45 protein-coding genes are annotated in these 52,900 nt (G+C 37.7%); 26 read left to right on the top strand and 19 right to left on the bottom strand.

Annotation, left to right across the window (positions count from 1 at the left end; genetic code table 11):
- Together MM236_RS15655 and MM236_RS15650 are read right to left on the bottom strand one after the other, a co-directional pair.
- Nucleotides 1-6,987 (bottom strand): Ig-like domain-containing protein (locus MM236_RS15655; protein ID WP_241275934.1); only part of this gene is annotated, 6,987 nt, incomplete at its 3' end.
- Between the two features lie 81 nt (nt 6,988-7,068).
- A complete protein-coding gene (locus MM236_RS15650) occupies nt 7,069-7,611 on the bottom strand; it encodes a phage tail protein (protein WP_241275933.1) in 543 nt (180 codons plus the stop codon).
- A 408-nt stretch (nt 7,612-8,019) separates the two neighbouring features.
- On the opposite strand from MM236_RS15650, the gene MM236_RS15645 reads away from it, so the two are divergent.
- Nucleotides 8,020-9,075, top strand: a complete 1,056-nt coding sequence (locus tag MM236_RS15645; RefSeq protein ID WP_241275932.1) for an LLM class flavin-dependent oxidoreductase — start codon at nt 8,020-8,022, stop codon at nt 9,073-9,075.
- Here MM236_RS15645 and MM236_RS15640 read toward each other — a convergent pair.
- Together MM236_RS15640 and MM236_RS15635 are read right to left on the bottom strand one after the other, a co-directional pair.
- On the bottom strand, nt 9,017-9,451 hold the full coding sequence (locus MM236_RS15640) for a CHY zinc finger protein (RefSeq protein WP_241275931.1): 435 nt from the start codon (nt 9,449-9,451) through the stop codon (nt 9,017-9,019). The two genes, MM236_RS15645 and MM236_RS15640, sit on opposite strands and share 59 nt — an antisense overlap.
- A gap of 132 nt (nt 9,452-9,583) precedes the next feature.
- A complete protein-coding gene (locus MM236_RS15635; protein WP_241275930.1) occupies nt 9,584-10,183 on the bottom strand; it encodes a TetR family transcriptional regulator in 600 nt (199 codons plus the stop codon).
- 227 nt (nt 10,184-10,410) lie between these two features.
- Here MM236_RS15635 and MM236_RS15630 point away from each other — a divergent pair, with 227 nt between their 5' ends.
- From MM236_RS15630 to MM236_RS15610, 6 genes are all read left to right on the top strand, one after another.
- The gene (locus MM236_RS15630; RefSeq protein ID WP_241275929.1) at nt 10,411-13,182 is read left to right on the top strand and encodes a SusC/RagA family TonB-linked outer membrane protein; all 2,772 of its coding nucleotides are present in this window, start codon (nt 10,411-10,413) and stop codon (nt 13,180-13,182) included.
- An 11-nt stretch (nt 13,183-13,193) separates the two neighbouring features.
- The gene (locus MM236_RS15625) at nt 13,194-14,642 is read left to right on the top strand and encodes a SusD/RagB family nutrient-binding outer membrane lipoprotein (RefSeq protein WP_241275928.1); all 1,449 of its coding nucleotides are present in this window, start codon (nt 13,194-13,196) and stop codon (nt 14,640-14,642) included.
- A gap of 198 nt (nt 14,643-14,840) precedes the next feature.
- Complete coding sequence (locus tag MM236_RS15620; protein WP_241275927.1) at nt 14,841-16,091, top strand: alkaline phosphatase family protein; 1,251 nt, start codon at nt 14,841-14,843, stop codon at nt 16,089-16,091.
- Between the two features lies 1 nt (nt 16,092).
- Nucleotides 16,093-16,344, top strand: coding sequence for a CBU_0592 family membrane protein (locus MM236_RS19855; RefSeq protein WP_439648022.1), 252 nt, complete (start codon nt 16,093-16,095; stop codon nt 16,342-16,344).
- 105 nt (nt 16,345-16,449) lie between these two features.
- Nucleotides 16,450-17,214 (top strand): type I methionyl aminopeptidase, encoded by a 765-nt coding sequence (gene map / locus MM236_RS15615; RefSeq protein ID WP_241275926.1) that lies wholly within the window; start codon nt 16,450-16,452, stop codon nt 17,212-17,214.
- A gap of 258 nt (nt 17,215-17,472) precedes the next feature.
- Nucleotides 17,473-18,078 (top strand): hypothetical protein, encoded by a 606-nt coding sequence (locus tag MM236_RS15610; RefSeq protein ID WP_241275925.1) that lies wholly within the window; start codon nt 17,473-17,475, stop codon nt 18,076-18,078.
- A 53-nt stretch (nt 18,079-18,131) separates the two neighbouring features.
- On the opposite strand, the gene MM236_RS15605 is transcribed toward MM236_RS15610, so the two are convergent.
- Nucleotides 18,132-20,558 carry a DUF4982 domain-containing protein gene (locus MM236_RS15605; protein ID WP_241275924.1) on the bottom strand — a complete coding sequence of 809 codons (2,427 nt, stop codon included), beginning with the start codon at nt 20,556-20,558 and terminating at the stop codon, nt 18,132-18,134.
- A 386-nt stretch (nt 20,559-20,944) separates the two neighbouring features.
- Complete coding sequence (locus MM236_RS15600) at nt 20,945-21,862, bottom strand: DUF3078 domain-containing protein (protein WP_241275923.1); 918 nt, start codon at nt 21,860-21,862, stop codon at nt 20,945-20,947.
- Between the two features lie 254 nt (nt 21,863-22,116).
- On the opposite strand from MM236_RS15600, the gene MM236_RS15595 reads away from it, so the two are divergent.
- From MM236_RS15595 to MM236_RS15575, 5 genes are all read left to right on the top strand, one after another.
- Nucleotides 22,117-22,680 (top strand): DUF4136 domain-containing protein, encoded by a 564-nt coding sequence (locus MM236_RS15595; RefSeq protein WP_241275922.1) that lies wholly within the window; start codon nt 22,117-22,119, stop codon nt 22,678-22,680.
- A 164-nt stretch (nt 22,681-22,844) separates the two neighbouring features.
- Nucleotides 22,845-23,201 (top strand): response regulator, encoded by a 357-nt coding sequence (locus tag MM236_RS15590; protein WP_241275921.1) that lies wholly within the window; start codon nt 22,845-22,847, stop codon nt 23,199-23,201.
- 114 nt (nt 23,202-23,315) lie between these two features.
- Nucleotides 23,316-23,813 (top strand): hypothetical protein, encoded by a 498-nt coding sequence (locus tag MM236_RS15585; RefSeq protein ID WP_241275920.1) that lies wholly within the window; start codon nt 23,316-23,318, stop codon nt 23,811-23,813.
- A gap of 71 nt (nt 23,814-23,884) precedes the next feature.
- A complete protein-coding gene (locus MM236_RS15580) occupies nt 23,885-24,082 on the top strand; it encodes a hypothetical protein (protein WP_241275919.1) in 198 nt (65 codons plus the stop codon).
- 121 nt (nt 24,083-24,203) lie between these two features.
- A complete protein-coding gene (locus MM236_RS15575) occupies nt 24,204-24,353 on the top strand; it encodes a hypothetical protein (protein ID WP_241275918.1) in 150 nt (49 codons plus the stop codon).
- Between the two features lie 59 nt (nt 24,354-24,412).
- On the opposite strand, the gene MM236_RS15570 is transcribed toward MM236_RS15575, so the two are convergent.
- Complete coding sequence (locus tag MM236_RS15570; RefSeq protein ID WP_241275917.1) at nt 24,413-25,999, bottom strand: peptide MFS transporter; 1,587 nt, start codon at nt 25,997-25,999, stop codon at nt 24,413-24,415.
- Between the two features lie 294 nt (nt 26,000-26,293).
- Between MM236_RS15570 and pckA the strand changes: the two genes are divergently transcribed.
- On the top strand, nt 26,294-27,895 hold the full coding sequence (pckA, locus tag MM236_RS15565) for a phosphoenolpyruvate carboxykinase (ATP) (RefSeq protein ID WP_241275916.1): 1,602 nt from the start codon (nt 26,294-26,296) through the stop codon (nt 27,893-27,895).
- Between the two features lie 124 nt (nt 27,896-28,019).
- Nucleotides 28,020-28,460, top strand: a complete 441-nt coding sequence (locus MM236_RS15560) for a peptidylprolyl isomerase (RefSeq protein WP_241275915.1) — start codon at nt 28,020-28,022, stop codon at nt 28,458-28,460.
- A 158-nt stretch (nt 28,461-28,618) separates the two neighbouring features.
- On the opposite strand, the gene MM236_RS15555 is transcribed toward MM236_RS15560, so the two are convergent.
- The 4 genes from MM236_RS15555 to MM236_RS15540 form a co-directional block, all read right to left on the bottom strand.
- Nucleotides 28,619-29,905, bottom strand: a complete 1,287-nt coding sequence (locus tag MM236_RS15555) for a NupC/NupG family nucleoside CNT transporter (protein WP_241275914.1) — start codon at nt 29,903-29,905, stop codon at nt 28,619-28,621.
- 113 nt (nt 29,906-30,018) lie between these two features.
- Complete coding sequence (locus MM236_RS15550; protein WP_241275913.1) at nt 30,019-30,630, bottom strand: bifunctional nuclease family protein; 612 nt, start codon at nt 30,628-30,630, stop codon at nt 30,019-30,021.
- A 5-nt stretch (nt 30,631-30,635) separates the two neighbouring features.
- On the bottom strand, nt 30,636-31,604 hold the full coding sequence (locus MM236_RS15545; protein WP_241275912.1) for an electron transfer flavoprotein subunit alpha/FixB family protein: 969 nt from the start codon (nt 31,602-31,604) through the stop codon (nt 30,636-30,638).
- Between the two features lie 34 nt (nt 31,605-31,638).
- The gene (locus MM236_RS15540; RefSeq protein WP_241275911.1) at nt 31,639-32,376 is read right to left on the bottom strand and encodes an electron transfer flavoprotein subunit beta/FixA family protein; all 738 of its coding nucleotides are present in this window, start codon (nt 32,374-32,376) and stop codon (nt 31,639-31,641) included.
- A 76-nt stretch (nt 32,377-32,452) separates the two neighbouring features.
- Between MM236_RS15540 and MM236_RS15535 the strand changes: the two genes are divergently transcribed.
- Complete coding sequence (locus MM236_RS15535) at nt 32,453-32,785, top strand: tetratricopeptide repeat protein (RefSeq protein WP_241275910.1); 333 nt, start codon at nt 32,453-32,455, stop codon at nt 32,783-32,785.
- Between the two features lie 2 nt (nt 32,786-32,787).
- Here MM236_RS15535 and MM236_RS15530 read toward each other — a convergent pair whose 3' ends face one another.
- Together MM236_RS15530 and dnaB are read right to left on the bottom strand one after the other, a co-directional pair.
- Complete coding sequence (locus MM236_RS15530) at nt 32,788-33,789, bottom strand: zinc-binding dehydrogenase (protein WP_241275935.1); 1,002 nt, start codon at nt 33,787-33,789, stop codon at nt 32,788-32,790.
- A gap of 588 nt (nt 33,790-34,377) precedes the next feature.
- Complete coding sequence (gene dnaB / locus MM236_RS15525) at nt 34,378-35,967, bottom strand: replicative DNA helicase (RefSeq protein WP_241275909.1); 1,590 nt, start codon at nt 35,965-35,967, stop codon at nt 34,378-34,380.
- Nucleotides 35,968-36,157: 190 nt separating this feature from the next.
- On the opposite strand from dnaB, the gene MM236_RS15520 reads away from it, so the two are divergent.
- The 4 genes from MM236_RS15520 (at nt 36,158) to MM236_RS15505 (ending at nt 40,901) form a co-directional block, all read left to right on the top strand.
- Nucleotides 36,158-37,459, top strand: coding sequence for a cytochrome ubiquinol oxidase subunit I (locus tag MM236_RS15520; RefSeq protein WP_241275908.1), 1,302 nt, complete (start codon nt 36,158-36,160; stop codon nt 37,457-37,459).
- A 2-nt stretch (nt 37,460-37,461) separates the two neighbouring features.
- Nucleotides 37,462-38,484: a cytochrome d ubiquinol oxidase subunit II gene (locus MM236_RS15515; protein WP_241275907.1), complete on the top strand. Its 1,023-nt coding sequence runs from the start codon at nt 37,462-37,464 to the stop codon at nt 38,482-38,484.
- A 238-nt stretch (nt 38,485-38,722) separates the two neighbouring features.
- The gene (locus MM236_RS15510; RefSeq protein WP_241275906.1) at nt 38,723-40,093 is read left to right on the top strand and encodes a UDP-N-acetylmuramate--L-alanine ligase; all 1,371 of its coding nucleotides are present in this window, start codon (nt 38,723-38,725) and stop codon (nt 40,091-40,093) included.
- Between the two features lies 1 nt (nt 40,094).
- Nucleotides 40,095-40,901 (top strand): 3'-5' exonuclease, encoded by an 807-nt coding sequence (locus MM236_RS15505; RefSeq protein ID WP_241275905.1) that lies wholly within the window; start codon nt 40,095-40,097, stop codon nt 40,899-40,901.
- 697 nt (nt 40,902-41,598) lie between these two features.
- Here the strand turns inward: MM236_RS15505 and MM236_RS15500 are convergent.
- Complete coding sequence (locus MM236_RS15500) at nt 41,599-42,405, bottom strand: M48 family metallopeptidase (protein ID WP_241275904.1); 807 nt, start codon at nt 42,403-42,405, stop codon at nt 41,599-41,601.
- 106 nt (nt 42,406-42,511) lie between these two features.
- On the opposite strand from MM236_RS15500, the gene MM236_RS15495 reads away from it, so the two are divergent.
- Nucleotides 42,512-42,988 carry a DUF4442 domain-containing protein gene (locus tag MM236_RS15495; protein ID WP_241275903.1) on the top strand — a complete coding sequence of 159 codons (477 nt, stop codon included), beginning with the start codon at nt 42,512-42,514 and terminating at the stop codon, nt 42,986-42,988.
- Nucleotides 42,989-42,997: 9 nt separating this feature from the next.
- On the opposite strand, the gene MM236_RS15490 is transcribed toward MM236_RS15495, so the two are convergent.
- Nucleotides 42,998-43,741, bottom strand: a complete 744-nt coding sequence (locus MM236_RS15490; RefSeq protein WP_241275902.1) for a hypothetical protein — start codon at nt 43,739-43,741, stop codon at nt 42,998-43,000.
- Nucleotides 43,742-43,842: 101 nt separating this feature from the next.
- On the opposite strand from MM236_RS15490, the gene MM236_RS15485 reads away from it, so the two are divergent.
- A complete protein-coding gene (locus MM236_RS15485; protein ID WP_241275901.1) occupies nt 43,843-44,736 on the top strand; it encodes a glutamate--tRNA ligase family protein in 894 nt (297 codons plus the stop codon).
- Between the two features lie 353 nt (nt 44,737-45,089).
- On the top strand, nt 45,090-46,097 hold the full coding sequence (locus MM236_RS15480; RefSeq protein WP_241275900.1) for a glycoside hydrolase family 43 protein: 1,008 nt from the start codon (nt 45,090-45,092) through the stop codon (nt 46,095-46,097).
- A gap of 76 nt (nt 46,098-46,173) precedes the next feature.
- Here the strand turns inward: MM236_RS15480 and MM236_RS15475 are convergent, their stop codons facing one another.
- Both MM236_RS15475 and MM236_RS15470 read right to left on the bottom strand, forming a co-directional pair.
- Nucleotides 46,174-47,583, bottom strand: coding sequence for an alkaline phosphatase (locus MM236_RS15475; protein ID WP_241275899.1), 1,410 nt, complete (start codon nt 47,581-47,583; stop codon nt 46,174-46,176).
- 605 nt (nt 47,584-48,188) lie between these two features.
- A complete protein-coding gene (locus MM236_RS15470; protein WP_241275898.1) occupies nt 48,189-48,788 on the bottom strand; it encodes a TetR/AcrR family transcriptional regulator in 600 nt (199 codons plus the stop codon).
- A 292-nt stretch (nt 48,789-49,080) separates the two neighbouring features.
- Between MM236_RS15470 and MM236_RS15465 the strand changes: the two genes are divergently transcribed.
- The 3 genes from MM236_RS15465 to MM236_RS15455 all read left to right on the top strand — a co-directional run bounded on the left by MM236_RS15465 (nt 49,081) and on the right by MM236_RS15455 (nt 50,515).
- Entirely contained in the window at nt 49,081-49,470 is a 390-nt protein-coding gene (locus MM236_RS15465) for a hypothetical protein (protein ID WP_241275897.1), read from the top strand.
- A gap of 227 nt (nt 49,471-49,697) precedes the next feature.
- Nucleotides 49,698-50,156 (top strand): GyrI-like domain-containing protein, encoded by a 459-nt coding sequence (locus tag MM236_RS15460; protein ID WP_241275896.1) that lies wholly within the window; start codon nt 49,698-49,700, stop codon nt 50,154-50,156.
- A 62-nt stretch (nt 50,157-50,218) separates the two neighbouring features.
- Nucleotides 50,219-50,515: a DUF1801 domain-containing protein gene (locus MM236_RS15455; RefSeq protein ID WP_241275895.1), complete on the top strand. Its 297-nt coding sequence runs from the start codon at nt 50,219-50,221 to the stop codon at nt 50,513-50,515.
- A 2-nt stretch (nt 50,516-50,517) separates the two neighbouring features.
- On the opposite strand, the gene MM236_RS15450 is transcribed toward MM236_RS15455, so the two are convergent.
- Nucleotides 50,518-51,390, bottom strand: a complete 873-nt coding sequence (locus MM236_RS15450) for a helix-turn-helix transcriptional regulator (RefSeq protein ID WP_241275894.1) — start codon at nt 51,388-51,390, stop codon at nt 50,518-50,520.
- 109 nt (nt 51,391-51,499) lie between these two features.
- Between MM236_RS15450 and MM236_RS15445 the strand changes: the two genes are divergently transcribed.
- Nucleotides 51,500-51,916 carry a DUF983 domain-containing protein gene (locus MM236_RS15445; protein WP_241275893.1) on the top strand — a complete coding sequence of 139 codons (417 nt, stop codon included), beginning with the start codon at nt 51,500-51,502 and terminating at the stop codon, nt 51,914-51,916.
- 124 nt (nt 51,917-52,040) lie between these two features.
- On the opposite strand, the gene MM236_RS15440 is transcribed toward MM236_RS15445, so the two are convergent.
- On the bottom strand, nt 52,041-52,601 hold the full coding sequence (locus tag MM236_RS15440; protein WP_241275892.1) for a helix-turn-helix domain-containing protein: 561 nt from the start codon (nt 52,599-52,601) through the stop codon (nt 52,041-52,043).
- Between the last annotated feature and the right edge of the window lie 299 nt (nt 52,602-52,900).

Raw genomic sequence — 52,900 nt, 5'->3', positions numbered from 1 at the left:
GGATTTTTCCGATCCGTCAAAGACAAAACTTGCATCATCGAAAGTGATTCCTGTGATCTCAGCCGCTGTGATTTCCAAATCAGCTGTCAATACCAAAGTCTGGAAATTCGAGCCTGTGATCGTAGCTATCGCTTCTTGTGTTCCTACGTTTGTTCTTGAATTATCAGCATAAGATACCGATGTTCCTGCTGGAAGTGTTCCAGTGATTTCTATGGATTTTTCCGATCCGTCAAAGACAAAACTTGCATCATCGAAAGTGATTCCTGTGATCTCAGCCGCTGTGATTTCCAAATCAGCTGTCAATACCAAAGTCTGGAAATTCGAGCCTGTGATCGTAGCTGTTGCTTGCTGTGTTCCTACATTTGTTCTTGAATTATCAGCATAAGCTACCGATGTTCCTGCCGGAAGTGTTCCAGTGATTTCTAAGGATTTTCCTGTTCCGTCAAAGACAAAACTTGCATCATCAAACCCAATTCCTGAAATATCAGCAGGATTAACAATCAGCGTCCCATTAAATATAGAGATTGAATAGTTTGGATCTGAACCACCACTTAGTGTAATCTGATAGTTTCCTACCGGAGATGCTTCAGTTGCGGTTGTGGCGATGATTGGTTCGTCTGCTACTTGGGTGTCTCCATTGACTAAGCCTGCATAGGAAAAGGTCAAGGTTGGATTAGCTTGGCTAAAGGTTTTCTGCTTATCGTCTGCTGTGATTGTTAATGGTGCAGGAGTAATCCTCAAAGGATTACTGATCAACAGCAGGTTGTAATTGGCTCCTGCACTAAGCGTTCCAAGGTTAAACTGATAAGTTCCCACATCCTCTCCTCCGCTTCTGCCTATTGTTCCTTCAAGGATTGCTGCCGAATCATCTCTTCTAAAGCCCGAAGCAGTATAACTGTAGTCAGCCTCTTCGGCTCCATATAATTTTTCCAAGTCATCTACTTCGATCGACAGGGTCGCTGGAGTAATCGTAAAGACTCCTGGATTAAATATCAATTCATAATTCGAACCTGCATGCAGATTCCCTAATGTATATGAATAGGTGCCTACATCTTCTCCTACCTGCCGGGTAAGTGACCCTTGGATAATGGTTTCATCATCACCAGAATCAAATCCGCTGGCTGTGTAACTAAAGCTTGTCGGATCATTATCCCCATATACTTTTTGCTGATTGACATCTGGGGTGATCGTCAATTGCCTTGGCACATCATTGTCTGCTATCGTCAAGGTGGCCTGACTAGGCTCTCCTATGGTGACCAGAGAATTGTCAGTTCTTACCAATCTTATAGTGACTGTTTCATCCCCTTCTACATCCAGATCATCAATTACTTCTATGGGGATCAATACCGAGGTCGTGTTGCCTGGAAAAAGAATACCTATTGGTATTGGAGTATAGTCCTCTCCTGGTGTGGCAGTGCCTCCAATTTCAAGTTCCAACATAGTGATCGCTCCAAAGATATTGTCGGTGACAATTTCAAATAGACCATTAACCCCATTTTCATCTGCATTCTGAACAACACGTATTGTCAATTCTGATGGCAAGCGTTTTTCAGTTGTATCGTTTACTGGTGCCCCCTCATTGCCTGAACCATTTATTAGGGTGACAGTCAGGGTTAATTCTCCATCGGGAAGTCCTGAAACATCTATACCTCCAATTTGTTGATTGGAAGAACTTATCGTTCCATTGCCCAATACGACATTACCACCTGCACTGCTAGTGATTGTAAATGAATAAGTAGCTCCTATTTCTCCGTCAAGGAGGTTAAAACTGAAATCATTCTGGTTTACACTATTGACAAGTTCTGGAATAATGGAAACAGAATATCCAAAAGGGTTGACAGTATCTACTGAATAACTATTGGAATTAGTTGTTCCCAATCCTGAATTGCCAGCTAAATCCTGATAGCCTGTGTTGTCAAGCTGGATTATATTATTCGGAACTTTCACATTCAATTCTGGAGTAAGAATTGCTGTCCAGGTAATTCCACCATCCAACGAACTCAAAGCACTCAAGCTTCCATTGGCTACACTAAAATCCTCCAGATTCAATTCGGAAATTGCTTCACTAAAAACAACTGTAACTAAGGTCGTCTCTCCAACAATCAGTTGGGTATCTGAGACCGTGACGGTGGCTGTAGGACGCTGAGTATCTACTGCAAAGTTGTTGGAATCTGTTGTTCCTGTTCCTGAATTTCCAGCCAGATCAGTATATCCTAGATTATCTAGCGTGATAATATTAGTTCCAGCCTCTATTCCTGAATTAGGAGTCAGGGTAGCTGTCCAAGTAAGTCCGCCATCAGAAGATGACAAACTGGAAAGGTTACCGTTTTGAACCGAGAAATCAGCTGTTTCAAGGCTCGAAATTCTTTCGCTAAACACTACTGTAAGCGTTGAGGTTTGGCCTATAGTGAGGGAAGTGTTATTTAAATTCAAACTAACAACTGTCGGCTGTACCCCATCAACCAAAACTTGGCTGGTACTTCCGATACCGTTCAGGGCTAAATTGGCATCATTACCTGCAGCATCCCTCAGTGTCCCACTATTAAGAGACAGCGTTTGTGCAACGATTCCATTCAGATCAAGGTCTCCACTTTGGACAATGTAGCTGAAGAACAAGGCGCTAGTACCGGAGCCGGATGAATAATTGGCCTGCCTGCTTGTTGATCCTACTATAAGGCTAAATTGAGGACTGCCGTTTACTATCACAGCTTCGGAAAAGTTCACCAAAAAATCCAGATTTTGGCCTAAGGAATAAATACCATTTGGAGGAACAGAAACTGAGGAAACCACAGGCACAATCCCATCAACAACTATATTTTTCTGACCTGAAAGGGAATTGGCAGTTCCAGGAGCAGGAAGAGCCAACTCTGCAGAAATATTGTTACCATTTTCAATTATAGCACCATTCAAATTGAAAGCATATATTCCTAAATAATCCAAATCAGCTGAAAAATCGCCTAACTGAATGGTATAAATAAAATTCAATATTGTACTTCCTGATCCATCGACATAACTTGATGCACGATCCACACCGCCAGTTTCAAGAATCAATGTCGGTAAACCTTCTGCAGTATTGACATCCACTGGCTGGTCAAAAATTACTTGAATTAATATTTGGTCTCCAACCTTATAAGACCCATTGGCAGTACTACTGGACACACTGGTTACAACGGGGTTGATCGGATTGATGGTAATTGAAATCACATCTGTATCAGATTGAGCACCTCCTGATCCTGAGAACCCTTGGTCATTGCTGGTGATTCCCAAACTTCCTGTGCCTGATAAGCCTGAGAATGGAGTGAAAATCATTCCATCTAAGGCATTGTTGACATTTACCAAAGTCCCTGTAAAATTCATTATCCCATCATTGGTTCCAGAACCTTGAGTGAAAATTAGACCATTAGTATTAGCCAAAGAAATTAGTCCATTTGAAGCATTGATCGTGATCTCAATTGAATTTGATCCCAAATCTACATCCGATACTGAGATTTGATTCCCGTTGTCAGCACTAAAGGTGAGCGTTTCATTTTGAGCTACGCTTTGGGTGCCTGGGACGGTATTGACTGGGGCATCGTTTACGGCAGTTACTACCAAGCTGACTGTGGCATTGTCTGATTGAGCTCCTCCAGAACCAGTATTTCCTTGATCGTCTATTACTATTGATAAAGTTACATTCTCAGTACTATTTAGGCTGGTGGTAAAGGTCAATTCCTCGTTGGCTAAAAAGCTGTTGATATCATCCACACTTCCAGTCAGGGTCAAGCTTGTTGAGTTCCCTCCTACTATCACCCCATCACCTGATCTTGCAGCTAAGGTTCCACTATTTACTTCTAAAGTAACCAAAACATCTGCTGAACCCGCATCTATATCGGTAAAACTTATGCCCGTCAGGCCTTCTGGCTCGTCTTCAAAAATGGAAATTGAAAATGGCGCAAAGATGACTGGCGCATCATTGACACCCTGTATGGTTAGGTCAAATGAGGCGGATATTGTATACTCCCCATCACTTGCAATAACTTCGATACTAAGAGTTTCGACATCATTATTCCCTGGTGTACCAGAAAAAGTTTGCTCACTTCCATCAAAAGTAAGCCAAGTTGGTAAGGGATCTCCCCCCGTTAATTGAGCAGAATAAGTCAAAACATCTCCTACATCAATATCATTGAATGTATTGTCAGCGAATCTAAAAGTAAAAAGCTGATTCTCAATGGCGTTCTGATCTACAATAGGATTAGCAAGCGTAGGCTCGTCATTTACATTGGCAACAACAATGTCAAATGTTGTGCTAACGACACCTCCATTTTCGTCGTCAGCAACCAATTCTACACTTAAGATACCCACATCTGAATTAGAAGGTGTACCACTGAATCTTCGGTTTTCACCATCAAATGTTAGCCAAGCTGGCAATACTCCACCACCTGATAATTGCGCAGAGTATATTAAATCATCCCCATCTACATCTTCAAAGGTATTTGCCGCAAAGGCAAAGTCAAAAAGCACATCTTGTATGGCTTCCTGATCTTCAATAGGATTGTCAACGGTAGGAACATTGTTTGCTTCAACAATGTCAATATTCACCGTCCCCAACTCAACAGAAGTTCCTCCGCCTGTCCCAGTATTTCCACCATCATTTGCAAAAACGGTAAGCAATGCAGCATTATTTCCCCTAATTCCCACAGCACCTGTATACTGAATGTTTGAAGGGGTATTCAGGTATTCATCAATAGCAAACTGTGAACCTGTCAAAGTCATACTCGTTGTCCCGGATCCGCCAATGACCACTCCACTTCCAGAAATGGCTTGCAAAATCCCCGTATTGACTTGTAAGGTGAGCGAAATAGGGAATGTACCAGCATCGATATCACTAAATGTGGCTGCTGACAAATCCAGCGTACTGGCTGCGTTTTCCGTAACTGTCACTTCTGACGGCAATGAAACCATCGTTGGAGCATCATTTATACTCTCTATACCAATATCTATTCTTATGGTTGGGGAAAATCTTCCTGAAGCATCCACCACAAAAATTTCTACCGCCCTTGTTTGATCAGAACCTGCTCGATCAGGATCAGCTCCATTGTGTACATAGGTAATGGAATTCAATGCGGCACTCATTTGTGCAGCCGTTCCTGTACCTGAAAACGTGATCACATCACCATCTGTCGAAACAGCATAAGGACCAGTGTCACCCACAGCTAAGACATCACCGTCTATTTTATCGAGGAAAGTGATGGCAGCCTGATTAATGTTCACTCCATTTGTCAAAACGAGTAGTGTTCCTCCACTTGAGAAGCTAATTGGAGGGTCATTTTCACGGTAATCAATTCGCCTTCCACCGTCAAGAATTGGGTTTAATGATTTTGTAACCGTATCACTTTCAACGTCTCCTACATTACCAGGTATATCAGTCAGAGTTACATTTAGGGTAATAGTTCCTTCAGCTAGCCCTGATAAATTAATGCCGGTGATTGTTTGATCTATACTCGTCACATTTCCGGAGCCTGTCACATTAGTACCTCCTCCAGAACTTGAGAAAGTATAATTGTATCTAGTACCGATTTCAGCATTGGCAAAGGTAAAGTTTACATTATTCTGATTATTCAAATTAATAGGATCCTGATCAATCGACACACTATAGCCTGAAGGAGCTTCTGTATCTGAACAAAAACCAAAATTATCAATATTCAAATACACAAATCCTCCACCTATTTCTATTTCCAACTGATCAATACCAATAGTTGATAAACCTGTACCACCTTCTGTTGCAAAATCCACAATGGTATATCCATTGTTAGTCGTTCCTGTTTCAAACCCACTGTTTTTTTCATTAGAAAAAACAGCATCTCCATTCCTAAGGCCTCTTAAAGTCAAGATTCCACTTCCTGTTGGTGCATTTCCATCAGCAAAGGAGGAGAGATAAAAACCTATGGTATTTAAAAAAATCAACTTATCATCAACCGAAGAAATGGTGTAGGTACCGCTCCCAGTATTCTTTAAAACATTTCTAGAACCACCTATTCCTACATTTAAAGGTGAGCCTCTGTAGACTTCCAAATCACCTGTGATGGTAAATGAATTTGTCCCAGTTGTAAATATTTTGCTTCCGATTGTTTCATCCTCAAAAGTTTCAATCAAACAAGGACTAACGAAATGAGATTGGCCTGATGTAAATGCAGGGGTTCCTGTATTTCCATTGACATTGCTAATGTTTGTGCCAGACCTTAGATCAAGCCTTAAACTTCCATCTCCTGTAATATTATTCACAGTCACTGTATATGCAGTGCCTGAACCAGTGACAGAAGCAATCGTACCATTTGCAGAGCCGATACGTGTTAACTGAAAATCATCTACACTGACATTGAATGCAGGTTTGCTGAAATTAACTGAAAAAGTTACTGAAGAGACATTGGATAACGGAGCAGCATTTAGAATGATAGAAGATACTTCTGTAGGAATATTTACTCCATCTTCGAAAACAGTTCCAAATGTGAAATTGTCCAGAATCACATTAATGTCTTGCCCTGAAATTACGATTTCATCCACCTCATAAAAATCAGGATCAGCAACGAAATCTTTAACCCCATCAAACTGAATTGACTTTTTAGCCCCTACAGCAATTCCATTCTTAAAACCTTGAATTTCTCCGTAATTAATTGCTCCAAAACCCCTATCTTTAATATAAACACTTCTGAATTGAAATTCAGCTTCATCATTTTTACTGATTTTCCATTCTTTTAAACCTCCAACAGGAATGTTATTATCACCTAATCCCCATGTTCCTCCTTCTCCGAGATTATTAAAAAAACCTATATTAAAACCATTTGTCAAATCAGATGCAAATGTAAATCCACCAATTGAGATTGATTGTATTGCTCCAATACTAGGTGGATTTTCGAAATCAATTGTAGTAATTTGTCCAGTTGCCTTCTGGGGAAGGAATGCTGCAAAAAAAGCAATAAAGATTAAATAGGTAAGTAGATTTTTTTTCATAGTAGGGTAATTTCTAACTAAAAAGAATTTTCTGTAAAGCAAAAAGTCCTTCGGAACGGGTTTGCTCCAAAGGACGAATGATCAATCTCTGCTTGGGTAAATCCCTTGTAATGCTATTATGTAATTCATTGCCAAAAATGGGTTGCGGTTGAAAAAAGGCATATTACCTCCTTCGGCGCTTACTGCATTTGGAGCCATCTTGGTATTTGGGCTATTATTATAGGAATTCACGTTGGTAATCGGACTTTGACGACTTTCTTGAAATTGAGCTGCTGCAGGTACATTTCCTGAAGGACTAGTGCTTGTACCTGCGTCGGAACTTGCATTCATTCCATGGCTATGTGCTGGCATATTTAGAACTGTCAAAGACACCTGTTCTGTCCCACCAACTTCACCCAATGATATATTGGAGAGACCTGGCCCCTGTCCTTTATGAATAGGTGCTCTACCTCTCAAATCAGGCAATGCAAATGTGGTTCTGCCATCTCCACCGTAGATCGTTCCTAGGATAGAGAATAAAGCAGTGTTTGAAGAAATCGGTAGAAGCTGCCCCTCACAGAAGGCCCATCCGCGGGGTGCAAAATTTCCCGCAAACATCATAATTTGTCCAATTAGTGGTTCCATTTTTTTTGTGTTTAATGTAAAATAGTCAACTAAGAAAGCTATTTTAATTCAGAGAATAAATACGTATAAACACCTATTTTTCAATAAGATAAAGATCGAAACATATGAATATCAGTTATTTGCATTACAAATAATTAAAAGTGGATTTTGATGAAAAAGATTAGGTGAAAAAATTAAAAAATTAATTATTATGATTATCAGCAAATCAAAACATATCTTTTTTCCCAACGTGAACATTGAAACTACTAACAAATTATTTTTTGAGCTATGAATTACCGAAAAATTTAAAGACTAAATGGCACTAATAGCAATGATTTTAGGTTGAAGGAATGTATTTGGGAGAAAGCGCTACATGGTTATTCATGCAAAGGCTTTGCTTCAAAACGAAAAACCAACTATATCAATATCATGCATAACAGAAAAATAGAATATTCTATTTTAGAGCTTGCCCTTGTTCCTCAAGGTGGCACCATCAAACAGACATTGAATAACTCATTGGCTCTGGCCAAGACAGCAGAATCATTGGACTATAAACGATATTGGTTTGCGGAGCATCACAACGCAGAGCATATCGGAAGTAGTGCTACATCGATCTTGATAGGATATGTAGCTGAAAATACAAAACGAATCCGAGTAGGTTCTGGTGGCGTGATGCTACCTAACCATTCACCCTTGATTGTTGCAGAGCAGTTTGGAACCTTAGCGCATTTGTATCCGAATAGGATTGATTTAGGTCTTGGAAGAGCTCCTGGGACAGATCAACTGACTGCCCAAGCCATCCGATCTGATTTTATGAAAGCAGCACATTCATTTCCTCAAGAAATAGCAAAAATTCAGGAATACTTTTCCCTTGAAAATAAAAATTCAAAAGTAAGAGCCACCATTGCAGAAGGTACTAATGTTCCGATTTACATTTTGGGTTCCAGTACAGACAGTGCGCATTTGGCCGCAAAAAAAGGGCTGCCTTATGCTTTTGCAAGTCACTTTGCATCAACACATTTGCTCAATGCGCTAGGTATCTATCATCAGGAGTTTCAACCATCTGAATTTCTTGACAAACCATACACCATGGCTGGTGTGAATGTATTCATCGCTGAGACAGATGAAGAAGCAGATAAGCTTTTCACCACTTTGGTCAGGATGTTTTACAGCGTATTGACTGGCACTAAAGATGCCCTACAGCCACCCACAGACATGACAAGGGAATTGTTGGAATTATCCCAGAACCCATCAATATTCCAAATGTTGAAGTATTCATTTGTAGGTAGCAAACAAAAAGTAAAAAAACAGATCCAGGAATTTTTAGCTCAAACGCAAGTAGATGAACTAATTGCTGTATCCACGATGTATTCCATTGACGACAGAATCAAATCCACAGAACTATTTGCAGAAATAATGATGGAAATCAATGGGAATCAGCAACTTCAAAATACAAATGGTAATGATTACTGCAACCGGGATTGAAGCTGGCTTTGCAATTTGGGCAAGTATTGTTTGAATCCATGTATTCTTTGATGCTAAGTTCTTTGGTACAAACACCACATAAGATTGCTTTTTGGTCAAATTCATCTTTTGGCCAAACTGCATGCTTGTGGTCTGCTTCTTCTGCATGACAAGAAAAACACGGATAAAATTTGTCACAACACTTAAACTTGATTGCAATGACATCCAATTGGGAATGCCAATGTACACAACGCGTTTGATTGTCAACTGATTTCCCAAAAACCCTCACTTCTCCAACTTCAACAAATTTGAAAGGTGATTCTTCTTTTTCTTGGGCAATTGAATAACTTGAAAAAATAAGAATAAATAATAGGGTGAAATAGCAACTTGTTTTCATAAATAGGTCGAACAGTTTTACAGTTCAAATTGAATGGATTGAATAGCGCTTATTTAATTGAAACCAATACTTGGTTTAACATTCAATTTTAATTAAATTATTTGATTGAAAACCTTTTTTATGCATCAATCTTCATTTTTTTAATCCCAACATTTCAAAAGCCAACAATTTACTTTGCTTAAGGTGTTCATTTTGTTCTTTTTGGGTGCTTAGCATATTTATAAAAAAGTATGTTCCATCCAAAAGGAAGAAAATCCTATTTGCAGTTTCATTTGGGTTGTTACAATTGATAGCCTTGGTATCATGGCAGTCTTTGAGAAGGCTGCTCAATTTTTCCCTCAATTCCTTATGGATTTTGCTGAACTTTTCCCTAAATGAAGGCTCTCGAAAAACCATCGCGTAAGCACTGTAATAAACCCCATCATCAAATAGGTCATTCCAATCTTTGGAAAACATGCTGCTGATCAAAGATATCAGCATTTCCAGTGGATCTTCATTGGAAAGGTATGCCTTCTCGAATATTTTAAGATAGAGCTCTAAACAATGGTCTATCAAAGCTGTGATCAATTCGTCTTTGGATTTGAAGTAATGAACAATTAGACTTGGTTGGATTTCCAGAGTCTTGGCAATTTTTGCAATTGAGGTACTCTCCAAACCTTCTTTTATTGCCGTTTGATAAAATGCTTCTACAATTTCCCTTTTTCTTAATTCTGATATATTAGATAATCCCATAGCCGTAAAATAAGGAAAAAATTATCAAATTCTATTTATTGAACAACCATTCAATTTATTGAATTAACATTAAATTAATTGTACATTCGATTAAATAACAATCTCATAAAATCTCCTTCCCTGTAAAGTAATAGCTCCAAGGTTAATTTGTAAAAATTATTGGAACAACTATTATCAAGGCAAATGAAAAATCTTTACAGGTACTTATTCTTTTTGACAATACAGCTTTGGGTGTAGAAAAGAGTGTCAAATCCCTTGGCTATGCGGTACAAGAGGTCAATGGCAACAAGCTAAACAAAGCGAGAGAGCCTAACCTTATCAATTCACTAACAGGTCAGGTTGCCGGTTTACAAATCAATAATTCCACTGCACTTTTCTCAGACCCAGCTATAAGACTAAGGGGAGCTGTGCCTTTGATAGTAATAGATGGTATACCAAGTACAGACAATGATTTTTGGAAAATTAATGCTGATGATGTAGAAAGCATCAATGTCTTGAAAGGAGCTACAGCTTCTGCTTTGTATGGAGCTATTGGTAGAAATGGAGCTTTGATGATTACGACCAAAAGGGGTAAAAAAGGAACAACCGTAGAGGTAAACTCCAGCACCATGTTTCAACCAAGCTACTTGGTGATCCCAGAGGTTCAGACAACGTATGGAAATGGTGACAATGGACAATATGCATATGTCAATGGTTCTGGTAGTGGCACTGAAGGCTTTGGTTGGATTTGGGGGCCAAGAATGGATGTTCCTGATCCTACGACTGCGAGTGGTTTTGTGGAAAGGCCTCAATACAATAGCCCAATAGACCCGGTTACTGGAGAGAGAATCCCTATTCCTTTCATTTCAAGGGGAAGAAACAATATTGAGAATTTCTTCCAAAGGGGGTTGATTTCAACAAACAATATCAACGTAACATCTGGAAATGACCAAGGCAATTTCAGGTTATCAGCTTCGCATGTTTATCAAAAAGGTCTGGTTCCAAACACTGATCTGAACAACAGCTCTTTTTCAGTTGCCGGTGGTTATAAACTATCTGAAAAATTAACCGCTGATGCCTCTTTGACATATAATAGACAATTCACTGAAAATTTTCCCGAGACACCTTACGGCCCGGAAAATTACCTTTACAACCTGGTTTTATGGACAGGAACTGATGTTGACGTGAGGGATTTAAGAGATTATTGGGTATCGGGACAGGAAGGATTTCAGCAAAAACACTTCAACAATACCTACTACAACAACCCATACTTCCAAGCTTATGAATACCTCAGGGGATATCATAAAGACAACACTTTTGGACAAGTGAAATTGGATTATAAGGCAAATGAGGATTTGACTTTTACCCTCAGAACAGGTATGAATATGTATGCTCTTGAGCGATCAGACAAAGAACCTAAGAGCTACGTCAAGTACGGTCGGGTGTCTAGAGGCAATTTTTACATTTACAATTCTGCGCAAATAAACATGAACACTGATTTCTTTATGAGTTACAAAAAACAGCTCGGGGAAAACTTTGTGATCAATACCAATGCAGGTGCTTCAAATAGATTCATCAGGTTTAGAAGTGAAAGTTTGAATACTGATGGCTTGGCTATCCCAAACTTTTACAATGTTGCCAATTCGGAACAACCACTCCAAGGAAGCAATCGAATGACCCGAGAACAAATCAATTCAGTATTTGGAACTGTTGACTTTGAATTTATGAATGCAATCTTCCTTACTGTCACGGGGAGAAATGACTGGGTATCGACTTTACCAGTAAACAACAACTCTTTCTTCTATCCTTCTGTGACGCTAGCTGGAACAATATCTGATTTTGTCACATTCCCAAAAGCCATAGACTTTGTAAAGGTTAGAGGTGGATGGTCACAGGTGTCTGATGGAAGGATTTCATCAAATCCATACAGCCACATCCAAGCCTATAGCCCAGGTATCAACTGGGGTGGTAATCCTTCATTGGTGTTCCCTGCAGCTTTGATCAACCCCAATGTGAAACCAGAAACCTCAGACAGCTTTGAGTTTGGTTTGGACTCCAGGTTTTTTGGAGGCAAGCTTGGATTGGATTTAACCTATTTCCAAATCAGGGATTTCAACAACTTGATCTCAGTTCCTGTGTCCGATGCATCAGGATATACTTCCAGACTAGAGAATGGTGCCGAGTTCACAAGAAAGGGATGGGAACTAATGCTCAATGTAAATCCAATTAGCAAAACAGATTTCAACTGGAATATTGCCCTAAACCTGAGCACTTACAAAAGGGTTTTGACTGAAAGTTTTGATGGTACGGATAGGTTTGGGAATATTCAAGTTGGAGAAAGAACAGATCAACTTTTTTCCAATAGCCAATATCAAAGGACTCCAGAAGGAAGATTGATCATTGGACAAAATGGATTTCCAATCAGGGATCCTTATCAAAGGATGATGGGATTCCAAAACCCTGACTATATCCTTGGCATCCAAAACACCTTTAACTATAAGCAATTTCAATTGGGCTTTGGGTTTGATGGCAGAATCGGTGGAACAATTTATTCTACTACCCATGAAAAAATGTGGTGGGGTGGTACACATCCAGGAACTGTAAATCAATTCCGTGATGATGCAAACAATGGCATCAATAGCTATGTAGCCAATGGAGTTGTAGTCACTGGTGGAAGTGTAAGCTATGACAGTTTTGGCAATATCCTGGAAGACACCAGAACTTATGCAGAAAACGAGCAGGCAGTCAATTACATTGCATGGAACAAAACAACACTCAATGCGGAGTACACGCACTTTTTTGACGCATCCTTCATCAAACTTAGGGAAGTGAGTTTGACCTACCAGGTTCCAAACGCATTTCTAAAGAGAACCTCTCTACAAAACGCATCTGTTTCTTTGGTGGGTAGAAATTTACTGCTTTGGTCAAATGTGAAAAACATTGATCCCGATTCCGGAGTGGACAACCTCCAAACACCATCGGTAAGAAATGTAGGTTTTAACATCAATGTAAGCTTCTAATCAACAAAGTCATGAAACTAAAAAATATTCTTACCCTAACCCTGACCTTATCAATATTGATCTCGTGTCAATCATTTGATGAACTCCAGCTGGACCCAAACAGGCCTGTACAAGCAGAGCCTAGTTTGATCCTGACAGCTATTGAAGCCAATGCATTCAACAACATCAGCACAGGAGCTGCATTAGCTTCAAGACAATTGATTTTCACCAACTCTGCAACTGACAACCAATACTACGGTTGGCAACGAGCTGGTTTTGGAGATTATGGTCAACTTAGACAAGTATTGAAGCTGAGTCAAGAAGCTGAGCGTACCAACAATAACAGTTATAGGGCATTGGCCTTGTTTTTCCAATCTTACTACATTATCAAAATATCAAACTCTTTTGGTGATGTCCCTTTCAGCGACGCAGTAAAGGGACAGGAAGGCAATTTCCTTCCTGCTTATGATTCTCAAGAAAGCATTTTCCTTCAGGTACTTGAAGATTTGAAGACGGCAAACTCTCTATTGAGTCCAGAAAGTGGGGAAATCCTTGGAGATATCATCTACAATGGAAGTCAAGAAAAATGGAAAAAATTGATAAATTCCTTTTCACTGAGAGTTTTGATGAGTATGTCAATCAAAGAAGGAAGTGTCAATGTAGCTGGAAAATTTGCAGAAATCATCAACAACCCATCCTTGTTTCCAATCATGCAAGGCAACCAAGACAATGGAGCTTTGAAGTTTTTGGATTTGGAGAATAATAGGTATCCATTTTTCAACTCCAACGACTTGAGGACAGCATATTACATGGAAAAATCTTTTGTAGATAGGCTAAAATCAAAAAATGATCCAAGACTTTTCAGTTTTGCAGACAAAACTGCCAATGGACGTAACTTTGCAGACAATGACTTCAATGCTTATGAAGGAATGGGAGGAGCAGAACCGTTGGCAGAAAACACAAACCAAATTTTGTCAGGGGACGGTTCTCCTATAGACGGAAGGTACCATAGCGATCCCGAAAACCAACCTTCCCTTTTGATGGGATATTCCGAACTTGCTTTCACAATTGCAGAAGCGGCACATCGCAATTGGGTAGATCTTGATGCTTCACAATACTACGAAGCAGCCATAAGGGCATCGATGGAATTCAATGAAATTCCTGCGGCTGCAATCGAAAACTATCTAGCCCAAGACGCTGTAAAGTATTCGGAAAGTAATGGATTGACCAAGATTTTGGAAGAAAAGCACACCTCCTTTTTCATGAATACAGGATGGGAAGCTTTTTTCAACCAAAGAAGAACAGGAATCCCTACATTCAGTTTGTCCAATCAAATCATCAACCCTGAAGGAATCCCAAAAAGATGGATGTATCCACAAAATGAAATCCAACTGAATCTCCAAAACATGAACGCAGCACTCCAAAGACAATTCGGAGGACAAGACGACATCAATTCAGAGATGTGGTTGTTGAAACCATAATTACAATGTTATCTTAGAAGAAGAGTTTATCCCTAATTTGAATTAATTAAACAATTAAAAAGGTCAGAGGAAAAAGGTAAAAGAAGTAATTTCGATTTCCTTTTTCCTTTGTCCATTTCCATAGTATGCTTGTTTCATTGATTTTTATTGAAACAATCAGGTTACTATTTAATATACCGACTATTTTAAACATCCCTTATGAAAAAGTTTGCCATTGCCATATTTGCCCTTTTATGTTTTCAGCTCCATTCTTTTGGCCAAAATGAAACCAAAAAAATAGTTTTTATCATCTTGGATGGAATTTCTTATGATGTTATCAAACAGGTAGAAACTCCAAATATAGATAAAATCGCCACTGCTGGAGGGTTTTCAAAAGCCTTCGTTGGAGGTGACAAAGGCGGCTATTCAGAAACGCCAACCATCTCAGCAGTAGGATACAACAGTCTTTTGACAGGCACTTGGGTAAATAAACACAATGTATATGGTAACGAAATAAGAAGACCCAACTATAACTATTGGACGATATTCAGGTTTTTGAAAGAAGCAAGACCAGAATCCAAAACAGCGATTTTCTCCACTTGGCTTGACAATAGAACCAAGTTGTTAGGCGAAAAACTTGATGCTACTGGCAATTTGGAGTTGGATTACGCCTTCGACGGTTTTGAGTTAGACACGATTGCTTTTCCACACGATTCCGAAAAAAGATACATCTACAACATTGATGAATTGGTAAGTAAAGAAGCATCAAGATATATCCTTGAAAACGGACCTGATTTGAGCTGGGTTTACTTGGAATACCCTGACGATATGGGACACAAATTTGGCGACAGTCCGCAACTTTACGATGCTGTCAGAGAAGCAGACAGACAAACAGGAGAAATCTATCAATCGGTGTTGTCAAGGATGGAAAAGGGAGAAGACTGGCTGATAGTAGTCACTACAGATCATGGAAGACAGCCTAGAACTGGGCTGCACCACGGAGGCCAATCGGTCAGGGAAAGAGAAATCTGGGTTTCTACGAATGCAAAAGGATTAAATGAGTATTTTTTTGATAAAGATATTGCTATAGTTGATATACTACCTACCATGATCAGGCATTTGGACATTTCCATTCCTACGGAAAATTTAGAAGAAATAGATGGGGTGCCATTCATCGGACCCGTATCGATTTACCATCCCAAAGTAAGGAAGTATAAAAACAAAATTCAATTTACTTGGGATTACTTGGGAGAAAAGGATGAATTCATAGAAATTTGGGCTTCTTACAGCAACAAGTTCAGAACTTCGGGAGATGGCGATGATTACCAGCTAATTGCAAAAGTCAGAGGGCGAAAAAAATCCTATTCCATACCTTTGGAAGGAACAGAAAAGGAACAAATGAAAGTATTGTTCAAGGCAAAGCATAATTCTGTCAACAAGTGGCTTGTAGCAGAGAAAAAAGAAAATTGATATGAAATTCTGGATGGACTGTTTAGGGTGGTTGGGAGCTTTGTGCTTTTTGGTTTCCTACTTTTTATTAATAACTAAAAAATGGGAATCTACCAGTAACAAATACCATTTAGCCAATATATTGGGAGCAGTATTTCTGGTTTTCAATACACTACATGACACGTCTTTTCCAAGTGTTTTTATCAATGCCTGTTGGGGTGGCATCGCTGTGTACGGGATGGTGGTGGACAGAAAGAAAAAACAAAACACTTAAGAATCATTTTCTCCACAAAAGTGTTTTTAAAAATATCACTTTTGTCAAAACGATCATTCCATTATAAAAAAACGGCTGTAAAAACGGTTGCAAACATAAAGAATCATGTCTATATCAAAAGAGTCCGAACTAATCGGAATGCAAAAAGTAAGCGATGCTGTAGCCTACACTTTAAAAGAAATGAGAAACCATGTCAAACCTGGGATGACTACCAAAGAGGTTGATGAATTTGGTGCAAACATCCTGAAAGGATTTGGTGCAAAATCAGCTCCATCCCACACCTACGGTTTTCCGGGGTGGACATGCATCAGTGTAAACAATGAATTCTGCCATGGAATTCCTTCAGCGAAAAAAGTCTTGAAGGAAGGAGACTTGATCAATATAGATGTTTCTGCCGAGCTAGATGGATTTTGGTCTGATAATGGGTGTTCTTTTGTGGTGGGAAAAGATATCCACCAACATCAAAAACTGGTAGACGCATCAAAAGAGATCTTGATGAAAGCAATCAACAATATCAAAGGAGGCGTGAAGATCTCTGATCTGGGCCACCTGATCGAAACTGAAGCTAAAAAGAGAGGGTATAAAGTTGTTAAAAACTTGGGAGGTCATGGCATAGGAAGGAGCTTACATGAGCAACCTGATGAATTGTTGAATTATAAGAATAGATTTGACAATAGACGATTCAAAAAAAACACAGTTGTAGCTATCGAGACATTTATTTCTACAGTATCTTCCTACAGTGTGGAACAAAATGATGGCTGGACAATGGTTGGGGACAAAGGAGGTTATATGGCCCAACACGAACACACAATTGTCGTAACAAATGGAGAACCAATTATTTTAACAGCAAAAAACAATATTTGGGAATGATAAACATATTGTTCTAAAAGTAAATTCAACTAACCCATTTCAATTTTGTTAGCTGTTATGTTTCTATTATTGAATATTATGTATATACACTTTCTTGCCACTAACCATTATAAATATGCCTAAAAGGAGATCTATCCAATCTGCTAACTGTTGACGGCCGATTATTGACGATTATCCGCGTGATTATGCCTCATTAATTTTCTTACTGGCAAATTTGCGGATAATCATTTTGAATATTAATCCACAAAACGACTTCAAATGAAAATCTATTTCTTTTTGCTAATAGGGTTGCTGCTTACATTTTCTTGTGGAAAGAAAAATCAAAAGTATACTGAAGAAAGGGAGAGAAAATATGAAGAAATCGAATCTGAACTTTATAAATTGGTAAAACCCGTTGAAGAAATTGAAAAAGTATTGATCCTCTTTGGTGGTTTTCCTCAAAGAGCAGATGATATTGAAAGAGGAGATTCAAAGAACTACAATGAAGAAGCAAATTGGCTTATAAATTTATTTCAAAATGATTTGGGAGACCCTGAAAGTGGAATTGAAAATTATGAAGCTTTTTCACCTTACACTTCTCAAACTAACAATATAGAAAACCTACTCAGCCTAGCTGACTTAAAAATTCGGTTTTATACTGAACCGGATACTGTTTGGTGGAAAGAGAATAGAAACAATGAGCCAAATGAACTGAACGCATATCAAATAGAGAAATTAGCGAGCCAGTTAAAAAGGAGGTTCCAGAATGCCTCTATTGAATATATTGCTACAGAAAATAAAGGCATCAGGGCTAACGGCGAAAGGCACCCACATAGTTGGTCGATTGTTGATAAAGAAGAGCTTCTTAAGTGGATGAAAGATTAATGATGCTTTGCTGTTAATTGGCAGATTGTATAGGTGCTAAAACCCATTTATTCTCACTTTCGAGAGCTCAGTTTAAGTTCACTTGATTTTAGTCCCTTTCCTTTAACCTTAAGTTTAATCTCGCCAGCTTCTTGGGTGGATTGTACAATCACTACAAGCTTACCATTGAAAACCTTCATCGTCGGTAAGTGGAACATTTCCAAAGAAGTGGCATCACCGTTGCATACAGCCCTGAAAGAGCCTTTTCCAGTTACTTCAAAATCCAATCTATCCATCGCATCAGGGACTGGAATTCCATCTTTGTCCACAATCGTAGCTGTTACAAAACTCAAGTCATCACCATTTGCATCGAGTATTCCCCTGTCTGCATCCAATATGATCTGATGGGGCTTTCCTGCTGTCTTGATAGTCTTTTCAGCTACAGCATTTCCAGAATCATCCAAAGCTACTGCCCGGATCTCTCCTGGCTCATAGACCACATCCATCCACATCAACCTATAACGATTGAGATTTGAGGTGCTGTCTTTCTTTTGGATTCCTTGACTTTTTCCATTTACAAAAAGCTCTGCCGAATTGTGATTTGTATAGACAAAAACAGGAGTCTTCTCCCCTTCTCTTCCTTTCCAATTCCAATGGGGAAGAATATGTAAGGTCTCATCTTCAGTATTCCATCGACTTCTATAGAGATAGTATCTGTCTTTTGGAATTCCTGCCAAGTCCAAAATCCCAAAATAGGAACTTCTAGATGGCCAATAATCATCATAAGGTGTGGGTTCTCCCAAGTAATCAAATCCAGTCCAAACAAATTCTCCTAACACCCAAGGCTTATCATCTTGCCACACAAAATCATCATCTGGAATATTTGACCAACTACAATATTCCAAATCATATGAAGAGCTCTGCAGGTCGTCATAAACCTTGTTTGGTCCTTTTTCTACTGGAAATTTGTAAACACCCCTCGAACTCACGGTGGAGGCAGTTTCTGAACCCAAAATAAATCCTTGTGGAAACAATTCATATGCCTCTTCATACAACGGCAACCTATAATTCAGCCCTGGAATATCCAAAATTGCTCCGAAACCATTAGCCATTACACTTTTTACCTGATCCATTCCTACGGTCACAGGGCGTGTAGGATCTTCTCTATGAAAAATATCCTGAATCCATTTGGCTCGCTTCACCCCTGCGCTTCCATGCTGATCTGGAACTTCATTTCCTGCACTCCACATGACTATACTTGGGTGATTTCGTGTAGCATGTACCAAATCAACAATATCCTTCTCTGCCCATTCATCAAAGTAAAGGTTGTATCCATTTTTGACTTTTGGCTTCTTCCATTCATCAAAACTCTCTGCCAAAAACAAAAAGCCCATTTCATCACACAATTCTAACTGCTCTATAGACGGCATATTATGAGAAGAGCGGATTGCATTGACTCCCAAGTCTTTCAGTAATGTCAATTGACGCTTCAAAGCAGCTTTATTGATCGCTATCCCTAATGGACCTAAATCGTGATGAAGGCAAACACCTTTGAACTTCACTACTTCTCCATTCAATTCAAAACCTTTTTCTCGACTATAATTGATGTGTCTTACACCAAAATCAATGTCTTCTGTGTCTTTCAAGACTCCATCTTGGTGAAGTTCCAAAGTGGCTGTATACAAATAAGGTGAATCAATATCCCAAATTTCTGGATTGATTATGGAAACACTCTGCTCAATTTCATCCCCAAACCTTTGGGATACGCTATTCTCTGCTACAATATTTCCTTTTGCATCTTTGATAAAAGTTTTGATCGCGACATTATCACCTTGAACTTGAGATTTAATGTTGATTTTCGCTAGTTTCTGGTCAATAAATGGTGTTGTGATATAATGTCCCCAATGTTTGAAACTTACTTCATCTTTCACTATTAGCCTCACTTTTCTATAAATTCCTGCCCCAGGGTACCATCTTGATGAAAAAGCGTGATTTTCCAACCTAACAGCAATCACATTTTCTTCCCCAGCCTTCAAAGCATCTGATACATCAAAATAAAAATAGCTGTAGCCATAAGGTCTGTTACCTACTTTTACTCCATTTACAAATACTTCTGCGTTGGACATAGCGCCATCAAAAGCCAATATCATCTGCTTACCTGAATTAGTTTCATCGATAGGAAGCATCGTCCTGTACCAACCAACGCCTATAAATGGTAATGCTCCAGTTCTTCCTGTCTTTTCTGTGGCAACAGTTTCATTATTCTGCTCAATCCGCACAACCTGTTTATCAATTTCCTTGTCAAAAGGTCCTTTTATAGCCCAGTCGTGAGGCACTGTTACTTTCTCCCATGATGTATCATCAAAATTTACCCTATCAGCTTCATTATTCTCACCATGATAGAACTTCCAATCCTTCAAATCGATGATTTCTCGAGTCTGACTATAGGTCTGAAAACCTATAATCAAGAGAAAACTAACCAACAATAAACTGCTTTTCATATATATCAAATAGAGTCAAAACTGGGTAACAACCTACCTTTTAGAAATTCTTCAAATTTTATAAGGAGATTTAAAGCAAGGAGGATTTTTTCCCGAAGGCTAAAATATTTAAATAGAAATACAAAACTATCCTGTAGTTTCTTTTTCTGCTGAAACTCCAAAAGTTTAAGTGTTATTTGTTGATAAAAATTAAAAACAGAACAAACATAAGATTTCACAACCTGTATTGTATTATTCCGGATTTCCATATAAATAAAAAAACAGGAGAATGTCTCCTGTTCTTTATATGAAAACTAAACCAACTATTATTTAACTACCACAATTAGAACAAAAATAGTATTTAAAAATAATATTCAAAATATTTTACAAAAAAAGTGTATGAACACCTACTTTTTGTTGCTTACCTTATACAAGATACCAAGAGCCAAAGCTTGTGAATATTGAATTCCCGGATCCATATCAAAATCGTACACATTGATACTTGTAAATGTTACATCCACGAATCTTGTGATTTTGGCAATCAATGTAACATCCAGTCTGTGGTCGATGGTTTTGAAATCCAAAGTTTCGTAATTGGCAAACATTTGATACCTGGATTTGATAGTCAAATTCTCTGTTATTTCTTTATCAAATGTAGCATACAATTGCAAAGCAAGCCATTCTGTTCTTACAGTCTGACCATCAGGAACTCCATAATTGGACGGGACATTTTGGATAATAGTAGGATCAGTCACAAATGTGAATCTAGGTGAAAATGGAGCAATCCTTAAAGCAAAACTTTCATTAGGTTTGTATTCCATACCTATCCCAGAAGTCAGGAATGCCGGAGCAAAGAAACCTGAAATAAGGGATCTTTGATCATCTGGACCGTATTCGAAACCATCTGTAAACTGTGTCATAAAATTCAATGAACCAAAGTAAGACCAACTTCCGCCAGCCTTATAGCCAACTTTGGAGTCTAAGAAAATCCTATCATTAGACTTCCTAACTTGTTGGCCTTCATTTTTCACAATTCCATACATCAATTCCACCTGATTGTCCCAACTTAGTTTTCCTTTTGCATAATTCGCTTTGCCAGCTGCAATAGAGCCAAATGCAATAGAATTAACACCCCCTGCCTTCCAGTTTCCACTAAACGCCGCTTGGTTGAAATTCAAGCCAACACTGAATTCATTTGTCCAGTAAGTCGTGTCCTTTACAATCAATTGTGACAATGAATCAACAGCATCCAAAGAATCCAAATCTTGGCTAAAACCTTGATTGACAATAAATAAACTAAGAAAGATGGTAAATAAATTTTTCATCGAAAGAAAATTTGAGTTAAAATTGAAACAAAAATGATGATAAATTATAAAGAATAAAATTAATTGAAGGTTCTTTTGACTTATACTACTTAAAACTATGATTTGGTTGATTGCAATGCAAAAGTAATTTTCATATCAAATCCATATAACCCCATATAGAGATCATACTTTTCATAATAAAATTTTGAAAAAACAATCAAAAAGGTATGATATTCGTTTAGTGTTCTGAATACTTTATTAAACAGGCTCATACCATGCAAAAGCTATCTATAATCACATTATTCCTGATTGTTCTTACACTGTCATCATGTAGTTCTATAGAATTATTCAAAGAACGTACAGAAATAAAACCTTATAAAGAATATACTTCTTTTGTTATAGTCAATAAAGAAATCGGTTCTTCTAGTTTCAAAGATGAGTTGATAGATGCAAAAGTAGCAAACGAGCTTGAAGTAAAAATGAAAGAACTTGGTCTCACCTATGACAGCAAGTCACCAGATTTGGTGATCCGATATAGCTCTAATGAAGATCCGAGGCAAAAAGAAGTTTACAACAATCAATATCCAATGTGGGGAATGCGCGTTTGGGATCCATGGATGTTTGATCCGAGATTTATGGGAAGACAAAATATGGTTTCTACAAAAAACTACGAGTTGCTTCAATTAATAGTAGATTTTATTGACCCAAAGCAGGATAAGATGCTAATGACCATCACAGCAGTAAGTGAAGCTAGTGGTACTAAAGCCAAGAATAAAAATCTAATAAAATCTGCCGAAAAAGTCGTAGGAGCATATAAAGTGCATATGAAAGAAAATTAAATTCAATCTTAATCACAATCTCGATTTTAGGTGATATTAACTAATTACATGAGATTACTATCCCCTCATTTAAATTTTATATTAACATAATGTTGTTTTCTATTTCAATTAATGTATTTTTGTATAAAATTTAATGTATTTCAAAACCACTATTATGCACTTCAATGCTTAAGATAGTTCTAATTGACGACGATCCTATCAGTACTTTCGTGACTGAAAAGCTTATTTCCAAAAATATAAAAGTTCCGTTTAGGATATTTAAGTTTCAGAGTGCTACTGAGGCTTTGAAGGACATTTCAAATATCCATCCAAATTATTTGTTTTTGGATTTGAACATGCCTGAAATGACAGGGTGGGACTTTCTTGAAGAATTTGAACCAGACGATTACAAACCAGAGGTTTATATCCTTAGCAGCTCGGTTGATGAACGAGACATTAACAAAGCGAACAACTACTCATTGGTCAAAAAGTATCTTTCCAAACCATTGATAAAGAAGTATATCAAAACGATTTTCAGCTAAAAAAGGCACTAAATCAAAATTATCGATGTGATTTTTATTTTTTTGCTTAATTGGATAAACTTGCCACTGATTCTTGAGTTATATCTTAAAGAAATAGATTTAACGCATTAAAATATGGCAAGAGCAAATTTAAAATTGATCCAAGCTTTTAGAGGGACTATTGATAAATTAAAAAATGGAGCCTCATACCAATGGGGTCATATGGGTGCTTGCAACTGTGGAAATTTAGCACAAGAAATCACCAAATACTCAAAAGGCGAAATCCATAAATATGCAATGCAGAGACATGGGGATTGGAACGATCAATTGATCGACTACTGCCCCACAAGTGGGTTGCCTATGGATGAAGTGATAGATCAACTTCTCGAGGCAGGACTTACAGTTTCAGATTTGGCACATTTGGAAAAACTCTCATCACCCGAAGTTTTAAAAGAAATCCCACTTCCCAGAAGGCACTCCCTAAAAAAGAATGTCAAGGAAGATGTGATATTTTACATGGAAACTTGGGTTAAGATTTTAGAAGAAAACTGGATTCAACAACAAAATATCAACCTGAAAATCAACAACATCAAAACTCTTCAAAAAAATAATGAAGCTGAGGTATTGGCATAAATAAAAATTTTCCTGTATTTAGTAGTCACCTAAAACAATCAATCAATTTAGCAACTATTTACTATCAGAAAATGGACGATTTAGAAGATGAATTTGAAGATTTTGATGATTTCGAAGATGATGATGATGAGTTTGCTGAAGAATTCCAAGACGAGGTCTATGACTTGGATGAAGACAGTGAATTGATCGATGACAGCCTCTTAGATTTCGATGATGATGATGATTTTGAAGATGACGACTTCGAAGACTTGGACGATGAATTAGATTAGTTGTCCATTGAAAGCAGAACACTATTTGGGTTCTGCTTTTTTTACTTTCCATTTTGCTGAAATAGTATTGTGTGCTATCTTGCACAAAATTTCAATGAAAAATCTCTAATTTTAATATACCATGCTATTACAAATATTCAATTCACCTATCGCATCAGGAGCACAGTTATTTCTTCTTATCGTTTGTATTTTAATTGGTCTTGGTGCTGGAATCTCAGCTGTAGATGTAAGAAGCACACTATTCAAGAAAAAAACAGAAGATAAGCATTAATTAAATAATGATTAATCAAAATCAAAAAAGGCTCCTAATGGAGCCTTTTTTGATTTTGATTAATGAACATTTCCCATCAACTTTTTGATCGGTCTGCTAAGGAGAAGCAATAAAACGCCAGCTCCTACAACCGTAGCCACAATCATCATATATTGACTTGGCATCGCTTGCAAGGCTTCCTCAGATCCACCGCTTACTTCCCCAGCAATCATTCCTGCAATAAGATTCCCCAAAGCCACAGAAATAAACCACATTCCCATCATTTGGCCTTGATACTTTTCTGGAGCCAACTTGGTCGTCAAGCTAAGGCCTACAGGACTCAAACTCAATTCCCCAAATGTATGTAATAGGTAGGTGAAGATTAACCAAGTTGGTGCTGCCAATTCTCCCGTAGCAGCGATTTTGGCTGCAAAAAACATAACCAAGAACCCAACTCCCAAAAGCAATAATCCAAAGGCAAACTTCAAAGGGGAACTTGGTTCTAAGTTTTTCCTTCCCAACCACACCCACATTGCTCCAAAGAATGGTGCAAACAATATGATAAACATTGAATTAATGGATTGGAAATATCCTGTAGGTATCTCCCAGCCCATGAAACTTCTATCAGTAAATCTTTCTGCAAACAAATTCAAGGAAGATCCAGCTTGCTCAAATCCAGACCAAAATAAAGCTGCAAAAATAATTACAATAAATATTGCCCAAGTTTTTCTCTTTTCATCAGGTGTCAATCCTCCCAAAAACAAAACATAACCAAAATACAGAAACGTGACTGCTGCAATTATATAAAGTGAAATATTTGCAATGGCAAAAGCATCAATAGGAATCACTCCCATAAACATCAGGATTATCACTACTATTGAAATCATCAAGGTAAGCGTAGAATATTTAATCATTCTAGCTCTTGATGTCTGCTCCTCTGGAGTAATTGCTTTGACATCTTCCCCTTTTCCATCAAGGTACTTTCCTGTCAGTCTGTATTGAATCAATCCAATAAACATCCCCAATCCAGCCAAACCGAATCCTAAATGCCAGTTGTAAACTGCCAGCGTGGAACATGCTATTGGGGCAATAAAAGCACCTAAATTGATCCCCATATAAAAAATCGAAAAACCAGCATCTCTTTTGCTGCTTCCTGCCGGATAAAGCTGGCCCACAATGGAACTGATATTTGGCTTCAACAACCCTGTACCAACCACTATCAAAATCAAGCCAAGAAAGAAGGAGTTAATATCCAAACTTGACAATTCTGTGATTTCAGAACTATGGTCAGAAAAAAGATGGACCATGCCGGGTACTGCCATCGTAAAATGACCAATCGTAATAATAATTCCCCCATACCAAACGGACTTTTTCAATCCAAACAACCTATCTGCAAACCATCCACCAGGCAAAGCCAATAAATAAACCCCCATAGTGTAAAGTCCATAAATTGCTCCACTCGTGCGATCATCGAACCCTAAGCCACCACCGATAATGGGGGTTGTCATAAAAAGAATCAACAATGCACGCATGCCATAATAACTGAACCTTTCCCACATTTCAGTAAAGAATAAAGTCATTAGACCTTTGGGATGTCCAAAAATAGTTGGGCCATCTATTACCTCCTCTCCAAGAGATTTTAAGGAATCATTAGGGATTTTTTCCAATTTGATAGAATTATGTACGCTTAAAATAAATTTACAAGCTACAATAATAACAGATTTTTTTTACTCTAGCTAAACGCCATTTTGAATAATTATATCGACCGTGTAATATTCAACGATTTCTTCCAGATTCTTCAAAAATAAAATAAAAATAAAAAAATTTCAGAAATTTAAGAATGGTGTTTAAAGGCTACGTAATCGATTGAAAAGTAAAAAAAAGGCATTTTTAAATAAAATAAGACTAGTTAATTACATATCTTTGGGCATTGAAAATAACCCAAATAAAACTAAATAAATATGCAAGAACTAGAGCTCAAGTCAGCCAAAAAAAGCTTGTTTGGACTAGGAATTCAAACTAAGGCAAGTGCAAAGTGGAATCTCACACCTGCAGAATTGGTCGAGCATGCACTTTTCAACAAAGAGGCAGTACTTACCGACACTGGAGCTTTGATGGCCGACACCGGTGCATTTACTGGTCGTTCCCCAAAAGACAGGTTCATCGTAAAAGATTCCAACACTGCTGAGAGTGTTTGGTGGGGCGACATCAATATCGCTTTTGATGAGGTGAAATTTGATAACCTTTACAGTAAAATGGTCGATTTTTTGGCAGACAAAAATCTCTATGTCAGGGAAGCTTATGCGGGAGCTGATCCAAATTACAGGCTAAACTTAACCGTAGTTAATACATTAGCATGGCAGAATCTGTTCTGCTACAACATGTTTTTGAGACCAAGTGCTGAAGAACTTCAGAATTTTGAAGCTGATTTCACTATTATCTGCGCTCCGGAATTCGAAGCTGATCCTGAAATCGACGGGACCAGACAAAAGAACTTCGCAATCATCAACCTTACCAAGAGAGTGATCCTTATAGGAGGTACGGCTTATGCTGGAGAAATGAAAAAGGGGATTTTTTCTGTTTTGAATTACATTCTACCCCATGAAAAGGGTGTGCTTTCAATGCACTGTTCTGCAAATGCTGGAAAAGATGGAGATACAGCTATTTTCTTTGGCTTGTCAGGAACTGGAAAAACCACCCTCTCTGCTGATCCTAACAGGGGTTTGATTGGAGATGATGAACATGGTTGGACTGAAGACACGATCTTTAATTTTGAAGGTGGCTGCTATGCGAAGGTTATTGACCTTTCTCGCGAAAAAGAACCAGAAATATGGGATGCAATCAAGTTTGGAGCAATTGTAGAGAATACAAGGTTTCATGAAGGTACTAGAACTGTAGATTACACCAATAATAGTGTAACCGAGAATACCAGAACCGCATATCCAATCAACCATATCAAAAATGCAATCGAACCATCTATATCAGGAATTCCAAAAAACATCTTCTTTCTGACAGCAGATGCCTTTGGTGTGATCCCTCCGATATCCAAACTAAATAAGAGCCAAGCAATGTATCATTTCATTTCTGGTTATACTGCCAAAGTAGCAGGTACTGAAGTCGGAGTAACAGAGCCAAAGACTACATTTTCGGCTTGTTTTGGCGCGGCATTCCTTCCTCTTCACCCAACGAAATATGCTGAATTGTTTGGTGCAAAAATGGAAAAACATCAAGTAAATGTATGGCTCATCAACACTGGCTGGACTGGAGGACCTTATGGTGTAGGTTCTAGAATGAAACTGAAGTACACAAGGGCAATGATCACAGCAGCATTGGAAGGTAATTTGGATGATGTTTCGTACAGAAAACATAGTGTTTTTGGTGTAGCTATACCAGAATCCTGTCCTGATGTCCCGGTTGAAGTATTGAGTCCTCGTGCAACTTGGGACAATAAAGAAGCTTATGACAAAAAAGCAAGAGAACTTGGTGCGGCATTTATCCAAAATTTTGAGAAATACAAAGATTTTGCAACGGATGACATCCTAGCAGGATCTCCAAACCTATAAACGAATTGACCCTATAGGAAGTAAACCCAAAGAAAGGAGTGCAGCAGCACTCCTTTTATTTTTGTGAAATTCAAAGGCTGTCTTGGCAAACTTTTCTTATTTTTGTGAAAATAAAATTATATAAATGAAGACAGCAGAAATACATACCCCTAAGGGAGTCATGAAAGTAGAGTTTTATGAAAAAGACGCTCCTAAAGCAGTTGAAAACTTTATCAAATTATCCAAAGAAGGATTTTACGATGGATTGACTTTCCATAGAGTTATCCCTGATTTTGTTATCCAAGGAGGCTGCCCCAATGGAAATGGCACTGGTGGACCAGGTTACAAAATTGACTGTGAACTCACTGGTGATAACCAATATCATGACCGCGGTGTATTGTCCATGGCACATGCAGGAAGAAATACTGGAGGTTCCCAATTCTTCATCTGCCATAGCCGAAAAAACACAAGCCACTTAGATAGAAACCATACTTGTTTTGGCAAAGTTGTAGAAGGGTTAGATGTGATTGATGATATCAGAGCAGGAGATTCAATCGACAAAATTGTCATTAACGAAACCGAATAATATCCATTGATTTACAATGTATAAAAAAAGACCTGAACTTGATTTTCAGGTCTTTTTTTGTATTATACTTATGCATGAATAGCTACTTATCACCAGCAATTTCAGTATTCAAAGCTTTATCGTGATTTTTAGAACAAACCAAAAATACAGTCTCAAAATCAAGAAAACAAAGCCCCTGCTATAGTAGCTGTCATCATGCAGGCAAGTGTAGCTGCAAATAATGCTTGCATACCTAACTTCGAAAGATTTCCTTGTTGATTTGGAGCAATGCTTCCTATTCCTCCTACTTGGATTGCAATAGAGCTAAAATTAGAGAAACCACATAATGCATAGGTAGCGATCACAATAGATTTTGGCGATAACCCTCCTGCCTCTTTCATATCCGCCAAACTTAGATAGGCCACAAATTCATTGATTACAGTCTTTTGACCTAGTAGAGATCCTACTTGCAGTGTCTGACTCCATTCTACTCCGATCACCCATGCAAACAAGCGAAAGACTTGTCCTAGAATGTACTCCAAAGAAAATCCTGAAAACTGTCCATCAGTGGATGATATTACAAAAGCATTCAACCCTGTCCACTCACCTATCAATCCCGAAAGAATAAAATTCAAGGCAGCAATCACAGCTATAAAAGCCAAAAGCATCCCTCCTACATTCAGGGCCAATTTGAGACCTTCTGATGCACCTATTGACATCGCATCTATCAGATTGACTCCCATATTTTCTTGGTTGACTTCAAGCTTATCATTGACAGCTTCCTTTTGGGTTTCGGGAATCATGATTTTTGACATTACGATAGCTGCAGGAGCATTCATGATACTAGCACCTAAGAGATAAGCCGCAAATCGACTTTGCTCTTCTAGGCTTTCACCTCCCAAAAATGCCACATATCCTGCCAAAACTCCACCAGCAATAGTTGCCATTCCTCCAGTCATCAAACACATCAACTCTGATTTTGACATCGTAGGAATAAATGGCCTAACCAAAAGAGGCGCCTCAGTCTGTCCCAAGAAAATATTTCCCGCAGCTGAAAGGCTCTCTGCTCCGGATAACCTCATCGTTCTGGACATTGCCCATGCAATACCAAACACGATTTTTTGCAATACGCCTAGATAGTACAAACCCGCAGATACAGTCGAAAAGAAAATAATGGTTGGCAATACTTGAAATGCAAAAATAAATCCAAAGGAATTAGTTGCCAGATCCCCAAAAATAAAGGTAGCACCAGCTTCGGAGAAACTTAGAAACTTCACAAACCCCCTACTTACAGTAGCGAAAATGGAGGCTACAAATTCAACTTTTGTAATCAAATAGCCAAAAATAGCCTGCAACAAGACTCCTATTCCGACCAATCTCCAATCCACTGCTTTTTTATTGGAAGAAAAAATGAATGCTACAAGTAGCAGAACTACTATCCCTAGTAAACCTCTGAAATAATCCATTTGAATGAATTTTGGCTAAATTAAACTTGTTGAATAAATATGCGATAAATATAATTGATTTGACACAATAATCTAAAAAAGAAAAGCCTGGTTTTGACCAGGCTTTTCTTTAATTAGTTTCGCTTGTTGATCTCATCCCTTATTCTTGCAGCCTTTTCATAATCTTCACTATCAATGGCCTTTTCCAATAACTGATTCAATTTATCCAAACTAAAATCCTTATAAGAATCTCCGGAAGTGGATTTAGCAGTAGAAGGAGCATTTCCTTTTGGAGATCTTGAAGATTTTTGCTGAGTGATTTTCCCATCCTCTTCATTTACCTCAATAGAAGCTTCAGACATCACTTTGGATGTACTATAAATAGGCGCTTCAAATCTCACTGCGATAGCGATCGCATCTGATGGTCTGGCATCTATTTCGACTACTTTGGATTCATTTTTACACAAAATTTTTGCATAAAAAACACCCTCCTGCATTTCCGAAATCAGTATTTGATCAATAGAAAAATTAAAGCTACTAGAAAAAGATTTGAACAGATCATGTGTCATGGGCCTGTTGGGAATAATCTTCTCTATTTCTATAGCAATTGCCTGAGCTTCAAACATTCCAATCACGATTGGAAGTCTCCTACGTCCATCTACTTCTCCCAAGACTAGCGTAAAGGATCCAGACTGAGAGTTATTCGATGTAAGCCCAAGAATTTCTAATTCAATAGTTTTGTCCACAAGATTTATTTTATTGCTTTTAAAGCTTCAGTTAGTTTGGGAATTACTTCAAATGCATCACCAACTATTCCATAATCTGCCGCTTTGAAAAAGGGTGCTTCTGGGTCTTTGTTGATAACAACTATGTATTTTGAAGAATTTACACCTGCAAGATGTTGAATAGCGCCCGAAATTCCAACTGCTACATACAAAGTTGGGGCAACTTTTACTCCTGTTTGTCCTACGTGCTCGTGATGAGGCCTCCAGCCAATGTCAGAAACTGGCTTGGAACATCCAGTTGCAGCACCCAATTCTTTGGCCAAATCTTCAAGCATACCCCAGTTTTCTGGTCCTTTCATACCTCTACCACCGGATACAACAATATCTGCTTCTGGAAGTAAAATCTCTCCTGTTGCTTTATCAGTAGAAGTAATGCTTGTCGCAAAGTTAGCTTCATCTATGGATAAGCTCACAGATTCAACATCCGCTTCTGCGCCATCTGTCAGAAGATCTACTGCATTTTTCTTCACCGCCAAAATCTTATGGTCTGTATTGATTACCGTTTCAGCAAATGCTTTTCCAGTATAAATACTTCTTTTTACTTTATAACCATCGCTTGTCTCTGGTAAATCTACCACATTGGAAACTAAACCTGCGTTAAGTTTTATTGCCAACCTTGCCGCTACTGCGTCACCCAAGGAAGATTTTGCCAATACAAGTGTATTTGCACCAACTTGATTGTAAACTTGCGCTACAGCATCTGCATGTGCTTGGATCACGCCTGCAGTTAACTTATCATTTGCGTCATGTATTATTTTGCTTGCTCCTGCTATCCCTGCCTTTTTCAACTCTCCTGAATCGATAGCACCCAATGCGACTGCTATGACATCACCTCCCCCTATTTTGTCCGATAATGCTTTACCATAAGAGACTGCTTCCAAACTTGTTTTTTTGATGGCACCTTCTGCGTGCTCTATATATACTAAAATTGACATATTATCTTGATTTATTGTTTATAAGAAAGATTTATTAAAGTACTTTGGCATCGTTTTTCAACAACTTAACAAGTTCTTCAACATTGTCTTTATCAACTAATTTTACCGCTCCTTTTGCTGGAGGAAGTTGAAACTGCATTACTTCAGTGGCTGTGCTCTCGTCAACCGGCTCTACGACATTCAGAGGTTTTGTTCTGGCAGACATGATTCCTCTCATATTTGGGATTTTCCACTCAGCTATTGGCTCTTGACATCCTGCTATAAGAGGTAAACTTGCTTCCAAATATTCTTTTCCACCTTCTATCTCCCTGGCCATTTTGACTGTAGTCCCTTCTATTTCCAACTTCATAACTGGAGAAATGGACGGTATCCCCAACATTTCACCCACCATTCCATGTACCATACCGCCGTTAAAATCAATAGACTCTCTACCCATTAAGATAAGGTCATAATTATTTTCTTTAGCTATTGCAGTGATTTGCTTGGCTACAAAAAGTGAATCTTTGGGAAAAGAATTAACTCTGATCGCATCATCGGCACCTATTGCCAAAGCTTTTCTCAAAGTAGGTTCTGTCTCTGCTTCTCCTACGTTCAATACAGTAAGCGTTGCATTCAATTGCTCCTTCAGCTCTACTGCTCTTGCAAGTGCATAGTCGTCATAAGGACCAATGATAAACTGTACGCCATTCTTATCGAATTTCGTGTTATTATCGGTAAATTGAATTTTGGAAGTAGTATCCGGTACGTGCGTAATACAGACAAGAATTTTCATTATGTATATTTAGGTTATTTAATTTATTTAAATTGCGTGAATTTAGTGATTAAGCCTTTAATTAAAAAAAGAATTCATGAGCAATTTGTCCCGCATCGAAACTCTCAAAAGTTATGCAGAACTGGAGCCCGAAAATCCCTTCAATTGGTATGCCCTAGCTTTGGAATTCAGAAACAATGATCCTCAAGAAGCACTTCAATACTTTAATAAACTCTTAATTGACTACAAAGTTTATCTTCCAACTTATTATCATGCTGCATCTTTATGCGCAGAGTTGAATTTGATTGAAGAAGCAAAAAAGATTTATGAAGATGGTATTGCCCTTGCCAAAGTACAACAAAATTCACACGCGCTTGGGGAACTTCAAAATTCTTACCAAAACTTTCTTATTGACCAAGATTTATTCTGATTTCAGACGAATTTCACAATTATTTTGCCTAATTGCTGTCCTGATTTCATCCTATCAAAAGCAGCTACTGCTTTCTCTACAGAGAAAATCTGATCAATTACAGGTGTGATTTTGTTAACTTCTATGAACTTCAGCATATCTGAAAAATCAATATCAGAACCCATTGTACTACCGATCAGGTGTATTTGATTCCAAAATATTTTCCTGGCATCGACTTCCTTTGGATTTCCCTTTGTTGCTCCGTAAAATACGATACGCCCTCCTGGCTTGGTAACTTGAATCAAATTCCCCAAAGTATCCCCCATCGCGCTGTCAATGATCAAATCAAATCCTCCAGTAAGCTCTAGCGCTTCTTTAGCCCAATCTTCCTTTTTATAATTGAAACCACCTTTTGCTCCTAGTTTTATGGCCACTTCCAATTTATTCTCAGAACTGCTGCTAACATACACTTCCGCTCCATTGGCCAATGCGTATTGAGCTGCAAATTGTGCAACTCCACCTCCAAAACCGGTCACCAATACTTTTTCTCCTTTTTGCAATCTTCCTTGAACCATCAATGCTCTGTAAGCTGTCAATCCCCCTAGAGGCAGTGCTGCAGCTTCTTCCCAATTTAAATATTCAGGCTTCGGTTGGATTCTGTCTAACTTTACTTTCACGTATTCAGCCAAAGTTCCATTTTCAGGCATACCAAGAATCGAAAAATCTTTGGATTGTGCATGCTCGTTATCTCCCCAATGATTGGCTGGGTTGATGATCACTTCCCTTCCAATATTCGATTGATCAACATCAGCACCCACTTCAAAAACTACTCCTGCACCATCAGAACCCATTACAATACCATTCTTCAAACCTGGATATAAGCCTTGTCTACACCATTCATCCCGATGGTTGAGTGCTGCAGCATGTATTTTCACAAGCACTTCATCTGGTCCAATCTTAGGGATTTCAATCTCCGAAATTTCTATTTTATCTTCCAGTGTGGTATTTAGAACTATTGATTTCATCATTTTGGAAAGGTTATAAAGGTTGTAAGGTTTTAAGAGCTTGTCCGCCGCGGCGGATTGAAAGTTTCTTGGATGGAAAACTGATTATAAGTTTGATGAGTTATCGGTTGATCAGGGTAAAGTGATTTTCAAGTCATTTCGACCACTAGCAGCCAGTATTTAGAATTGCAAAGAGATCTTTCTCTCCTGTCCATATGATTCTATCTCTCACCTTTTTCGTTTATCATTTCTGGCACCTTTCTTCAACTATGCGATCTATTGTCGTGTCCTTCATTTAATTGACTCTTTTTTCTTACATCTTAACATTTTGTCATGTCCTGAAATTCGTTGACACTTTTTTTATTGACTTCTCTTTATTTTCGATAGCCTTTCAATTGCCTCCCGATAAGGATGCGGGACAGGCTTTTCAGGGCAAACGTTCAACTGAAATCTTTTTAGACATCGGGTCTTGACCCGATGCTTGGATCATAAGCCCTTTCAGGGCATGTTCGTGGTTATTGCCTCTCGTTTCACTGAGGTCTCACACTCTTGTTTCAAATATTGTGTCTTGGTTCTTGACTCTAAAATCTCACATCTAAAATCTCTCTTCTAAAAAGGCGCTGGCTCGTCGCTGCCAAATCCTCCTGGGAATGGAGCATCATTATCCCCTCCGTTTGCTTTTGATTGTAGGCGAATGGTGTTTCCTGAATCGAAATCTTGACCTCCTGCACTGCTTGGGAATTTACTTCCATAAAGTGCATCTTGTGGTTTGTAAGGTACGTTCATTTCCAAATCGGTAAATCTTGTGTACTTACCGATAAACCTCAATTTCACGGTCTCCAAAGAACCATTTCTATGCTTGGCGATAATAACTTCACCAACCCCCATGGTAGAGTTTCCATCTTCATCTTCGTTGATTCCATAATATTCCGGTCGATAAAGAAACATTACCATATCTGCATCTTGCTCGATGGCTCCTGATTCCCTCAAATCCGAAAGTTGTGGTCTCTTGTCTCCTCCCCTTGTCTCCACAGCTCTAGATAACTGGGAAAGTGCTATCACAGGGACTGCCAATTCCTTTGCAATCATTTTCAATGACCGGGAAATACTTGCAATCTCTTGTTCACGGTTTCCTCCTCCTCCACTTGACTTGGAATCTCCAGACATCAGCTGCAAGTAATCGATTACGATCATCTGTATATCATGTTGGGCTTTTAGTTTTCTACATTTTGCCCTCAATTCCAAAATTGACAATGCAGGAGTATCATCTACGAAAAGTGGAGCTTTTGAAAGTTTGGCAGTTTTATGGACTAATTGCTCCCATTCATAATCTGCAAGATTTCCTTTTTTGATCTTCTCGGAATCCAACTCAGCTTCTGAGGAAATCAACCTGTTCACTAACTGAACTGAGGACATTTCCAGAGAAAATATCGCCACGGGTCTTTCGTGATCCACAGCTGCATTTCTTAAAACAGAAAGAACAAAGGCTGTTTTACCCATCGCAGGTCTTGCTGCGATGATCACCAAATCAGATTTTTGCCAACCTGAGGTAACTCTATCCAAAGCTGTAAACCCACTTGGAACACCTGTCAAACCATCTTTTTGACCTTTCCTAGCTTCCAACTCCATAATTGCAGCTTTCATGATCGAGCGCATATCGGAATAATTCTTTCTGATATTTTTCTCCGAAATCTCAAAAAGTGACTGTTCCATTTTGTCCAAAAGTTCAAAAACGTCGGTGGTATCTTCAAAAGCTTCTTTTTGAATATCTGAAGCTATTCGGATCATGTCACGCTTCATAGCCTGCTCTGTGATAATCCTGGAGTGAAACTCAAGGTTGGCTGCCGAAGAAACTTTTGAGGTCAATTCAGTGATAAAAAATGCACCACCCGCCATTTCCAATTTGCCTTTCTTCCTAAGCTGATTGGTGACGGTCAACAAGTCAATAGGTTGACTTTCGGTAAAAAGATCGATGATTGCATTGTATATTTCCTTGTGGGCTTCTTTATAAAAACTCTCTGGTCTCAATATATCAACTACTTGGGTCAATGCATCTTTCTCAAGCATCAATGCACCCAATACTGCCTCTTCCAACTCCACTGCCTGAGGGGGCAATTTACCCACTCCTGATATGCCTGCTAAGTCTGGCTTTCTTCTACCTGCCAACCTATCTTTTCCTTGTATTTTATTGTCTGCCATATAGACAAATGTAGTCTGTTTATCAATAAGGTTTTGAACAATTTATGCACGAGTTATCAACACCCCTCTTAAATAACGGAGAATCAATCCTATAATATGCATCCGCTTGATTTAAAAAATCGCGAGTTATTTCGGGGTATCTGCTCTCTTAATTTTTTTAACCTTTATATTTGAATGACAAACCATAGCTATGGAAAATCTCGATTACGCTCGTTTACAAATGGCCTTCACCCTAGGCTTTCATATAATATTTGCCTGTATTGGAATGGTTATGCCATTTTTTATGGTGGTTTCTCATTACAAATACTTGAAAACCAGAAACCCTGTTTACAAAAAACTAACAAAGTCATGGCTAAAAGGGGTTGCGATTTTTTTTGTGACAGGAGCTGTTTCTGGCACTGCGCTGTCTTTTGAATTGGGAATGCTTTGGCCTGAATTCATGAAACATGCGGGGCCAATCATAGGAATGCCATTTTCTCTCGAAGGAGCAGCCTTTTTTGTGGAAGCTATTGCATTGGGTTTTTATCTTTATGGATGGGACAAATTACCTGAGAAGTTCCATTGGTTTACCGGAATAATCATAGGGGTCTCTGGTGTCGCTTCAGGCATTCTAGTAGTATCAGCCAATGGCTGGATGAATGCACCTTCTGGTTTTGACTATATCAATGGGGAATTTACAAACATTGATCCTGTCAAAGCTTTTCTAAATCCGGCATGGTTCACACAGGCGCTTCACATGACCTTGGCTGCTTTTGTGGCTACAAGTTTTGGCGTTGCTGGTATTCATGCTTATCAGATTTACAAAAACAGGAATGTTGACTTACACAAAAAAGCATTTAAAATTACAATTATTATAGGCACTGTAGCGGCATTTTTGCAACCAATCAGTGGCGATATCTCTGCCAAAGATGTAGCTGAAAGGCAACCTGTCAAACTTGCGGCCCTAGAGGCTCATTTTGAGACGCAAAAAGGCGCACCGCTGTATATAGGAGGTATAGTAGATGTAGAAAAACAAAAGGTGACGCATAAAATTGCTATCCCAAAAGCCCTTTCTTTTTTGGCTTTTGGAGATTTTGATGCTGAAGTAAAAGGACTCAATGATTTCCCTAAAGAAGAACATCCCCCTGTAGCCATTGTACATTATGCTTTCCAAATCATGGTTGGCTTAGGTGTTGTATTGATGCTGGCAGGATTGATTTACCTTGTCAGTCTCAAGAAGAAAAACTGGGAGAAAAATAAATATTATTGGTTGCTTTTTGTGCTAATGGCTCCACTTGGATTTGTAGCGATAGAAGCAGGATGGGTGGTCACTGAAGTGGGAAGGCAACCATGGATAATCCATCAAATCATGCTGACCAAAGATGCTGTAACCCCTATGCCTGGCATGAAGTATAGTTTCTATTTCTACTTATGCATGTATTCCCTGCTGGCTGTCACTGTAACTTGGCTGATGAACCGTCAAATCAAAGCCCTTAACCAAAATCCAAACTGATCATGCTTTATGTAGTTTTGTTTTTCCTTCTTTTTTCACTGCTCTTGTATGTCATGCTCGGTGGTGCTGATTTTGGGGCTGGAATTGTAGAATTATTTGCTTCACGCAAAAACAGACCCCACACCAGAGATATCATTTATAGGGTCATCGGACCAGTATGGGAAGCTAATCATATTTGGCTTATCATCATGTTGGTGATTCTTTGGGTTGCATTTCCCGCTTACTTCAACATTATGGTCGTCTATCTCCACATACCTCTCACATTGGTATTACTTGGGATTACGATTAGAGGGGTGGCTTTTGTTTTCAGACATTATGATGCAGTCATTGATCAATCACAATTTTGGTATAATTGGCTCTTTAGAATAGGGAGTTTTATCACACCAGTTTTTTTAGGTTTGTCCTTTGGGGCATTAATTAGTGGCAAAATCATCACTTTGGAAGCGTATCCAGACTCAAATTTCTATGATTTCTTTATCCATCCATGGCTGAATCTTTTTGGGCTATTGGTAGGCTTATTTTATGCAGCACTTTGTGCCTTTCTTGCAGCAACACTTTTGATTGGAGAATCAGAGGGAGTTGCAAGAAACCACTTTAGTAAAAGCTCTGCCATTTTCACCATCACGCTTGTCCTTTTGGGGTTTGTCCTGTTGTTTTATGGCTATTTAAATGATATCAAATTCGTTCGTGATTTTATAGAAAACCCCATTGCAATCCTTTCGGTTGTAATTTCCGGAATATTACTGTTCCCATTGTGGAAATTCATCAGGGCACAAAGACGGATAGCCAGTCGCAACATGGCAGGCATTCAGGTTGTACTTATTCTCTTCGCTGCTATTGTTACGCATTTTCCTTATTTTATCATTACAGCTGATAAGGAAATAAGTTTGCTTGAAAACATGGCACCTCAAGCCACAATCACAAATTTGGGATGGATGTTGATTATCGGTGGGGCTGTTATCTTACCGGGGTTGTTTCATTTGATGAAATCTTTCAAGATGATAAAGGTTCTGGAAAAATCTTAATCTTTGTTTTACAATTAGTTGAATTAGTTGAATTAGTTATTGGTTGACTTGGCAAATAGTTTATTGGTTAATGGTAGCCATGCAGGTTTAAACTACGGATGTTTGTTAGGCTAGCGACAAGAATACATCTTTGTATACAAAACAATACTAATCATTTATTGCAATCCGATTTGATCATTTCGTTGAGATTGAAGGTTAAAAAGAAATTTACAATTATTAATTACAAGTAATTAAAAGCATGTCTAAAAAGTATCATTTCATAGCAATTGGTGGGGCTGTAATGCACAATCTAGCACTCTCCATGGTCAAAAAAGGATATCTCGTAACAGGATCAGATGATGAAATCTACGAACCATCCAGAACTAGGCTGGAAAAAGCAGGGATTTTACCAAAAGAAAAGGGATGGTTTCCAGAAAAAATCTCAGAAGATCTTGACGGAATCATCTTGGGGATGCATGCTCGGCAAGAAAATCCAGAATTGATCCGAGCACAAGAACTTGGGATCCCGGTATATTCGTTTCCAGAATTTATCTACAATCAGAGCAAGGAAAAAAAGCGAATAGTTATCTCAGGAAGCCATGGTAAAACGAGTATAACCGCAATCATCTTGCATGTCCTGAAAAGTGAGGGTATTGATTTTGATTATTTGATAGGGGCCCAAATTGAAGGCTTTGATTTGATGGTAAAATTGTCAGATGCTCCAATTATCATCATCGAAGGAGATGAATATCTAACCTCTCCTTTGGATAGAAAACCGAAATTTTTCCATTACAAACATGATATTCTTTTGATGTCTGGAATTGCATGGGATCATTTCAATGTATTTCCAACCTTTGAAAATTATGTGGAGCAGTTTGAAAAACTTGTAGAAATGACTCCTCCTACCGGTACATTTATCTATTGCGAAAAAGATCCAATTGTAAAAAGAATTGGAGAAGGTTGCCAAATAGCAGGCGTTAAGTTACAGCCATATAATTCCCATCCCAGCAATATAGAAGGGGGGAAAACCATACTTCAAACTGAAAAAGGGGAAATCCCAATCCACATCTTTGGGGATCATAACCTTCAAAACCTGCAAGGTGCTTTGTACATCTGCAATAGCATCGGAGTAAGTGCTGAAACATTCTATAAGCATATCCAGAGTTTCAAAGGCGCGGCTAAAAGACAGGAAATCTTAGCAAGCTCCGATTCCAGTATTTTGTACAGGGATTTTGCGCATGCTCCCTCCAAACTCAAAGCAACCGTAGAAGCTGTGAAAAACCAATTTCCAGAAAGAAAGCTGATTGCTGTACAGGAGCTGCATACATACAGTTCTCTAAACAAAGAATTTATAGATAATTATGCACATACCATTGATATGGCAGACGAGGCAATTATCTATTTAAACCCAAAAGCTGTATCTTTGAAAAAGCTGGAATTGATGGATGAAGAAACCTTAAGAACAGGCTTCCGAAGAAAAGACTTGAAACTTTTTACCGACATCTCCCTTTTGAAAGCTTACCTTGAAGAACAAACATATCTCCATACCAACCTTCTTTTGATGAGTTCAGGGAATTATGACGATATGGATCTTACTATATTAAAAAACAAAATCAATCAAAAACGATAAAATGAATTTAAATCTAAAATCTCCAATTGCCTTTTTTGACTTGGAGGCCACAGGCATAAATATTTCTACCGATAGAATTGTAGAAATCTCCATCGTAAAAGTTCATCCTGGAGGGAAAGAAGAAATCAAAACCATGAAGATCAACCCGACAATCCCAATTCCATTGGAATCGTCATTGATTCATGGCATTTATGACAAAGACATTAAAGATTCCCCTACTTTCAAAGAGGCATCTCAGGAACTACACCAGTTTTTTGTAGGTGCTGATTTGGCTGGATTCAATGTATTGAAATACGACATCCCATTGTTGGTAGAGGAGTTTTTGCGTGCAGGGATTGATTTTGACATTGAGAAAAGGAATTTACTTGATGCTCAGAAAATCTTCCACCTGATGGAAAAAAGAAATCTGAGCTCTGCCTATAAATTCTATTGTGGGAAAACTTTGGAAAATGCTCACAGTGCAGAGGCTGACACTATCGCTACATATGAAGTGTTCAAAGCACAGATTGAAAGATACAATGGAGAAGAAGCTGCTGATTTGTTGGGCAACAAACTGGGGGTTTTTGAAAATGACATGAAAAAAATCCACACCTTACTCAACGAGAAAATGGTTGACCTAGCTGGAAGGTTCATTTTCAATGGTGAAGGAGAAGAATGCTTTAACTTCGGCAAACATAAAGGAAAAACAATTGCCCAAGTTCTAAAAGAAGAACCTTCCTACTACGACTGGATGATGAAAGGTGATTTTCCTTTAGACACCAAGAGAAAATTCACACAGGTGAAGTTGAGGAGTTTCAATAGGGGGTAGATTGAGGATTGGAAGATTGGAGGATTGGAAGATTACAAAATTGGCTGACGCAATAGAAGATCTATTTGATATCTTTTGATTTAGAAGTTGGAAGGTTGGAAAGTTGCAAAGTTGAAAGGTTGGCTGACGCACTAAAATATCCGCTTGCTATCTCTTTACTTTGTATTTCATACTTCTTTCAAAAGATTGGAAGATTACAAAATTGGCTGACGCAATAGAAGATCTATTTGATATCTTTTGATTTAGAAGTTGGAAGGTTGGAAGGTTGGAAGGTTGAAAGGTTGGCTGACGCACTAAAATATCCGCTTGCTATCTCTTTACTTTGTATTTCATACTTCTTTCAAAAGATTGGAAGATTACAAAATTGGCTGACGCAATAGAAGATTCTTTTGATATCCTGTTGGTTTAGAAGTTGGAAGGTTGCAAAGTTGAAAGGTTGGCTGACGCACTAAAATATCCGCCTGCTATCTCTTTACTTTGTATTTCATACTTCTTTCAAAAGATTGGAAGATTACAAAATTGGCTGACGCAATAGAAGATTCATTTGATATCTCTTAGTTTGGAAGTTAGAAGGTTGGCTGACGCACTAAAAGACTTATTTGCTATTTCTTCTTACTTTGTACTTTTTACTTCATACTTGGTCCTAAAACTTTGTTCAAAAAAAAGCCAGATCGTTTAGATCTGGCTTTTTTTATCATTACTGTTTGTTACTTTTTTCATAGTATGCCATAGACTCCGGCATTTGTTTGTTCAATTCCTGAATCCTTTTGTCTGGCCCTGGGTGAGTAGACAAGAAATCAGGTGGTCTAGTTCCTTCTGCACCAGCATTCATTCTTTCCCAAAATGATGGCGCAACTCTTGGATCATAACCAGCTAATGCCATGAAGTTAAGTCCAAGTTGATCTGCTTCTAGTTCATGTCTTCTTGAGAATTTCAACATACCCAATTGACCTCCATAACCTATTGCTTGCAAAAATATTCCTTGTGTTAAGGTTGGATTTTGTCCCATCGCTACTTGTACACCTCCCAGCAAACCATTCAAAACCAAACCATTTGACATCCTCTCGCGAGCATGACTTGCAACAGCATGAGCAACTTCATGCCCCATCACAACTGCTACACCAGCCTCATCTTTACAAATCGGCATGATTCCAGTGTAAAAAGCAACTTTTCCACCTGGCATACACCATGCATTGACCTGCTCACTTTCTATAAGGTTAAATTCCCATTGGAAGCCCTCCAATTCCTTTTCATAACCTTTTTCACGCATATATTTTTCTACTGCTGATGCAATTCGCTTGCCTACTCTGGCTACCATCTGACCTTCAGCAGTATTGGTCACAAGCTTACTTGACTTTAATACTTCGTCATATTGATCATATGACATTGGTAGGATCTCTCCATTACTGACAAGGTTAAGTTGATTACGTCCACTAAAAGGAACTTTAGCGCAGGAATATGTAATGACTCCTATCAACAACAAAATCGATATTTTCTTTAACATAACAATATGAATATTTTTGCGAAAATGCCCAAAAAAGATGCCATTTCAAAAGACTGTTTATAATTTTTGATTAATTTGAAGATTATTATTCATAAACCCATTCAAAATGACTTCAGAGGCACGTAGCTATTTAAAAAAAATGACAAACCCGTTTATTTTTTGGTGGGCAATGTTATTCAAACTCCCTTCAGCGATATTTTGGAGATTGAAAATAAAAAAACTTGACAGTAATTCCTGTGAGGTAACGATTCCCTTTTTCTGGAGAAGCCAAAATCCATTCAAATCAATTTATTTTGCAGCTCTTGCTGGTGCGGCCGAATTAAGCACTGGTGCGCTTTGCCAGCTTTCTATGGCTGGGAAGGGTCGGTACAGTATGCTGGTAGTGGACTTCAAAGCTGAATTCCACAAAAAAGCGAACCAAAAAATCACATTTAAATGTGAACAAGGAATTGAATTAGAGACAATCATCGACAAGCTTCAACCTGGTGAAAGTGACAAACTCACTATGATTTCTACTGGGTACAATCCCCAAAGTGAGGTTGTCGCTAGATTTTTTGTTACTTGGTCATTCAAAAGAAAATGAGACTAAATTCTACCTTTTTCTTCCAGTTCTTCTGTCAAAAAAATCAATTAAACGCTGCTCAACCATTTTCCAATTCATATCTAAGAATTGGTGGTCTCTATTTTGAAGATTGAATTCAATTATCAAATCGTCCAAATCTTGATTGCTAAGGTTATATTCTGATTTCAAAGCTGTCATGACTGAATCCGATTGAATCAATTCGAGATAATCTTGCTGCCTGGCCAAAAAGGCTAATTTTCTTGCATATTGCCGCTTTTGTCTCTCGCTTTTCATAAAATAAGAGATTGGCCCATCGATAGTAATCGCTGGAGCGAGACCCGGATTGTCGGACATGCCAAGATAGACTTTCCCTGGCCCAGCTTTCCTATCCGTCAAGCCTCTCATGCCTGTAGGGCTGACACTTCCATCCATGGACATAGATATCCTATACTTCTCCCCATATACATCAAACCTTGGCAAAAGCCGAGCATTCAAATTGATCTCAATTATAATATGTGTATCCGTACCGACTTTTACACCATGTGGAATGTAATGTTCTTTGATGATAGATAAAGAATCACCTGAATTACCTTTTACGCGAAAGTACCCACGCGTATTTGTAATACTTTGATCACCATTGGCAAGATTGATTACCACCACATCTTCCAAATAGCCCTTATCAAAACCATCGATCACATTCCCAGTAATAGTCTGGGCAATTAAACTCTTGCAAAAAGCAATACAAAAGAGACAAATGAAGAATGTAGATTTCACGTTACGAATGTATCCTTCAAATTTGACCTTAAAAAATTAATGTTGTTAAAATTCTTTAAGTCCTTGAAATGTTATACATGAATTAATTTTTAAATTTGAGAATGGAGAACTTTAAGCTTACACGCATAGCACCTACTCCCAGCGGGTTTTTACATTTGGGAAATCTCTACTCCTTTTTACTTACCTATTCTCTGGCCAATAAATACAAATCGAAAATTCTATTGCGTATTGATGATTTGGATTCTGAAAGGATAAAGAAAAAGTACATCCAAGATATTTTTGACACATTGGATTTTCTTGAGATAAGTTTCGATTTGGGACCTAAAAACCTGAAAGATTTTGAGCACAATTTTTCGGCACACCACAGGTTGGAATTGTATAAAAAAAGCATTGATGAATTGATTGGAAAAAAATTAATATTTGCTTGTGAATGTAGTAGAAACAAAATTGCAAAAATGCATCCCAGAGGTTTCTACACTGGGCATTGCCAATCCCTAAATGTTCCCCATGACCGTCAAGATACCAGCTTTCGAATCATTACTCCTATTCAAAATGAAGTAACAATCAAAACTTTAACGGTAAGGGTTAGCCAAAAGATCCCAGGGATATTGCGTGATTTTGTCGTAAGGAAAAAAGATGGTACTCCCTCCTATCAACTCCAATCCGTTATCGATGACATTCATTTTGGAGTGGATTTTATTGTTCGTGGAAATGACCTTTTCGGTTCTTCATTTGCACAATCATTCTTAGCATCGCAACTTAGGGAAAACAATTTTTCAAACATTACTTTTCATCACCATGATTTGATAATGGGAAAGAAAAACAAGAAGCTGTCAAAATCAGCTGGCGATACTTCAATACAATTTTTGAGAAAAAGAGGAAAAAAGAAAGAAGACGTATTTATCCTTCTGGGAAAGATGCTCGGTTTAAAAGAAGAAATCAAATGTATTGAAGATTTTTCATCTGCCTCTTTCAAAAGCAATTTGGGGATTTAGAAGAGACTTTAAGGTAAAAAAAACAAGAAGTTATTCACTACAAAGTACAAAATGTGTATCCGCAACATTGCAAGTTGGCTTAGAAGAGGTTTTATATGTTGCGGATTATCGCCAACAGTCAACAGAACCACAAATCATTTTTCAGACATTCTAATGATTGGCTAAGTACAAAAAAGCGGGTACACATAAAGTATAAATAAAGATCACAATGTATAAAAAAATTGTATCAATTGTTTTCTGGACGTGACACCATTTATTTTTTGGATGTAATTTTTTAAATGTCAAAAATACACTAATTTTATGACGACTGAATTTATCAAACCCTAAATTATTTGAATAACGAAAATAACCAGATGAAAAACCTACAAAAATATTGCTTGATTTTGCTATTTGCAATGGCATTATACACACCGTCATTTTCCCAAGAAATGAAATTCGATAATCCCATAGCGGAGCAACGTGCAGATCCATGGGTTTATAAGAATGCTGATGGAACCTATTTTCTGATTGCTACAGTACCGGAATATGACAAAATTGTAATCAGAAAAGCCGACAGCATCAATGGATTGAAGGATGCCAATGAAAAAGCTGTCTGGCACAAACACGAAAAAGGTGTGATGGGACACCATATTTGGGCACCTGAGTTACATAAAATCGATGGGAAATGGTATATCTATTTTGCCGCAGGTGAAGCTGAAAACATTTGGAATATCAGAATGTGGGTATTGTCCAATAGCTCCGAAGATCCTATGGAAGGTACTTGGGTAGAAGAAGGACAAATCAAAACAGACATCGATTCTTTTTCTTTGGATGCCACAGTTTTTGAGCACAATGACAAAATGTATATGATCTGGGCACAAAATGTACGTGGTGGAGATCACGGTACAGCTTTGGTCATGTCAGAAATGAAAGATCCACTTACCTTAACTGGTCCTGAAATCGTATTGACAGAGCCGGAATACGACTGGGAAAGAGTAAAATACAATGTCAATGAAGGTCCAGCAGTAGTCAAAAGAGATGGAAGGATTTTCGTGACATACTCTGCAAGTGCTACCAATGAAAATTATTGCCTTGGATTGCTATGGATAGATGAAAGCAAAGACTTGATGGATCCCTCCAATTGGGTAAAATCGCCAGGACCTGTATTTTTCACAAATGAAGATCTTGAAAGATATGGACCAGGCCACAATTCCTTTACTGTAGCAGAAGACAATGAAACAGTCATCATGATCTATCACGCGAGGGATTACAAAGAAATCCAAGGCCATGAACTATCAGATCCAAATCGCGCCACAAGAGCCAGAGCCATCAAATGGACTTCGAGCGGATTCCCTGATTTCCGTCAAAAAGAAAGAGACTGATTTCGCTTAAAAAAATAGATTAATCAAAAAAGGTGAAAGATATCATTCTTTCACCTTTTTTCATATCCACATCATTCTAAACACTCGCAAACAAACTTCTTTTCACTCCTGAAGCTTCCAGCAGGAAATTGTGTAGTTCATAATTTTTCACAAAACCTGGCAAATTTTCACTTCTTGGACCAAATGCTGCTAATTCCACAAAATCTGCAGAATGATTAGTATGTGCCCAACTTATTGCATTGTGCTTTGAAAGAATTTTTCCAAAAACCTCCACAGGAAGATTATTGGTGTTGTATAGTCCATTTTCCCCAACTGTAAAGTTCTTCAACAAAAGACTCGCTTCCTCTTTTTCCAAAGTTACATTTTGGTAATGATTGACCATATCAATTACTTGCGAAGCGGAAGTTTCTTTTTTGATTTGACCCAATAAAAATTCATTTGAGCACTTTGAATCAAAAATGCTTTCGAACCTCACATTCTTTGGTCCTGGGTTGAACAATCCTGGGTTTGCATTGCCATGATCTGTGGTAATGATGACGAGAGTATTTTTGTCCTTCATCGCAAAATCCATCGCTACTCCTACTGCTTCGTCAAAATCAACTTGATCATAAAGCAAGGCTGAGGCATCATTACCGTGGGCTGCCCAGTCCACTTTACCTCCTTCTACTTGCATCACAAAACCATTCTGATTTTTGCTCAACAACTCAATCCCCTTTTTAGTCATTTCGGCCAGGCTTGGGATGGACTTTTTCAGTTCTTCATTGTTTTCCCTATCAATCGCATAAGGTAAGCCATCTTCCGAAAAAACTGCCAACACAGGTTTTGTGCCTGTCGCATTTAGCATTTCCGATTTATCCTTTACGACTTCGTAACCATTTCCTTCAAATTCTGAATACAAATCTCTCCCATCCGAGCGCTTGGAAGGATCAAAAAACTCACGCCCCCCTCCCATCATCACATCAAATTTCAGCTTGAGATAATCCACTGCTATTTGCGGCATGGAATTTCTGCTGTTTTGATTTACACAAAAAGAAGCTGGAGTAGCATGTGTAATCTGTACTGAAGTCACACAGCCAACTGCCTTTCCTTCTTCTTTGAATTTTTGTAGAATAGGTCTATATTCTTCACCGTTTGGACCGATATTCAGTGAACCATTATTTACCCTGTTGCCTCCACCCCATGCAGAACCCGCAGCTGCGGAATCTGTCACGAAGGAATTTGCAGAAGCTGTATCCATCAAGGATCTCCTTACAGTACCTGATTCATATAGAGAAATCCAGTTTGATGCTTTGCCTAATTTGTGACGCATCAATAGATCTGCCATATTCAAAGTCCCTGAACTCATACCGTCGGAAACCAAGAAAATAATATTTTTAGCTTTGTCAGCAGCATAGTGATTCGGTTTTGCAATGATTGGTCTTGAACCCAATACACTGAAACCTACTGTAGTTAGAAGTCCATTTTTAAAGAAATCCCGTCTTCTCATTGGTGAAATATTTGTAAAATGTGAATGATAAATACCGAAGGTAAAGCGAATCTTGTAGAATTTTGGAATTGAGCGATTAGGAAAATGTTAAGAATGATAATGTTGAAATGTTCTATGGGATAAAGACCAATGGATGTACTTTTTGTTGCATTCATTGGTCTTCTTTAATTTGGATGTTGTTAAAAATGACAGGAAGTAATTATTCAAAAGTGCTTTGATTTTTGCCTTCTTACCAAAACAAAAATCAGCCTGCAAATAAATTTTACAGGCTGTGCAAAATGGGTGAAACCATTTTCTATTAAATGAAAAAAGGAACCGCTGTATCTAAAATTTTGAAGTACTTTTTCTAATTGAAATTAAATTATTGTGTTCTTTTAGTTTTGAAACTTCTTGAAGCTAACACCAAGAGTTTCATCAAACCTTTCAGATCAATATTTAAATATAATTATTTTTATTTTATCTTATTTTAATTTATAAAAAAAAATACTAAAAAAATACGCAACAAATTGGATTGTAGCATTTTATATTTTTTTTAAAATTTCATGACTGAATGATTATTGATTTGTCATGGGTAAATATTGCGGTCATACATAAAAGCTTAAAACTTATTTCAAAAATACACCATTGATATAAGAAATTGCTTTCTTGATTTTGTCTTGATCTTCTTTATCATTCAGATTCAAACCACAGAAAGTACCATTATTAGTTGCGGCATGTAAGGATAGATAATAGATGGCAGCAACATTTATTGCAGAAACAGCCCTGAAATCGATGGGTAAATCTTTCAAAAATTCTCCAGACATTTCAAACAGACCTTCTCCTACCTTTTCCCTTTTTGATACAAATGATTTCATCAGATCATTCTCTTCGGAAATACTCCAAATCATCAGTTTTTGCAGCTGTTCATCCGACAAAATAGAATCGAATTGCTTATGCAAATAAAAATCAATAATCTGTTTGAAAGTAAAAGGACTATCAGGAATGATGGCTTGGCTCATTTGATCGACTTTGGTTGACCAGAAGTCCTTTTGTTTGAAATACTTCTCAAGTAAGCTCTCAAAAGAACCATATTTTCGATAAATGTAAGACTTATCTAAACCTGATTTTTTTGCTACTCTATTAATACCAAGTGACACATGTCCATTAGTTAGAAAAAGTTCTTCGATTGCCAAAAATAACTTCAATTCCTTTTCTCTATGATCCATAATTATAGCTTTGCTTTTTTTATTAATGAAATTCAAAATCGAATATCCTTTTTAAAGAATTTAGTAACGCAATTAATTTATTTCTTTTTAGTATGACACCACTTTTACCTACGATAAGCACTCTCATAGAGTTTGATCGAAATTTGATTAATCAATATTTATTTAAAAAAACACATAGATTAAAATATATTAATTATACTTTTGCTGTGTGGTGGCAATTTTATTTAAGTAACTAAAAGGCCATTTCAAGGAATACTTATATTTATCCAATTATTCAAAATATTCATCAGTTATGGGAGAGGTATCAGAAGAGGAAATAATAATGTTCCTTAAATCAAAAAGGGAAAGCTTGAAGCAAGAATTGGAAAAAGTTGAAGTAGCCTTAAATGCTATTACAGGTACCGATTTTTCTACAGCTAATTATAGCTTCACTCCAACTATAGATAAGGAAATACCCAATTCTTATTCGAGCAAACTGAAAATGGATAAGAAAATATTGTATGCATTGAATGAAATCAAATCAGGTGACAAGCAAGATATTCTGAATCATTTGCAAGTGCTTGAACCAAAAATTGAATTGAAAAAAATCGAAAAATCAATTTCGGTCCGGCTTTCTCATTTGAAAAACAATAATATCATCAAATCAGATAAAAACGGTAGAAGCTTGACATATTTCTTATAGAGATTTTTTTTTGCTTCAAGATCATTTGTGAGTCTTTAAAAATGATTTTATAGTTTAGTGATTGTTCAAACTTTCATGTTTATAAGATTCCGTCAAACTGAAATATGGCAATCAACTATGAAAAAGTTTGCTTCACTATTTTCCTGAAAAGTAAAAGTTTTGGAAACCCTTGACATAGGGCTGTCACAGAAGCTTCTTAGTTTTACCATCGAACAAAAAAAATAGAAATGGATAACATCACTTTAGAGCCTTTTATGGTAATCGGAATCTCTGTAAGAACCTCAAATGAAAATAGTCAAGCAGCTACAGATATGCCTGCGATTTGGGGGAAGTTTTTTGAGGAAAGCATCATGGCAAAAATCCCCAATAGAATCGAAGATTCGGTTTATTGTATTTACACTGATTACGAAAAAGATCATACTCGTCCTTACACAGCCATATTAGGCTGTAAAGTAAGTTCCTTGGAAAGTATTCCGGAAGGAATGGTAGGAAAAAAAATTGAAAGCAAAACCTATAAGAAGTTCACTGCAAAAGGTAACTTAGAGGATAATATCGTATATGAGGAATGGTTGAAAATTTGGAATTCAGATTTACCAAGGCGCTACACAGCTGATTTTGAAGTTTATGGAGAAAAATCCCAAAACCAAGAAGCAGCCGAAATTGACATATTTATAGCCGTAAAATAATCAAAATGGCTGAAGGGATTCTCAACTGCTATCTTAATAAACCATAACCAAACAAGAGTTGTTTGCTTGCATTGCGTAGCATTATCCTTGGACAAAACAAAGACATTTCCGAGACAATCAAGTACGGAATGCCTTGTTTTTACTATAAGAAAAAAATCTTCTGTTATCTGTGGATCGACAAAAAAATTGATGAACCATATATCTTGATGGTAGATGGAAATCTAATCAAGCATGAAGCTTTGGAAAAAGGAAGTAGAAAAAGAATGAAAATCTTTAGGGTAAATCCAAATTTGGATTTGCCCGTACAGACAATCGAAGAAATCCTCAAGGAAGGTTTGAGTCTCTACACTTCATTATGATTTCAATACCTCTTGCTAAATTCTGTCGGAGTGACACCAAGCCGGTTTTTGAACAACCTCGAAAAGTAAGATTGATCTTCATAACCAAGAAAACCGGTCAATTCCGCAACTGTCATCTTTGAAGCGGACAAAAGTCTTTGTGCCTCAAGCATCACCCTTTCTAAGATCAAATCTGTTGTGGTTTTCCCCAAAAGATTTTGAATTATTCTATTGAGATGCCTAGAGCTAATATTCATCCGTTCTGCGTAAAAAGCCGCTGATTTTTCAGATAAATAATTTTGATCAATGAGGGATTCCAACTTTCTCAACTGCTCAAGTTGAATCCCTGAATGATGTCCAGAAACACTGATTTTTGACTGATACACTCTGCTCAATGCAATGTAGAGCAAGTCTGTCAGACTACCGATCTTCTGATGTTTGAAAATTTTATCAGAATCATATTCATTTTTTATTGCTCTAAAAATCTGTACGACTTCCTCCATATTCTCCAAGTCAAGATAAATACTTGGATCGTTTTGGACGGAATAGAAAAACGGAAAATTATCAATTGATCTTTTGGAGTAATTCAGGTCAAAAAACAGCTTACTATGCAAAATCACATAGCCAGAAATATCATCTGACAAGTCCCAAAAGTGGGTTTGGCCAGGCTTGAGCAAAAATACAGAACCCGCAGTTACTTTGTATGAGTTGAAATCAATTTCATGAAAGCCACTCCCTTTGGTAAAAATGACAGTCAGGTAAAAATCATGCTTATGCGGTTTGCTGATATGATGATGGTGCAGATCGATGTGACTTCGAATGTCATTTGCATAAAATTCGCCATTCCGCTCCGCTGGAAACTGATCGATATTTAAGATTGGAAATACACTTTTCATATTTTAAAATTAACAGACATGTCTGAATCATCCTAATACTTGCTACTTTTCTTATAAGTATAAAAAAGATAATTATCGAAATTTGCAAGTGAAATAAGATTCAAAAGAGATGGAAAGCAAAGGTTATCAAAAAGCAAATCATTCTGACACTTTACCAAAAAGCATTGTCAAAGGAAATCTTTGGCAATCCATGGCTGCCTGTAAATGTCCAATTTGTACAAAAGGACAGATGTTCAAATCAAAGGCTACAGATCTCTCAAGATTCAATGAACTTAAGGAAGCATGCCCCAATTGTGGATTCAAGTTTATGCCCGAACCCGGGTTTTATCAAATCTCAATGTTTCTCACTTATGCTTTTGGTGTAGCATTGTTTGTGGTTTTTGGTCTCCTGACCTATTTTATTTTCAGTAATCCTCCGCTTTGGGTTTATTACTTGATGATATTCGTTCCTGCGGTAGTTACGGTACCATGGAGTTTGCGTTATTCCAAAGTGATCATGCTCTATATTTTTACTTGGAGAAAATGACATCCTGTTTATAGGTGTCAACTTAGTGGTATTGAAAAAGACCTTAATTGAGTCATATCTCACATCTCATCTCGCTTCTGGTTCATTCCATTTGATTTATAAAACCAAATATCTTGCAATGCCATTAAATGTTCTGTATCGAAATCCTTCTTTTTTCTTTTAAGGCTTTGAAATGAGATGGCGTAAGACCTGTGACTTTTTTGAATTGTGCAGATAAATGTGCTACGCTGCTATAATGTAGCTTATCAGCGATTTCTGACAATGTATCTTCGCCAAATATAATGAGCTCCTTGATTCTTTCTACTTTCAAAGCTATAATGTATTGTTCGATGGTGGTTGCTTCTATTTCTGAGAAAAAATTTGCCAAATATGGGTAGCTATTATTCAGTTCTTCACTGAGAAGTACAGAGAAATTTCTATGTGGCTTATCTTCTGAATTATAGACATAATCAATTATGACTTTCCTGATTTTTTCAATCAAGATTCCCTGTCTTTTTTCTAGCAGCTCCAGTCCTACTTTCTTGATTTTGTCATTCAGCTTCTTTTTATCTTCATCGGATACATCTTCTTTTGTATCGATTTCACCCAAGTCCACTTTCTCTACTTCAATATCCAATTCTTCCAAAGCTTCTTTCACTACAAGCTTGCAGCTTTCACAAGCCATATTTTTAACATAGATTTTCATATAGTTGATGATTTATAGGTGAAATAATCAATTCTTAAAACCAAAATCCTGCCATTTTTTCATGCATTATTGAGCATACAAGTATTTTGATCAAAGTAGATAGCTGCATCTGTTGATTAAAAAATCTGTTTTCAAAAAAAAGATCTTTTAATTACAATTTTCAAAGTCGTCAGCAACTTGAAAAAACAAAAAAATACAGCAAACAAAGTCTGCTGTATTTGTGAAACTAAAAGTATCAAAATTCATTCGATTCATGATCTCTTGCAGAGTCTACATTCTTTACAAAAACCATTGTTGAA

This window comes from Belliella calami, assembly GCF_022549695.1.
In the GTDB taxonomy this organism is placed as follows: domain Bacteria; phylum Bacteroidota; class Bacteroidia; order Cytophagales; family Cyclobacteriaceae; genus Belliella; species Belliella calami.
The sequence above is the reverse complement of the archived record's forward strand: the minus strand, read 5'-3'. Positions and strand labels throughout refer to the sequence as shown.

What these genes read in the sequence shown, in the direction of transcription:
- MM236_RS15590 (WP_241275921.1), top strand. Translation starts at nt 22,845, where the DNA reads ATGCTTAAGATAGTTCTAATTGACGACGATCCTATCAGTACTTTCGTG.
- map (WP_241275926.1), top strand. Translation starts at nt 16,450, where the DNA reads ATGTCTATATCAAAAGAGTCCGAACTAATCGGAATGCAAAAAGTAAGC.
- MM236_RS15575 (WP_241275918.1), top strand. Translation starts at nt 24,204, where the DNA reads ATGCTATTACAAATATTCAATTCACCTATCGCATCAGGAGCACAGTTA.
- MM236_RS15530 (WP_241275935.1), bottom strand. Translation starts at nt 33,789, where the DNA reads ATGAAATCAATAGTTCTAAATACCACACTGGAAGATAAAATAGAAATT.
- MM236_RS15485 (WP_241275901.1), top strand. Translation starts at nt 43,843, where the DNA reads ATGGAGAACTTTAAGCTTACACGCATAGCACCTACTCCCAGCGGGTTT.
- MM236_RS15450 (WP_241275894.1), bottom strand. Translation starts at nt 51,390, where the DNA reads ATGAAAAGTGTATTTCCAATCTTAAATATCGATCAGTTTCCAGCGGAG.
- MM236_RS15470 (WP_241275898.1), bottom strand. Translation starts at nt 48,788, where the DNA reads ATGGATCATAGAGAAAAGGAATTGAAGTTATTTTTGGCAATCGAAGAA.
- MM236_RS15505 (WP_241275905.1), top strand. Translation starts at nt 40,095, where the DNA reads ATGAATTTAAATCTAAAATCTCCAATTGCCTTTTTTGACTTGGAGGCC.
- dnaB (WP_241275909.1), bottom strand. Translation starts at nt 35,967, where the DNA reads ATGGCAGACAATAAAATACAAGGAAAAGATAGGTTGGCAGGTAGAAGA.
- MM236_RS15465 (WP_241275897.1), top strand. Translation starts at nt 49,081, where the DNA reads ATGGGAGAGGTATCAGAAGAGGAAATAATAATGTTCCTTAAATCAAAA.
- MM236_RS15510 (WP_241275906.1), top strand. Translation starts at nt 38,723, where the DNA reads ATGTCTAAAAAGTATCATTTCATAGCAATTGGTGGGGCTGTAATGCAC.
- MM236_RS15540 (WP_241275911.1), bottom strand. Translation starts at nt 32,376, where the DNA reads ATGAAAATTCTTGTCTGTATTACGCACGTACCGGATACTACTTCCAAA.
- MM236_RS15475 (WP_241275899.1), bottom strand. Translation starts at nt 47,583, where the DNA reads ATGAGAAGACGGGATTTCTTTAAAAATGGACTTCTAACTACAGTAGGT.
- MM236_RS15560 (WP_241275915.1), top strand. Translation starts at nt 28,020, where the DNA reads ATGAAGACAGCAGAAATACATACCCCTAAGGGAGTCATGAAAGTAGAG.
- MM236_RS15620 (WP_241275927.1), top strand. Translation starts at nt 14,841, where the DNA reads ATGAAAAAGTTTGCCATTGCCATATTTGCCCTTTTATGTTTTCAGCTC.
- pckA (WP_241275916.1), top strand. Translation starts at nt 26,294, where the DNA reads ATGCAAGAACTAGAGCTCAAGTCAGCCAAAAAAAGCTTGTTTGGACTA.
- MM236_RS15520 (WP_241275908.1), top strand. Translation starts at nt 36,158, where the DNA reads ATGGAAAATCTCGATTACGCTCGTTTACAAATGGCCTTCACCCTAGGC.
- MM236_RS15640 (WP_241275931.1), bottom strand. Translation starts at nt 9,451, where the DNA reads ATGAAAACAAGTTGCTATTTCACCCTATTATTTATTCTTATTTTTTCA.
- MM236_RS15480 (WP_241275900.1), top strand. Translation starts at nt 45,090, where the DNA reads ATGAAAAACCTACAAAAATATTGCTTGATTTTGCTATTTGCAATGGCA.
- MM236_RS15600 (WP_241275923.1), bottom strand. Translation starts at nt 21,862, where the DNA reads ATGAAAAATTTATTTACCATCTTTCTTAGTTTATTTATTGTCAATCAA.
- MM236_RS15515 (WP_241275907.1), top strand. Translation starts at nt 37,462, where the DNA reads ATGCTTTATGTAGTTTTGTTTTTCCTTCTTTTTTCACTGCTCTTGTAT.
- MM236_RS15445 (WP_241275893.1), top strand. Translation starts at nt 51,500, where the DNA reads ATGGAAAGCAAAGGTTATCAAAAAGCAAATCATTCTGACACTTTACCA.
- MM236_RS15495 (WP_241275903.1), top strand. Translation starts at nt 42,512, where the DNA reads ATGACTTCAGAGGCACGTAGCTATTTAAAAAAAATGACAAACCCGTTT.
- MM236_RS15545 (WP_241275912.1), bottom strand. Translation starts at nt 31,604, where the DNA reads ATGTCAATTTTAGTATATATAGAGCACGCAGAAGGTGCCATCAAAAAA.
- MM236_RS15535 (WP_241275910.1), top strand. Translation starts at nt 32,453, where the DNA reads ATGAGCAATTTGTCCCGCATCGAAACTCTCAAAAGTTATGCAGAACTG.
- MM236_RS15645 (WP_241275932.1), top strand. Translation starts at nt 8,020, where the DNA reads ATGCATAACAGAAAAATAGAATATTCTATTTTAGAGCTTGCCCTTGTT.
- MM236_RS15635 (WP_241275930.1), bottom strand. Translation starts at nt 10,183, where the DNA reads ATGGGATTATCTAATATATCAGAATTAAGAAAAAGGGAAATTGTAGAA.
- MM236_RS15580 (WP_241275919.1), top strand. Translation starts at nt 23,885, where the DNA reads ATGGACGATTTAGAAGATGAATTTGAAGATTTTGATGATTTCGAAGAT.
- MM236_RS15595 (WP_241275922.1), top strand. Translation starts at nt 22,117, where the DNA reads ATGCAAAAGCTATCTATAATCACATTATTCCTGATTGTTCTTACACTG.
- MM236_RS15500 (WP_241275904.1), bottom strand. Translation starts at nt 42,405, where the DNA reads ATGTTAAAGAAAATATCGATTTTGTTGTTGATAGGAGTCATTACATAT.
- MM236_RS15585 (WP_241275920.1), top strand. Translation starts at nt 23,316, where the DNA reads ATGGCAAGAGCAAATTTAAAATTGATCCAAGCTTTTAGAGGGACTATT.
- MM236_RS15650 (WP_241275933.1), bottom strand. Translation starts at nt 7,611, where the DNA reads ATGGAACCACTAATTGGACAAATTATGATGTTTGCGGGAAATTTTGCA.
- MM236_RS15440 (WP_241275892.1), bottom strand. Translation starts at nt 52,601, where the DNA reads ATGAAAATCTATGTTAAAAATATGGCTTGTGAAAGCTGCAAGCTTGTA.
- MM236_RS15460 (WP_241275896.1), top strand. Translation starts at nt 49,698, where the DNA reads ATGGATAACATCACTTTAGAGCCTTTTATGGTAATCGGAATCTCTGTA.
- MM236_RS15555 (WP_241275914.1), bottom strand. Translation starts at nt 29,905, where the DNA reads ATGGATTATTTCAGAGGTTTACTAGGGATAGTAGTTCTGCTACTTGTA.
- MM236_RS15610 (WP_241275925.1), top strand. Translation starts at nt 17,473, where the DNA reads ATGAAAATCTATTTCTTTTTGCTAATAGGGTTGCTGCTTACATTTTCT.
- MM236_RS19855 (WP_439648022.1), top strand. Translation starts at nt 16,093, where the DNA reads ATGAAATTCTGGATGGACTGTTTAGGGTGGTTGGGAGCTTTGTGCTTT.
- MM236_RS15625 (WP_241275928.1), top strand. Translation starts at nt 13,194, where the DNA reads ATGAAACTAAAAAATATTCTTACCCTAACCCTGACCTTATCAATATTG.
- MM236_RS15605 (WP_241275924.1), bottom strand. Translation starts at nt 20,558, where the DNA reads ATGAAAAGCAGTTTATTGTTGGTTAGTTTTCTCTTGATTATAGGTTTT.